The organism is Streptomyces sp. GQ60, assembly GCF_059758875.1.
In genome coordinates, this window is record NZ_JCAXEG010000013.1 from 115,344 (window position 1) to 171,419 (window position 56,076).

Annotated in this window: 52 protein-coding genes and 1 pseudogene (1 of these 53 cut by a window edge); 11 read left to right on the forward strand and 42 right to left on the reverse strand. The window is 71.3% G+C overall.

Annotated features, from left to right (window positions below; genetic code table 11):
- The 12 genes from AC6CKD_RS27845 to proS all read right to left on the reverse strand — a co-directional run.
- Positions 1-393, reverse strand: the 5' portion of a protein-coding gene (locus AC6CKD_RS27845) for an NUDIX hydrolase (protein ID WP_498330930.1). The gene continues 207 nt to the left of window position 1, outside the view; 393 of the gene's 600 nt are visible here — the first part of the coding sequence; its start codon is at positions 391-393; its stop codon lies beyond the left edge, outside the window.
- A complete protein-coding gene (gene lepB / locus AC6CKD_RS27850; protein WP_498330932.1) occupies positions 383-1,159 on the reverse strand; it encodes a signal peptidase I in 777 nt (258 codons plus the stop codon). The genes AC6CKD_RS27845 and lepB (AC6CKD_RS27850) overlap by 11 nt, the downstream gene beginning before the upstream one ends.
- A 44-nt stretch (positions 1,160-1,203) precedes the next feature.
- Complete coding sequence (lepB, locus tag AC6CKD_RS27855; RefSeq protein WP_498330934.1) at positions 1,204-2,118, reverse strand: signal peptidase I; 915 nt, start codon at positions 2,116-2,118, stop codon at positions 1,204-1,206.
- Between the two features lie 112 nt (positions 2,119-2,230).
- On the reverse strand, positions 2,231-3,097 hold the full coding sequence (gene lepB / locus AC6CKD_RS27860; protein ID WP_498330936.1) for a signal peptidase I: 867 nt from the start codon (positions 3,095-3,097) through the stop codon (positions 2,231-2,233).
- On the reverse strand, positions 3,090-3,872 hold the full coding sequence (gene lepB, locus AC6CKD_RS27865; protein WP_498330938.1) for a signal peptidase I: 783 nt from the start codon (positions 3,870-3,872) through the stop codon (positions 3,090-3,092). The genes lepB (AC6CKD_RS27860) and lepB (AC6CKD_RS27865) overlap by 8 nt, the downstream gene beginning before the upstream one ends.
- A gap of 44 nt (positions 3,873-3,916) precedes the next feature.
- Complete coding sequence (gene rplS, locus AC6CKD_RS27870; protein ID WP_214947866.1) at positions 3,917-4,267, reverse strand: 50S ribosomal protein L19; 351 nt, start codon at positions 4,265-4,267, stop codon at positions 3,917-3,919.
- A 134-nt stretch (positions 4,268-4,401) separates the two neighbouring features.
- The gene (gene trmD, locus AC6CKD_RS27875; protein WP_498330940.1) at positions 4,402-5,223 is read right to left on the reverse strand and encodes a tRNA (guanosine(37)-N1)-methyltransferase TrmD; all 822 of its coding nucleotides are present in this window, start codon (positions 5,221-5,223) and stop codon (positions 4,402-4,404) included.
- Positions 5,223-5,846 (reverse strand): ribosome maturation factor RimM, encoded by a 624-nt coding sequence (gene rimM, locus AC6CKD_RS27880; RefSeq protein WP_498330942.1) that lies wholly within the window; start codon positions 5,844-5,846, stop codon positions 5,223-5,225. Before rimM ends, trmD begins: the two co-directional genes overlap by 1 nt.
- Positions 5,847-5,925: 79 nt before the next feature.
- Positions 5,926-6,165, reverse strand: coding sequence for an RNA-binding protein (locus AC6CKD_RS27885; protein ID WP_030011889.1), 240 nt, complete (start codon positions 6,163-6,165; stop codon positions 5,926-5,928).
- A gap of 2 nt (positions 6,166-6,167) precedes the next feature.
- Complete coding sequence (gene rpsP / locus AC6CKD_RS27890; protein ID WP_267753492.1) at positions 6,168-6,611, reverse strand: 30S ribosomal protein S16; 444 nt, start codon at positions 6,609-6,611, stop codon at positions 6,168-6,170.
- 191 nt (positions 6,612-6,802) lie between these two features.
- Positions 6,803-7,399 (reverse strand): hypothetical protein, encoded by a 597-nt coding sequence (locus tag AC6CKD_RS27895; protein ID WP_250743890.1) that lies wholly within the window; start codon positions 7,397-7,399, stop codon positions 6,803-6,805.
- Between the two features lie 223 nt (positions 7,400-7,622).
- Positions 7,623-9,035 carry a proline--tRNA ligase gene (proS, locus tag AC6CKD_RS27900; protein ID WP_498330944.1) on the reverse strand — a complete coding sequence of 471 codons (1,413 nt, stop codon included), beginning with the start codon at positions 9,033-9,035 and terminating at the stop codon, positions 7,623-7,625.
- A 142-nt stretch (positions 9,036-9,177) separates the two neighbouring features.
- On the opposite strand from proS, the gene AC6CKD_RS27905 reads away from it, so the two are divergent.
- Positions 9,178-9,855 (forward strand): methyltransferase type 11, encoded by a 678-nt coding sequence (locus tag AC6CKD_RS27905; RefSeq protein WP_498330946.1) that lies wholly within the window; start codon positions 9,178-9,180, stop codon positions 9,853-9,855.
- Between the two features lie 49 nt (positions 9,856-9,904).
- Here the strand turns inward: AC6CKD_RS27905 and ftsH are convergent, their stop codons facing one another.
- From ftsH to nsdA, 6 genes are all read right to left on the reverse strand, one after another.
- Positions 9,905-11,734 (reverse strand): ATP-dependent zinc metalloprotease FtsH, encoded by a 1,830-nt coding sequence (gene ftsH / locus AC6CKD_RS27910; protein ID WP_498331022.1) that lies wholly within the window; start codon positions 11,732-11,734, stop codon positions 9,905-9,907.
- Positions 11,735-11,969: 235 nt separating this feature from the next.
- Complete coding sequence (gene ffh / locus AC6CKD_RS27915; RefSeq protein WP_498330948.1) at positions 11,970-13,553, reverse strand: signal recognition particle protein; 1,584 nt, start codon at positions 13,551-13,553, stop codon at positions 11,970-11,972.
- 282 nt (positions 13,554-13,835) lie between these two features.
- Positions 13,836-16,262 carry a [protein-PII] uridylyltransferase gene (locus tag AC6CKD_RS27920; RefSeq protein WP_498330949.1) on the reverse strand — a complete coding sequence of 809 codons (2,427 nt, stop codon included), beginning with the start codon at positions 16,260-16,262 and terminating at the stop codon, positions 13,836-13,838.
- 17 nt (positions 16,263-16,279) lie between these two features.
- Positions 16,280-16,618 (reverse strand): P-II family nitrogen regulator, encoded by a 339-nt coding sequence (locus AC6CKD_RS27925; RefSeq protein WP_112451060.1) that lies wholly within the window; start codon positions 16,616-16,618, stop codon positions 16,280-16,282.
- The gene (locus AC6CKD_RS27930; protein ID WP_498330951.1) at positions 16,615-17,961 is read right to left on the reverse strand and encodes an ammonium transporter; all 1,347 of its coding nucleotides are present in this window, start codon (positions 17,959-17,961) and stop codon (positions 16,615-16,617) included. Before AC6CKD_RS27930 ends, AC6CKD_RS27925 begins: the two co-directional genes overlap by 4 nt.
- Positions 17,962-18,348: 387 nt before the next feature.
- Complete coding sequence (gene nsdA / locus AC6CKD_RS27935; protein WP_498331024.1) at positions 18,349-19,782, reverse strand: transcriptional repressor NsdA; 1,434 nt, start codon at positions 19,780-19,782, stop codon at positions 18,349-18,351.
- Positions 19,783-20,268: 486 nt separating this feature from the next.
- Between nsdA and AC6CKD_RS27940 the strand changes: the two genes are divergently transcribed.
- The gene (locus AC6CKD_RS27940; protein WP_498330952.1) at positions 20,269-20,940 is read left to right on the forward strand and encodes a bifunctional DNA primase/polymerase; all 672 of its coding nucleotides are present in this window, start codon (positions 20,269-20,271) and stop codon (positions 20,938-20,940) included.
- 79 nt (positions 20,941-21,019) lie between these two features.
- Here AC6CKD_RS27940 and ftsY read toward each other — a convergent pair whose 3' ends face one another.
- The gene (gene ftsY, locus AC6CKD_RS27945) at positions 21,020-22,240 is read right to left on the reverse strand and encodes a signal recognition particle-docking protein FtsY (protein WP_498330954.1); all 1,221 of its coding nucleotides are present in this window, start codon (positions 22,238-22,240) and stop codon (positions 21,020-21,022) included.
- A gap of 145 nt (positions 22,241-22,385) precedes the next feature.
- Here ftsY and AC6CKD_RS27950 point away from each other — a divergent pair, with 145 nt between their 5' ends.
- Both AC6CKD_RS27950 and AC6CKD_RS27955 read left to right on the forward strand, forming a co-directional pair.
- Positions 22,386-23,837, forward strand: coding sequence for a cytosine permease (locus AC6CKD_RS27950; RefSeq protein ID WP_498330955.1), 1,452 nt, complete (start codon positions 22,386-22,388; stop codon positions 23,835-23,837).
- Positions 23,838-23,900: 63 nt separating this feature from the next.
- The gene (locus AC6CKD_RS27955; protein WP_498330957.1) at positions 23,901-24,884 is read left to right on the forward strand and encodes an LLM class flavin-dependent oxidoreductase; all 984 of its coding nucleotides are present in this window, start codon (positions 23,901-23,903) and stop codon (positions 24,882-24,884) included.
- 49 nt (positions 24,885-24,933) lie between these two features.
- On the opposite strand, the gene AC6CKD_RS27960 is transcribed toward AC6CKD_RS27955, so the two are convergent.
- From AC6CKD_RS27960 to AC6CKD_RS27975, 4 genes are all read right to left on the reverse strand, one after another.
- A complete protein-coding gene (locus tag AC6CKD_RS27960) occupies positions 24,934-26,364 on the reverse strand; it encodes a sugar porter family MFS transporter (protein ID WP_498330959.1) in 1,431 nt (476 codons plus the stop codon).
- Positions 26,365-26,615: 251 nt separating this feature from the next.
- Positions 26,616-30,506: an AAA family ATPase gene (locus AC6CKD_RS27965; RefSeq protein WP_498330960.1), complete on the reverse strand. Its 3,891-nt coding sequence runs from the start codon at positions 30,504-30,506 to the stop codon at positions 26,616-26,618.
- A 227-nt stretch (positions 30,507-30,733) separates the two neighbouring features.
- Positions 30,734-30,949 (reverse strand): hypothetical protein, encoded by a 216-nt coding sequence (locus AC6CKD_RS27970; protein WP_030227372.1) that lies wholly within the window; start codon positions 30,947-30,949, stop codon positions 30,734-30,736.
- Positions 30,950-31,315: 366 nt separating this feature from the next.
- Positions 31,316-31,597: an acylphosphatase gene (locus AC6CKD_RS27975; protein ID WP_243337703.1), complete on the reverse strand. Its 282-nt coding sequence runs from the start codon at positions 31,595-31,597 to the stop codon at positions 31,316-31,318.
- A gap of 143 nt (positions 31,598-31,740) precedes the next feature.
- Between AC6CKD_RS27975 and AC6CKD_RS27980 the strand changes: the two genes are divergently transcribed.
- Positions 31,741-32,592, forward strand: a complete 852-nt coding sequence (locus AC6CKD_RS27980) for a CAP domain-containing protein (protein ID WP_498330963.1) — start codon at positions 31,741-31,743, stop codon at positions 32,590-32,592.
- Positions 32,593-32,739: 147 nt separating this feature from the next.
- Here the strand turns inward: AC6CKD_RS27980 and AC6CKD_RS27985 are convergent, their stop codons facing one another.
- Positions 32,740-33,345, reverse strand: coding sequence for a flavodoxin family protein (locus AC6CKD_RS27985; RefSeq protein ID WP_498330964.1), 606 nt, complete (start codon positions 33,343-33,345; stop codon positions 32,740-32,742).
- Positions 33,346-33,476: 131 nt separating this feature from the next.
- Between AC6CKD_RS27985 and AC6CKD_RS27990 the strand changes: the two genes are divergently transcribed.
- Positions 33,477-33,908, forward strand: coding sequence for a winged helix-turn-helix transcriptional regulator (locus AC6CKD_RS27990; RefSeq protein WP_498330966.1), 432 nt, complete (start codon positions 33,477-33,479; stop codon positions 33,906-33,908).
- Here the strand turns inward: AC6CKD_RS27990 and mutM are convergent.
- The 9 genes from mutM to AC6CKD_RS28035 form a co-directional block, all read right to left on the reverse strand.
- The gene (gene mutM, locus AC6CKD_RS27995; protein ID WP_498330968.1) at positions 33,881-34,750 is read right to left on the reverse strand and encodes a bifunctional DNA-formamidopyrimidine glycosylase/DNA-(apurinic or apyrimidinic site) lyase; all 870 of its coding nucleotides are present in this window, start codon (positions 34,748-34,750) and stop codon (positions 33,881-33,883) included. The genes AC6CKD_RS27990 and mutM overlap by 28 nt on opposite strands.
- 210 nt (positions 34,751-34,960) lie before the next feature.
- Positions 34,961-35,806 (reverse strand): ribonuclease III, encoded by an 846-nt coding sequence (gene rnc, locus AC6CKD_RS28000; protein WP_498330970.1) that lies wholly within the window; start codon positions 35,804-35,806, stop codon positions 34,961-34,963.
- A gap of 19 nt (positions 35,807-35,825) precedes the next feature.
- Complete coding sequence (gene rpmF, locus AC6CKD_RS28005; RefSeq protein WP_003965982.1) at positions 35,826-35,999, reverse strand: 50S ribosomal protein L32; 174 nt, start codon at positions 35,997-35,999, stop codon at positions 35,826-35,828.
- Positions 36,000-36,001: 2 nt separating this feature from the next.
- Positions 36,002-36,667: a YceD family protein gene (locus tag AC6CKD_RS28010; protein WP_266904102.1), complete on the reverse strand. Its 666-nt coding sequence runs from the start codon at positions 36,665-36,667 to the stop codon at positions 36,002-36,004.
- Positions 36,668-36,800: 133 nt separating this feature from the next.
- On the reverse strand, positions 36,801-37,892 hold the full coding sequence (locus AC6CKD_RS28015; RefSeq protein ID WP_498330973.1) for an ATP synthase subunit B family protein: 1,092 nt from the start codon (positions 37,890-37,892) through the stop codon (positions 36,801-36,803).
- A 129-nt stretch (positions 37,893-38,021) separates the two neighbouring features.
- On the reverse strand, positions 38,022-38,501 hold the full coding sequence (gene coaD, locus AC6CKD_RS28020; protein ID WP_498331025.1) for a pantetheine-phosphate adenylyltransferase: 480 nt from the start codon (positions 38,499-38,501) through the stop codon (positions 38,022-38,024).
- Positions 38,502-38,530: 29 nt separating this feature from the next.
- Positions 38,531-39,109, reverse strand: a complete 579-nt coding sequence (gene rsmD, locus AC6CKD_RS28025) for a 16S rRNA (guanine(966)-N(2))-methyltransferase RsmD (protein WP_498330975.1) — start codon at positions 39,107-39,109, stop codon at positions 38,531-38,533.
- 62 nt (positions 39,110-39,171) lie between these two features.
- Positions 39,172-42,411, reverse strand: coding sequence for a helicase-related protein (locus AC6CKD_RS28030; RefSeq protein WP_498330976.1), 3,240 nt, complete (start codon positions 42,409-42,411; stop codon positions 39,172-39,174).
- A 26-nt stretch (positions 42,412-42,437) separates the two neighbouring features.
- On the reverse strand, positions 42,438-44,075 hold the full coding sequence (locus tag AC6CKD_RS28035) for a DAK2 domain-containing protein (protein ID WP_498330977.1): 1,638 nt from the start codon (positions 44,073-44,075) through the stop codon (positions 42,438-42,440).
- 242 nt (positions 44,076-44,317) lie between these two features.
- Here AC6CKD_RS28035 and rpmB point away from each other — a divergent pair, with 242 nt between their 5' ends.
- On the forward strand, positions 44,318-44,503 hold the full coding sequence (rpmB, locus tag AC6CKD_RS28040; protein WP_073911113.1) for a 50S ribosomal protein L28: 186 nt from the start codon (positions 44,318-44,320) through the stop codon (positions 44,501-44,503).
- 167 nt (positions 44,504-44,670) lie between these two features.
- On the opposite strand, the gene thiD is transcribed toward rpmB, so the two are convergent.
- Both thiD and AC6CKD_RS28050 read right to left on the reverse strand, forming a co-directional pair.
- Positions 44,671-45,486, reverse strand: a complete 816-nt coding sequence (thiD, locus tag AC6CKD_RS28045) for a bifunctional hydroxymethylpyrimidine kinase/phosphomethylpyrimidine kinase (RefSeq protein ID WP_498331027.1) — start codon at positions 45,484-45,486, stop codon at positions 44,671-44,673.
- Between the two features lie 44 nt (positions 45,487-45,530).
- Positions 45,531-46,514: a thiamine-phosphate kinase gene (locus AC6CKD_RS28050; RefSeq protein ID WP_498330978.1), complete on the reverse strand. Its 984-nt coding sequence runs from the start codon at positions 46,512-46,514 to the stop codon at positions 45,531-45,533.
- Between the two features lie 245 nt (positions 46,515-46,759).
- Here AC6CKD_RS28050 and AC6CKD_RS28055 point away from each other — a divergent pair, with 245 nt between their 5' ends.
- A complete protein-coding gene (locus tag AC6CKD_RS28055) occupies positions 46,760-46,993 on the forward strand; it encodes an Lrp/AsnC ligand binding domain-containing protein (protein ID WP_214947835.1) in 234 nt (77 codons plus the stop codon).
- Between the two features lie 23 nt (positions 46,994-47,016).
- Entirely contained in the window at positions 47,017-47,511 is a 495-nt protein-coding gene (locus AC6CKD_RS28060; RefSeq protein WP_498331029.1) for a DUF3515 domain-containing protein, read from the forward strand.
- A 114-nt stretch (positions 47,512-47,625) separates the two neighbouring features.
- Here AC6CKD_RS28060 and AC6CKD_RS28065 read toward each other — a convergent pair whose 3' ends face one another.
- The 3 genes from AC6CKD_RS28065 to AC6CKD_RS28075 are packed head-to-tail and all read right to left on the reverse strand — an operon-like array spanning position 47,626 to position 50,582.
- Positions 47,626-48,783, reverse strand: a complete 1,158-nt coding sequence (locus AC6CKD_RS28065; RefSeq protein ID WP_498330980.1) for a D-alanine--D-alanine ligase family protein — start codon at positions 48,781-48,783, stop codon at positions 47,626-47,628.
- 39 nt (positions 48,784-48,822) lie between these two features.
- Entirely contained in the window at positions 48,823-49,833 is a 1,011-nt protein-coding gene (locus AC6CKD_RS28070; RefSeq protein ID WP_498330981.1) for an NAD(P)H-dependent glycerol-3-phosphate dehydrogenase, read from the reverse strand.
- Positions 49,830-50,582: a lysophospholipid acyltransferase family protein gene (locus tag AC6CKD_RS28075; RefSeq protein ID WP_498330983.1), complete on the reverse strand. Its 753-nt coding sequence runs from the start codon at positions 50,580-50,582 to the stop codon at positions 49,830-49,832. Before AC6CKD_RS28075 ends, AC6CKD_RS28070 begins: the two co-directional genes overlap by 4 nt.
- 239 nt (positions 50,583-50,821) lie before the next feature.
- Here AC6CKD_RS28075 and cofC point away from each other — a divergent pair.
- Positions 50,822-51,421 (forward strand): annotated as a pseudogene (gene cofC / locus AC6CKD_RS28080) (2-phospho-L-lactate guanylyltransferase); the annotation flags it as partial.
- Between the two features lie 366 nt (positions 51,422-51,787).
- Here the strand turns inward: cofC and AC6CKD_RS28085 are convergent.
- The 4 genes from AC6CKD_RS28085 to leuC all read right to left on the reverse strand — a co-directional run bounded on the left by AC6CKD_RS28085 (position 51,788) and on the right by leuC (position 55,026).
- Positions 51,788-52,483, reverse strand: a complete 696-nt coding sequence (locus tag AC6CKD_RS28085) for an HU family DNA-binding protein (RefSeq protein WP_498330985.1) — start codon at positions 52,481-52,483, stop codon at positions 51,788-51,790.
- Between the two features lie 145 nt (positions 52,484-52,628).
- Positions 52,629-52,856, reverse strand: a complete 228-nt coding sequence (locus tag AC6CKD_RS28090) for an SCO5555 family protein (RefSeq protein ID WP_243337737.1) — start codon at positions 52,854-52,856, stop codon at positions 52,629-52,631.
- A gap of 137 nt (positions 52,857-52,993) precedes the next feature.
- Positions 52,994-53,587, reverse strand: coding sequence for a 3-isopropylmalate dehydratase small subunit (gene leuD / locus AC6CKD_RS28095; RefSeq protein WP_498330987.1), 594 nt, complete (start codon positions 53,585-53,587; stop codon positions 52,994-52,996).
- A 5-nt stretch (positions 53,588-53,592) separates the two neighbouring features.
- Positions 53,593-55,026, reverse strand: a complete 1,434-nt coding sequence (gene leuC, locus AC6CKD_RS28100; protein ID WP_498330988.1) for a 3-isopropylmalate dehydratase large subunit — start codon at positions 55,024-55,026, stop codon at positions 53,593-53,595.
- A 184-nt stretch (positions 55,027-55,210) separates the two neighbouring features.
- Between leuC and ndgR the strand changes: the two genes are divergently transcribed.
- Complete coding sequence (gene ndgR / locus AC6CKD_RS28105; protein ID WP_112450208.1) at positions 55,211-55,927, forward strand: IclR family transcriptional regulator NdgR; 717 nt, start codon at positions 55,211-55,213, stop codon at positions 55,925-55,927.
- Positions 55,928-56,076 lie beyond the last annotated feature (149 nt).

Here is a 56,076-nt window from a genome sequence, read left to right on the forward strand (position 1 = left end):
GAGGAAGTACCACTCGTCCTGCTCCCAGCGGCGCCCGTCGAAGGGGAACGAGCAGTAGCGGTGCCACAGCACCGGCCCCAGCTCCACGTCGGTGATCCCGGTCTCCTCCGCGAGCTCGCGGAGCGCGGCCTGTTCGCGGGTCTCGGCCCCCTCCAGACCGCCGCCCGGGGTGAACCACCAGGTGTCCGCCGGGTTGCCCGGCTCGAAACCGTGCAGCAGCAGGATCCTGTCCTCGGGGTCCAGCAGGATCACCCGCGCCACCTTGCGCGGCCCACCCGATCCGCCCGGCCCTCCCGATCCGGGATCGGCCCCCGATTCGGGAACGGCGGCCGATCCGGGAACGCCCCCCGGCCCGGAGGCTGCCCCCGGCCCCGCCGTCGCGTCAGCGGACATCGGCCCGCTCCCGCCTCCGCCCGCGCCCGAGCACCCGTACGACCGGCCCGTACGCCGCTCCGAGCACCACCAGCGCGGCTCCGACCACCACCGCGGACACCTGGAGCAGCAGCGGCCCCGCCGTCGAGGTCCCACCGGGCAGGGCCGCGTACGCCTCGGGCCGCTCCAGCATCGCCATGTCGGGCCACGCGAGGGCGTCGACACGGGCGTTCACCGCCGTGCGGGCCACCGTCCCCTGTCCGGCCTCCTCCAGGTGTGCCCGGGAGTCCAGCGAGGCTCCGCGCCGGTCGCCGAGGAGGAAGAGGTTGCCCTCGGGCACCGTCACCTCGAACGGCGTCCGGGAGGCGGACCCGCCCGGAGCGCCCGCCACGTCGAGCTTCTCCGCCTCGATGTACGGCTCGTCCAGCTCCTTGCCGTTCACGGTGATCCGGCCGCCGTCGCCGCAGCACTTGACCGTGTCCCCGCCGATGCCGACGACCCGCTTGACCATCGGCGAATCGCTCCACTGCTCGTCCTTGAAGACCACCACGTCCCCGCGGCGCACGTCCCCGCCGTCGATGCGCTGCGCCAGCACCCGGTCTCCGGGCTTCACGGTCGGCACCATCGAGTCGGTCGGCACCGTGTACGGCTGGTACACGACGGCTCCCCACACGAATCCACCCAGGAAGAGCACAAAGCCGATGGCCACGGCGATTCCCGACAGCACGCTGCCGAGAGCACCGCGGCCATCGCCGTCACCTGCTCGTATTGCTCGTGTTCCGCCCATTGCAAGCGCCCCCACACTCGGAGATCGTCGACCTGGGCGGCACCCTACCTGCCGGTACGGCCCGCGGTCAGCCTCCGCCTGCGCCACAGCACGACCGGCACCGCGCCGGCGAACCCGAGCGCGGCCGGGCCGAGCCCGACCGGCGCCAGCCCGGCGGCGTCCAGGCCGAGGGCGGTGGCCTTGGTCTGCGTGCCGAGACCCGGCTGGTCGTAGGTGTCCGGAACCGGCAGGGTGGACCAGCGGGTGATGGGCCAGGCGACCACCACGGCGCGTCCGACGACATCGCTGACGGGTACGAAGCCCTGGGTGGGGTCCTGCTGGTGGTAGCGGGAGTCCTGCGAGTTCTGCCGGTGGTCGCCCATGACCCAGATCTTGCCCTTGGGCACGGTGAGCGGACCGAAGGGGAAGTCGTCGCACGGGGTGTTGCCGGGGAAGATGTACGGCTCGTCGAGCTCCTTGCCGTTGACGATGACCGGTCCCCCCTTCTTGCACTCGATCGTGTCGCCGCCGATGGCGATCGTCCGCTTGATCAGGTCCTTCTCCTCGGCGGACGGCATGAGGCCGATCCAGCTGAGGGCCTTCTGCGCGATGTTGGGGTCCGGGGTGGGCTCCCCGCTCAGCCAGTTCGACGGGTCGTGGAAGACCACGACCTCACCGCGCTCGGGCTCGGATCCGAACCACGGCGTCAGCTTGTCCACGAGGACCCGGTCACCGCGCTGCAAGGTGTTCTGCATCGAGTCCGAGGGGATCGAGAACGCCTGCACCAGGAAGGTCTTGATCAGCAGGGCGAGCAGCAGGGCGATGCCGACCAGGAGCGGCAGCTCCTTCCAGAACGAACGGTGCGGGCGTGCCCCGGCGCCGTCCTGCGCGTCGCCGTCGTTCTCTACGGCATCGGGCCCGGAGGAGTCGTTCGGCTCCTCGCCGCCCTCGTCGCGTCCGGACCGTGCACCAACCGCCACGTCCCCCACATCCACTCCTCGTTCGGAAATCGACGCCCGGCCTGATGAGGCACGGGCCCTCCCCTCCCCTAACGAGCGGGAGTTCCCGAAGGCGCGGGAGACCAAGGACACACTATGCGAACGAGGAGCCGCCCCGGCGCCCACGGGGCGCGCGGCGACCGGCGCGCGCCTGGTCGGGAACCATGCGGAAGGTGGCGGGCTGTTCCAGCCGGTGCCAGTGCACGAAGGGCCAGGCGATCACCACGGCCCTGCCGACCACGTCCTTCTCGTCGATCGTGCCGTGGAGGGCCTCGTCGAGGTGGTAGCGGGAGTCGGCGGAGTTCGCCCGGTGGTCGCCCATGACGAAGATCCGGCCGGCCGGCACCCGCACTTCGAAACGGATCTCCGAGGGCGCGTTGCCCGGGTTCACGTACGGCTCGTCGAGCGGCGATCCGTTGACGCTGACCCGGCCCCGGGAGTCGCAGCACGTCACGCTGTCGCCGCCGACGCCGATGACCCGCTTGATCAGGTCCTGTTCGTTCGCCGAGGGCAACAGGCCGATGAAGGTGAGGGTCTGCTTGATCTGCTTGATCCCCACGGGGTCCTCGGCGGGCTGGACGCTTTCGCCGCCCAGCCACCCTCCCGGGTCCTTGAACACGACGACGTCCCCGCGCTCGACCTCGGAGCCGAACCACGGGGTGAGCTTGTCCACCAGGACCCGGTCGCCGATCCGGATCGTCTGCTCCATGGATCCCGACGGGATGAAGAAGGCCTGGACGAGGAAGGTCTTGAGGATCAGGGCGATGCACAGCGCGACCACCACGAGCAGGGGCAGCTCGCCCACGCGGCGGGTACGCCGTCTGCGCCGGACGCGGCGGGCGAGGCGACGCCGTTCGGCCCGGCCTCCGGGCTCCGGGGGCTCGGCCCCCGCGTCCCGCTCCGGCTCGGCGGCGGCCGCGTCCTCGTACCGGCCGCCCGGCGGGCGCCCGCGGCTACCCACGGCCACCGCCCGCGGAACCCGCGTCACCCCAGCGCGACACCGGCCAGCCGATCCAGTCGGCCCGCCCGATCACCTTCTCCACCGGTACCATCCCCCCGCCCGGCTCCCCCAGGTGGTCCCGGGAGTCCCGGGACTGGGAACGATGGTCACCCATGACCCACAGCCTCCCAAGGGGCACGACGACACGGAACGGCACTCTCGATCCCGAGTCGCCGGGGAAGAGGTACGGCTCGTCCAGCAGCACCCCGTTGACCTTGATCCGGCCGTTCTCGTCGCACACCACGTCGTCGCCGCCGACGCCCACGACCCGCTTCACGAAGTCGGTGTCCGAGGGCTCGGCCAGGCCGAGCGCCGAGGCCGCCCCGTGCAGGGCTTCGCCGATCGGATTCCCGTCCGGGGCCTCCCGCACGAAGGAGCCCGTGCCGTCGAAGACCACGACGTCCCCGCGCTCCGGAGCGCCGCCGAAACGGTACGCCAGCTTGTTGACCAGCACCCGGTCCCCGACGGCGAGCGTGGGCTCCATCGAGCGGCTCGGGATCAGGAAGGGCTGGAGCACGAAGTTGCTGAACAGCAGCAGGAAGACGGCGCAGGCCACGCCGATCAGCCCGACGCGCCGCCAGGTCAGCCAGCCGGCCCTGTCGGGGGCGGGGCCCGGGGCGGGATCCGCTCCGGAATCCGGGGCGGAATCCGCTCCGGAAAGCACGAAACGCGACCTCTCCTCCCCCTCGTCGGGGGAAGAGCGGCCGCGCTGCGTGTGAGGTGCTTCGGTGTCCATCGGGGGCGAGCCTATCCGGCCTTCCCCTGAACCCCGGGAGCAGATCAGCGGTCGCGCTTCTCCTTGATCTTCGCGGCCTTGCCGCGGAGCTCACGGAGGAAGTACAGCTTGGCGCGACGCACGTCACCGCGGGTGACGAGCTCGATCTTCTCGAAGATCGGGGAGTGGACCGGGAAGGTGCGCTCCACGCCGACGCTGAAGGAGACCTTGCGGACCGTGAAGGTCTCGGAGACGCCGGCGCCCTGGCGGCGGATGACGACACCCTTGAACTGCTGGATACGGGAGCGGTTGCCCTCGATCACGCGGACGTGAACGTTGACGGTGTCACCCGGGCGGAAGGCCGGGACGTCCGAGCGCAGGGTGGCGGCGTTGACGCCATCGAGCAGGTGAGACATGGGATTCGTCTGCTTTCTTCGCATGACGCCACAGGTCGCCGATGCGGGGATTCCGGAGAGAATTCGGGAGCCGCGGGACTCGGCGGGCGACGGTCCCCCTGTGGCAGGGGCGTCCGCGAGCACACAGCAGCCGCCTATTCTTCCACGGCCTGGGCCCTGCGCCAAAACCGGCCGTCGGGAGACGGCTTCCAGCCGAGGATGCTCAGCAGCTCGCGGTCCTTCTTGTCGAAGGCGGAGGCCTCGCAGCGCTCGATCAGATCCGGGCGGTTGGCGGCCGTGCGGCGGAAGGCCTCGTCACGGCGCCAGCGGGCGATCTTGCCGTGGTGGCCGCTGACCAGCACGTCCGGGATCCCGTGGCCGCGCCACTCCGGGGGCTTGGTGTAGACGGGCCCCTCCAGCAGGTTGGCCATCTCGCCGGGCGCGAAGGAGTCGTCGCGGTGCGATTCGGCGTTGCCCAGCACCCCGGGCAGCAGCCGGGCCACGGCCTCGGTGACGACCAGGACGGCCGCCTCTCCGCCGGCCAGGACGTAGTCCCCGATGGACACCTCGTAGACCGGGAGGCGCGTGGCGTACTCGTCCATGACCCGGCGGTCGATGCCCTCGTACCGGGCCGGCGTGAAGATCAGCCAGGGGCGTTCGGAGAGCTCTACGGCCAGTTCCTGGGTGAACGGGCGGCCGCTGGGGGTGGGGACGACGATGACGGGCCCGTGCGCGCCCGCCTCGTAGCCGTCGGCCAGCGCCGCGTCCAGGGCCTCGCCCCAGGGCTCGGTCTTCATGACCATGCCGGGACCGCCGCCGTACGGGGTGTCGTCCACCGTGTTGTGCCGGTCGTACGTCCAGTCCCGCAGGTCGTGGACGTGTACGTCGAGCTGGCCGCGCGCCCGCGCCTTGCCGACCAGGGAGACGTTGAGCGGTTCCAGGTACTCGGGGAAGATCGTGACGACGTCGAGACGCATCAGGCGTCTTTCCCGTCCGCGTCGGCGTCCCCGTCCGCCCCGGAGCCCTCGCCTTCGTCCTCGTCCTCGGCCTCGGCCGCGTCCTCGTCCCGGGTGGAGACCACGATCGCCTCGCGCTCGTCGATGAGACCGGGCGGCGGGGTGATGACGCAGCGCTGCTCGTCGAGGTCGATCTCGGCGACGATCTCCTCGACGAAGGGGATCATCACCTCGGTGCCGTCCGGCCGCTCGACGATGAACAGGTCCTGCGAGGGCAGGTGGGAGATCTCGGTGATCCGGCCGATCTCGGTGCCGTCCTCGAGGACCACGTCGAGGTCCATCAGCTGGTGGTCGTAGTACTCGTCGTCCTCGGCCGGCAGCTCCGCCGGGTCCACGTCGGCGATGAGCAGGATGTTGCGCAGCGCCTCGGCGCCGGTGCGGTCCTTGACCCCGGCGAAGCGCAGCATCAGCCTTCCGCTGTGCACCCGTCCCGTCTCGACCGTCAGCGGTCCCGCCGACGCCGGGTCGGTCCGGAGTACGGCGCCGGGTCCGAGCCGCAGCTCGGGCTCGTCGGTCCGCACCTCGACGGTGACCTCACCCTTGATCCCGTGGGCGCGGCCGATCCGCGCGACTACCAGCTCCACTGCATTTCTCCTGTTCAGACGACGACGGGCCGGGGCGGGCACGTATGCCCTCCCCGGCCCGTGCCGGTGATTCAACTGCTCAGCGAACCTGGTCCACGTCGACGAGGTCGACGCGGATCCCCCGGCCGCCGATGGCGCCCACGACGGTACGCAGAGCACGTGCGGTGCGGCCGTTGCGGCCGATCACCTTGCCGAGGTCGTCGGGGTGGACCCGGACCTCCAGCACCTGCCCACGGCGCAGGTTGCGCGAGGCGACCTGCACTTCGTCGGGGTTGTCCACGATGCCCTTCACGAGGTGCTCAAGAGCCTCCTCGAGCATGCTCAGGCCTCGGTCGACTCGGCGGTCTCGGCCTCGGCCTCGTCCGCCTTCTTGTCGGCCTTCTTCGCCTTCTGGGTGATGGCTTCGCCCTTGCCCTCGCCGATGCCCTCGAGGGCCTTGGCGAACTCCTCGAAGGTGCGGCGCTTGTTCTCCTTCGTCGCCGGCTGCAGCAGCGGCGCGGGGGCCGGAAGGCCCTTGTGCGCCTGCCAGTCACCGGTGAGCTTCAGGATGGCGAGCACAGCCTCGGTGGGCTGGGCGCCGACCGACAGCCAGTACTGCGCACGCTCGGCGTTGACCTCGATGCGCGACGGGTTGTACGTCGGGTGGTAGATACCGATCTCTTCGATCGCGCGACCGTCCCGACGGGTACGGGCGTCGGCGACGACGATGCGGTAGTGCGGCTGGCGAATCTTGCCGAGGCGCTTGAGCTTGATCTTGACTGCCACTGGAGTGGTGTCTCCTGAACTTGACGTGGTTGGGCACATGAGATGCCACGTGGGGTTGCGGTACTCGGGTGCCCGATGGACGCGTCAGCCGGAGGAGAGAGGGGTCCTATGCGACTGTCGAGTACAGCTGTCCATTGTGCCACACGCCCGCGGCGCGCTCGGCCGGGAGGTCGCGGAGCGTGCCCGCCGGGTCAGGAGGCCACCGCGATGGCCACGTCCGGGATGCGGAAGGGCTTCATACAGCCTCCGCACACGATCGGGGCCTGAGCCAGCACGGACGGGACGACGCGCACATTGCGCCCGCAGTCGCAGACCGCCTTGACGCGGACGCCGCCGCCGGAGGACCCGTGCCGGGCGGCCGGACCGCGGAAACTGCGCTTGGTGTCGGCGGCCGTGGCGACCGTGTGGGCCTTCAGCGCGCGCTGGAGGCGCTCCATGGTAGGGCGGTAGCGCTTCTTCGCCTCGGGATTGAGCGAGACCAGGGAGAAGCCGCTGCTCGCGTGCGGCTCGTCGGTGTGGTCCAGCCCCATCTCCTCGGCGATCGCGAGGAACCTGCGGTTGTGGTAGCGGCCGGCGCGCGAAGTGTCACGCACTCCGCGGGCTGCGGCGATGCCGTGGACTGCCTCGTGGAGCAGTCGCTCGAAGGAGAGCTCGGCGCCGCAGGCGGACGAGGACTCTCCGATCAGGGACTCGGGCGCGGCAAGGTCAGGCAGCTCGGAGTGGTACCGCTGAATATCGGCCCACGCCTGCGCCAGCTCTGCGGCGAGGACAGGTGGTGTCGTGCTCACGTCGTGACAACGAGCCGGGGTGCCCCGGTGTTCCGATTCCGGGCCATTCCAAATTTTTTGCACGTACCAGTCAGTTCAGCCTCATGCGTCCGGACGAGGACGGGCGCGCATATCTCAGGAGGAGTCGGTACGTAACGCGGCCTACCGGCCGATGGCGACGGGCACCGCCCCGGCGTGCGGCGAGTGCCGCACGCCGGGGCGTGAGAGCCGTCAGCCGGACCGGCTAGTACGAGCGCGCGACGATCGCGAGGTTGCCGGGGGCGTCGTCCGCCTGCGGCACCGACCCGTCCTCGGCGATGAGGCAGCGTACGGAGACGGCCTGCTCGGCGAGCTTGGCCTCGCCCTCGGGGCCGAGGTCGGCCCACGGGATCCGCGCCCAGCCACCGGCGATGGCGGCCTCGGCGGCCTCCTCGATGGTCGAGACGTCGGAGGTACGGGCGAGCCGGCGTTCGCGGGACTCGCGCAGCAGCTGCGCCTGGTCCTCCTCCAGCACCTTGGGCAGCAGGGCGGCGAGGTCGGAGATCTGCACGGCCTCCTTGCCGCCCGGGATCCGGCGGGCCAGCATCGCGGTGCCGGCCTCCAGGTCGCGGGGGCCGATCTCGACGCGGACCGGTACGCCCTTGAGCTCCCAGTCCACGGCGCGGCGGCCGAAGGGGGTGTCGACGCGGTCGTCGACGAACACCCGCAGGCCCGCTGCCTTGAGCTGGGCGCCCAGCTCGCGGACCTTCGCCACGGCCTCGTCGCCCTTGATCGCCATGACGACGACCTGGACGTGCGCGAGGCGCGGCGGGACCCGCAGGCCGTTGTCGTCGCCGTGCGACATGATCAGGCCGCCGACCATGCGGGTGGAGACGCCCCACGAGGTCTGCCAGACGAGCTCCTGCTTGCCTTCCTTCGACAGGTACTGCGTGTTGAAGGCCTTGGCGAAGTTGGTGCCGAGCTCGTGGCTCGTGCCGAGCTGCAGGGCCTTGCCGTCGCCCATCATGCCCTCGAGGGTGAGGGTGTTGATGGCGCCGGCGAAGCGCTCCTTGGCGGTCTTGCGGCCGAGCACGACGTCGATGCCGAGCACGTTGGTCATGAAGTCGCCGTACACGTCCGTGTGGATGCGGGCGGCGTAGTCGCGGGCGTCCTCGTACGTGGTGTGGGCCGTGTGGCCCTCCTGCCAGAGGAACTCGCTCGTACGGAGGAAGATGCGCGGGCGCATCTCCCAGCGGACCACGTTGGCCCACTGGTTGATCAGCAGGGGCAGGTCGCGGTAGCTCTGGACCCACTTGGAGAAGTAGTCGTTGATGATCGTCTCGGAGGTGGGGCGGACGACGATCGGCTCGTCCAGCTCCTTGCCGCCGCCGTGCGTGACGACCGCGAGCTCGGGGGCGAAGCCCTCGACGTGCTCCGCTTCCTTCGTCAGGTACGACTGCGGGATGAACAGCGGGAAGTACGCGTTCTGGGCGCCCGCGTCCTTGATGCGCGCGTCCATCTCCTGCTGCATCCGCTCCCACAGGCCGTAGCCGTACGGCCGGATGACCATCGTGCCGCGGACCGGACCGTTGTCGGCCAGCTCGGCCTTGTTGATCAGATCCTGGTACCAGCGGGGAAAATCCTCCGCCTGGGGGGTGAGAACGGGTGCCTTTGCCATGGCGCGAATGGTACGGCGCCCGGAGTGCCGAACGTGAATCGGGTGCGAATCGGGTGGCGCGCTCCTCTGGACGCGGGGGCGAATCGGGAGTTCCCTGGCAACGGGGGCATGGGGGCGACACGGAATCAGGAGCGCTCTTTCGATGACACCGACGCCGACGGCGACGCTTGTCGCGCGGGACTGGGCGGAGATCCAGGAACGGATGCTGGTACCGCTGTACGAAGCGGTCTACGACCGGCTGGAGGTCGGGCCGGGCGACCGGCTGCTGGGCCTGGGCTGCGGGGCCGGACTGGCCCTTCTGCTGGCCTCGGGCCGGGGAGCCCTGGCCACGGGCGTGGAGACGGATCCGGCACGCCGGACGCTGGCCCGGGAGCGCCTCCTGGAGGTCCTCCCGGCCCCGCCCGCACCCGCGGTGCCCTACGACGTCCTGCTGGCCTTCTCGCCCGCCCCGGGCGCCCTGGCCGCGGCCCTGCCGGCGCTGCGCCGGCCCGGCGGCGCGGTGGTGCTGGCCGACTGGGGTCCGGCGGAGCGGTGCACGGTGCCCTCGGTCCTGGGCGGCGGGCCGGCGGCGCGGGACCTGGACGCGATGGCGGCCGCCGCCGGGCTGGTGCCGGACGGGTCGGGGCGGGTGTTCTGCCCCTTCGGGTACGCCGACGTGGACAGCGCGGTGCGCGGGCTGCTGTCGACCGGGCTGTACGAGCACTCCGACCCGGTCCAGGTGGAGAAGGAGCTGGCGGAGGCGCTTCACCCGTACGAACGGGGTGACGGGGCCGTCTGGCTGCCGAACATCTTCCGGTACGTCATCGCCCGTACGGCGTAACCGGGGTGACCGTCGCCGTGCGGGGCCGCCGACCGGCCCCGCACGGCGCTCACTTGTGGAGCCGGGTGATGCCCGCGGCGGCGTAGGCGGCCGGTTCGTCCAGCGTTTCGCCGGCCATCAGGGCTTCCGCGAGGGCGTCCAGCTTGTCGCGGTTCTCGCGCAGCAGGAGGCAGGCCTTCTCGTAGCACTCGTCCACGATCCGGCGCATCTCGTGGTCCACCGCGTCGAGGGTGGCGGGGGCCGCGGAGAGGCCGTAGGGGCTCTGTCCGTCCGAGGGGATGGCGGTGAGGCGGCCGATGCGTTCGCTCATGCCCCAGCGGCCGACCATGCCGCGGGCGATGTTGGTGACCTGTTCGAGGTCGTTCTCCGCGCCGGTGGTGATGACCTCGTAGACCACCTGCTCGGCGGCCATGCCGCCCAGCGCGCCGATGATGCGGCCGCGCAGGTACTCCTCGGTGTACGCGTACCGGTCCGCGTCCGGGGTGGAGAGGGTGACGCCGAGGGCCCGCCCGCGCGGCACGATGGTGATCTTGCGGACCGGGTCGGCGCCGGGCTGGAGCATGCCCAGCAGGGCGTGTCCGCTCTCGTGGTACGCGGTACGGCGGCGCTCCTCGTCCGCCATGACCAGCGGCCGTTCCGCGCCGAGCTGCACCTTCTCCAGCGCGTCGGAGAGGTCCGACTGGGTGACCTCCTTCTGCTGGCGCTTCACGGCGAGCAGGGCCGCCTCGTTGGCGAGGTTGGCCAGCTCGGCTCCGGTCATGCCCGGGGTCGTCCGGGCCATCTGCGCGAGGTCGACGCCGGCGGCGAGCGGGATGTCCCTGGTGTGGATGCGCAGGATGGCTTCCCGGCCGGCCTTGTCGGGCGGGGAGACCATGACGGTGCGGTCGAAGCGGCCCGGCCGGGTCAGCGCCGGGTCCAGCACGTCGGCCCGGTTGGTCGCGGCGAGGACGACCACGCCTTCGGAGCCGGAGAAGCCGTCCATCTCGGTGAGGATCTGGTTCAGGGTCTGTTCGCGCTCGTCGTGGCCGCCCATGGCCGCGCCGCCGCCGCGGACCCGCCCGATGGTGTCGATCTCGTCGATGAAGATGATGGCGGGGGCCACCTTGCGGGCCTCGGAGAAGAGTTCGCGCACCCGGGAGGCGCCGACGCCGACGATCATCTCGATGAACTCGGAGGCGGAGGCGGAGAAGAAGGGCACCCCGGCCTCGCCGGCCACCGCGCGGGCCAGCAGGGTCTTGCCGGTGCCGGGCGGGCCGGCGAGCAGGACGCCGCCGGGCATGCGGGCGCCCATCTTGCGGTACTCGTCCGGGTTCTTGAGGAAGTCCACGACGTCGTTGAGCTCGCCCTCGACCTCGTCGATGCCGGCGACGTCCTCGAAGGTGGTGCGCTCGGCGCCCTCCAGCTCGACCGGTTTGGGCGGCGTCTTGCGCCCGAGCCCGCCCATGCCGCCGCCCATCGCCGATCCCATCCGGCGGGCGATGACCACCCACAGGAGGACCAGCAGCAGCATCGGGGCCAGGGAGATCAGCAGGTTGGCCAGGAAGCTGCGCTGTTCGACGACCGGGGAGGCGGTGACGACGACGTTCTGCTTGGTGAGGTCGGCCCACAGGTCGTCGTCGGCGAAGGCGGGCCGCTGGGAGACGAACTTCTTGTAGTCGCCCTTGTCCCCGTCCGGTTTGGGCTGTCCGGTCTTCAGCTCGCCCTGGATGGCGTCGCCCTTGGAGTAGATCTTCGAGACGTTGCCGTTCGCCACCTGCTTGCTGAACTCGGTGTACGAGATGGTCGGCTCGTCGCCCTCGTTGAAGAAGGAGAGCACCAGGTTGGTGATCAGGTAGACGATCAGGGCGGTGAGGATCAGGCCGCGCCAGCCTCCGGGCATCCGCTTCTTCGGCGGCGGGGCGGGGGGTGCGCCTTCGGAGCGCCAGGGCGTATCGGCCCGGTCGCGGGGCGGTACGGGGGTGGGGCTGGGCACGTGGCCTCCTTCTGCCGTCCTCCCGGCCGACGATAGGCGACAAAACGGACCATCGCCCCTGGCGGGAGCCCATACGGCGAAGCCCCGGCCGGATTGATCCGGCCGGGGCTCCCGTGGCTCCGTACTGCTACTTCACGAACCGCTACTTCATGAACTTCTTGAACTCGTCCGGCAGGTCGAACTCATTGCCGGACTGACCGGACTGGGCACCGCCCGCGGGAAGGCCGAAGGGGTTGCCGCCGACCGCGGGCTCGATCGCCTCCGGACCGGCCTCGCGGCGCGCGGCTGCCGCGGCCTCTTCTTCCTTGCGCTTCATCGGGTTGCCGCTCTTGCGCTTGCCCTTGGCCTGCTTGACCTGCTTCTTCTGCCGGCCGGGGCCGCCGCCCATCCCGGGGATGCCGGGCATGCCCGGCATGCCGCCGCCCTGGGCCATGCGGGACATCATCTTGCGGGCCTCGAAGAACCGCTCGACGAGCGACTTGACGGCGCTGACCTCGGTGCCGGAGCCCTTGGCGATGCGGGCGCGGCGCGAACCGTTGATGAGGTGCGGGTCCTGGCGCTCGGCCGGGGTCATCGACTTGATGATCGCGGCGGTGCGGTCCACGTCGCGCTCGTCGATGTTGTTGATCTGGTCCTTGATCTGCCCCATGCCCGGGAGCATGCCGAGCAGCTTGGAGATGGACCCCATCTTGCGGACCTGCTCCATCTGGGACAGGAAGTCGTCGAGCGTGAACTCCTTGGGCCCCTTCTGCAGCTTGGCCGCCATCTTCTCGGCCTCGGCCTGCGAGAAGGTCTTCTCGGCCTGCTCGATCAGGGTGAGCATGTCACCCATGTCGAGGATCCGGCCCGCCATGCGGTCCGGGTGGAAGGCGTCGAACTCGTCGAGCTTCTCGCCGTTCGAGGCGAACATGATCTGCTTGCCGGTGACGTGGGCGATGGAGAGCGCCGCACCGCCCCGGGCGTCGCCGTCGAGCTTGGAGAGCACGACGCCGTCGAAGCCGACGCCGTCGCGGAAGGCCTCGGCGGTGTTGACCGCGTCCTGGCCGATCATGGCGTCGACGACGAAGAGGATCTCGTCCGGGCTGACGGCGTCGCGGATGTCCGCGGCCTGCTGCATCAGCTCCTGGTCGATGCCGAGGCGGCCGGCGGTGTCGACGACGACCACGTCGTACTGCTTGGTGCGCGCGTACTCGATGGAGTCCTTGGCGACCTGGACCGGGTCGCCGACGCCGTTGCCCGGCGCGGGGGCGTAGACGGCCACGCCGGCCCGCTCGGCCACGACGGAGAGCTGGTTGACGGCGTTGGGGCGCTGGAGGTCGCAGGCGACCAGGAGCGGGGCGTGGCCCTGCCCCTTCAGCCACAGGCCGAGCTTTCCGGCGAGGGTGGTCTTACCGGCACCCTGGAGGCCGGCGAGCATGATCACGGTGGGCGCGGTCTTGGCGAAGCGCAGCCGCCGGGTCTCGCCACCGAGGATGGAGACCAGCTCGTCGTTGACGATCTTGAGGACCTGCTGGCCCGGGTTCAGGGCCTTGGAGACCTCTTCGCCGCGGGCGCGCTCCTTGACGTTCGCGATGAAGGAGCGGACGACGGGAAGGGCGACGTCGGCCTCGAGGAGGGCGATACGGATTTCCCGCGCCGCAGCGTCGATGTCCTGCTCGGAGAGGCGGCCTTTGCCCCGGAGGGACTTGAAGGTCGCGCTGAGGCGGTCGGAAAGCGTATCGAACACGGTGGTCGCGATTCCTCGGGTCGGGGGCGTGTGGTCGTCCCCCAGGGTATCGGGCCGCGCTACCCCTTCGGCCCTGCGGGCGGCTTTCCCCCACCCCACCCTTTCGCCGATTCCCGGGGCTCCGCCCCGGCCCCCGCGCTCAAACGTCGGCGGGGCTGGAAAATCCAGCCCCGCCGGCGCGCTCACAGCCCGTCCGGCGTTGGAGGACCGTTCCCCGGGGCGGAGCCCCGGGGAACGGTGGAAGGGTGGGTAGGGGACGGCCCCGCGCAGCGGCCGCCACCGCTACGCCAGGGCCACCTGGACCGCCCCCGCCAGGGCTGCCGCCGCCGGGCCGGCGAGGGGTTTGCCGTCGGCGTCGACCACGTACACCGTGTCCACGGCATTCGCGCCGAGCGTGGACACGTGCGCGCTGCGCACCCGCACCCCGGAGGACTCCAGCGCCCGCCCGATCCGGTGCAGCAGCCCGACCGCGTCGGGAGCGCGCACCTCCAGGACCGTGGCCAGGGAGGAGACCTCGGGTACCACCGTGACGCGGGGCGGCGGCGGGACCACCCCGCGCCGCCGCGGGTACGCCGCCTCGCGGTCCGCGAGCTTCGCCGGGACGTCCAGCGAGCCGTCCAGGGCCCGCACCAGATCGGTGCGCAGCCGCGCCGCCTGCGGCAGGGCCCCGTACTCCGCCGCCACCCGCCACCGCAGGACCAGAACCTCGCCCAGCCGGTCCGGGAGCTCCATCGAGCGCAGGTCGGCCGCCCGCACGGTGAGCCGGTGCAGTGCCAGTACGCCGGCCACCGCGGGCAGTACTCCCGGCTGGTCGGGGACGGCCACCACCAGTTCCACCCCGACCGCGTCCTCCTCCTGCCGGGCGTGCAGGGCCAGTACCGGCTCCCCGGTGCGCAGCGCCTCCACCGCCAGGCGCTCCTGTTCCGTGGTCGGGATCTCCAGCTCCGTCACCGCCGGGGCGGCCCCGCTCAGCACGGCGGCGACCCGCGCGACCAGGTCGGCCACGAGCGAGCCGCGCCACGCGCTCCACGCCGCCGGGCCGGTGGCCAGCGCGTCGGCCTCGGTCAGGGCGTGCAGGATCTCCAGCGTGCCGGGCGACCCGACCGCCTCGGCCACCGCCTTGACCGTGGCCGGGTCGTCCAGGTCCCGCCGCGTGGCGGTGTCGATCAGCAGCAGGTGGTGGCGGACGAGGACGCCCAGCACGGCGACGTCCTCGGCGTCGAAGCCCACCCGCAGCGCCATGTCGCGGGCGATCGTCTCGCCGGCCACCGAGTGGTCGCCCGGCCAGCCCTTGCCGATGTCGTGCAGCAGCGCGGCCATCAGGAGGAGGTCGGGGCGGCCCACCCGGCGGGTCAGCTCCGAGGCCCGGACGGCCGTCTCCACGAGGTGCCGGTCCACGGTCCAGGTGTGCACCGGGTTGCGCTGCGGACGGCACCGCACCCGCTCCCAGTCGGGCAGCAGCTTCGTGATGATGCCCTCGGCCTCCAGCGCCTCCCACACGGCCACCGTCGGCTCCCCCGCGCCCAGCAGGGTCAGCAGCTGCTCCCGGGCTTCGGCCGGCCACGGCACCGGCAGCGGCTTCGCCTGCGCCGCCAGCCGGCGTACGGCGTGCAGCGAGACGGGCAGCCCGGCCTGGGCGGCGGCCGCGCCGAACCGCAGGGGCAGCACCGGGTCCCGGTCCGGCCGCGCGGCCAGGGCCAGTACGGCCTCGCCGTCGGACTCGACGACGCCTTCGGCGAGCGGCGCCCGCTCCGGTACGGAGCTCCGGGTGCCGAGCAGCCCGCGGAGCCGGGGGCGGGCGGACCGCGCCCGGAGCACGCGCCCGACCTCGCGCCAGGTCACGTCACCGGCGTACGAGACCACCCGCGCGGCCTCGTACACCTCCCTGAGCAGGGCGTCGGCGTCGAGCAGACCGAGCTGCGCCGCGACCGGGGTCTGCTCCTGGAGGGAGAGGCGCTCGGTGGCGCGGCCGGTCACCAGGTGCAGCGCGTCCCGGGCGTCGAGCAGCCGGCGCCGGGCTTCGGCGAGGCCCTCGCGCGGGGCGTCGGCCAGCCAGGACGCGGCGACGGCCCGCAGCGCGGTGACGTCGCGCAGTCCCCCGCGGGCTTCCTTGAGGTCGGGTTCCAGCAGGAAGCGGAGCTCCCCGGCCCGCTCGGCCCGCTCCCGGCACAGGGAGTGCAGCTGGGGCAGCCGTTTGGCGGCGTGGTTGCGCCAGTCCGCCAGGACGGAGGTGCGCAGTCCCGCGAGGAGCCCGGCGTCGCCCGCGACGGGCCGGGCGTCGAGCAGTCCGAGGTGCACCTTGAGGTCTTCGGCGGCGGTCTTGCGGGCTTCGCCGGGGGTGCGCACCGAGTGGTCGAGGGCGAGGCCGAGGTCCCAGACGGGGTACCAGAGCCGGTCGGCCAGGGCGGCCAGCGCCCGCGGTTCGGCTTTGCCGTCGTGGAGCAGGACCAGGTCGAGGTCGCTGCGGGGGGAGAGTTCGGCGCGGCCGTAGCCGCCGACGGCGACGAGCGCGGCGCCCCGCACGCCCGTCTCGCGTACGGCGGTGGCGAACAGCGCCTTCAGCCAGTCGTCGGTCAGGGCCGCCAGGGCGGAACGCCGGGAAGGCCCGGACCGCGACTCCTCCTGGAGGAGTCGCAGCCGGGCCGCGGCGTACCCGCTGGGTCCCTGGTCGGCGGTGTTGCCGTCAGTGGTCTCTTCGACACTCGTCACCCAGGGGTTCCAATCACCTAGAGCGCGTCAGCGCCGCGCTCGCCGGTGCGGACCCGGATGACCGAGTCCACGGGGATGCTCCACACCTTGCCGTCGCCGATCTTGCCCGTCTGGGCGGCGTCGACGACGATCCGCATCACGTCTTCCGCGTCGCCGTCCTCGACGAGCACCTCTATGCGGATCTTCGGTACGAGGTCCACGGTGTACTCGGCGCCCCGGTAGACCTCGGTGTGTCCGCGCTGGCGGCCGTAGCCGCTGGCCTCGGAGACGGTGAGTCCCTGGACTCCGAAGCGGTGCAGGGCTTCCTTGATCTCGTCCAGCCGGTGCGGCTTCACGATCGCGGTGATGAGCTTCATGCGTCTACCTTCTTGCTCGCGGCGGCGACAGGGGCGGGGACGGCGGTGCTCCGGGAGGAGGAGCCGCCGCCGGCTCCGCTGAAGTCGTAGGCGGTCTCGGCGTGTTCGACCTGGTCGATGCCGGAGACCTCGTCGTCCTCGGTGACCCGCATCCCCATCGTCTTGTCGAGGAGGAAGGCGAGTACCGCGGATGCCACGAGAGAGTAGGCGAGGACGGAGAAGACTCCGATCGCCTGCTTGCCCAGCTGCTCCAGGCCGCCGCCGTAGAAGAGGCCGGCCACGTCGGACTGGACCCCACCGGTGGCGAAGAGGCCGACGAGGAGGGAGCCGAGGACACCGCCGACGAGGTGGACGCCGATGACGTCGAGGGAGTCGTCGTAGCCGAACTTGTACTTCAGGCCGACGGCCATGGCGCACACGACACCGGCGATGACGCCGATGGCGATCGCGCCGAGCGGGGAGACGGCGCCGCCGGAGGGGGTGATGGCGACGAGGCCCGCGACGGCGCCGGAGGCGGCGCCGAGGGTGGTGAAGGAGCCGTGGCGCAGCTTCTCGTAGCCGAGCCAGGCGAGCATGGCGGCGGCGGTGGCGACCTGCGTGTTGACGAACATGACGGCGCCGACGCCGTCGTCGTTGCCGAGCCAGGAGCCCGCGTTGAAGCCGAACCAGCCGAACCACAGCAGGCCCGCGCCGAGCATCACGAGCGGGAGGCTGTGCGGGCGCATCGGGTCCTTCTTGAAGCCCACGCGCTTGCCGATGACCAGGATCACGCCGAGGGCCGCGGCGCCCGCGTTGATGTGGACGGCGGTGCCGCCGGCGAAGTCGATGACCCCGAGCTCGAAGAGCCAGCCGCCGGCGCCCCACACCCAGTGGGCGACGGGGAAGTAGACGATGGTCACCCAGAGGGTGATGAAGAGGGCCCACGCGCTGAACTTGACGCGGTCGGCCAGCGCGCCGCTTATCAGCGCCGGGGTGATGATCGCGAACATCAGCTGGAAGACGGCGAAGACGTAGACGGGGATGGTGTAGCCGTCCCACAGCTCGGTGATGCCGATGCCGCTGAGTCCCACGTAGTCGGAGGACCAGCCGATGAGCGAGCCGGAGTCGGCGCCGAAGGCGAGGCTGAATCCGTAGAGGACCCAGAGGATCGTGACGATCCCGAGGCTGATGAAGCTCATCATCAGCATGTTGAGGCTGCTCTTGACGCGGACCATGCCTCCGTAGAAGAAGGCGAGTCCCGGGGTCATCAGCATGACCAGGGCGGAGCAGATGAGCATGAACCCGGTGTTCGCGGAAGACAGCGTGGGGGCGTCTGCCGCGAGGGTCGTGATGGCTGATGCCATCGGCGTCTCCTCGTCGTCGGTACGTTCGCGTGCGGGCGATCGTGAAAACCTGAGCGGCGCTGGTTCGAATCAGGCCTGAGGGTGTTCCGGCCGGGGGGCTGGCCGGTTATTGGCCCTGAGATTCGCGCAGGCCGGTTTCCGGCGGCGCCGCCAGGTGTTTCACGTCGATGACGAAGAGGTCCGGCCTGTTACAGCCCGATGAACAGCCGCAATCATCAATTGAGCAACCACGACGGCGAACCGCCACCTCCGCGAGAGCGGCCGCGGTTTAGCGGCAAAGGGGTGCCCGGCCGCGGCGATGACCCGGGGAACCTGGCTGGGGGAGCCTGATCGGGCTTCACGGGGTGACTGCCGCGGCCGGGGGCCTTGGGGCGGCCGGGACGGCCGTCAGACGGCCTCCGCGGCCTCGGGGAGGCGGGAGGCGAGGTGGTCGGTCAGCCGCGCCACGTCCGCGACGTCGCCGTACTCGCGCGCGGCGGTGTCGACGGTCTTGCGCAGTCGGGTGTTGACCCGTTCGGACCGCACCTTTCCCGCCACGTCCAGGGCACGGCCGACGAGGACCGTGGCCTGCTCGGGCTCGCGCTGGAGCAGGTGGACGGTGGCCATGCCGATCAGGTTGAGGGCGTAGGAGCGCTGGTGCTCCTCGTCCTTCGCGAAGAGCTCGACGGCGCGCTCCATGACCGGTTCGGCGAGGGAGGCGTACATGGGGCTGCGGCCCGCGACGTAGGCCAGGTCCCGGTAGGAGTGGGAGTTCTCGCCGTTGAGCTCGGCCTCGGAGAAGAAGCGGATCCAGTCGGGCTCGGGCTCGGCGTCGAAGCCGACGTCGGAGAAGGTGTCCTCGGCCATCCGCACGGCCCGCTTGCAGCGGCTGGGCTGGCCCATGTTGGCGTAGGCGCGGGCCTCCATCGCATACAGCATGGCCTGGGTCCGGGGCCCCGCGCAGTCGCGGCTTCCGTACTGGGCCAGGTGGATCAGCTCCAGGGCGTCCTCGGGGCGGCCCAAATGGATCATCTGGCGGCTCATGCTGGAGAGGATGTACGAGCCCAGGGGCTTGTCCCCGCCCTCCTTCGCGGCGTGCAGCGCGAGGACGAAGTACTTCTGCGCGGTGGGGTGCAGGCCGATGTCGTAGCTCATCCAGCCGGCGAGTTCGGCGAGTTCGGCGGCGACCTTGAAGAGCCGCTTCATGACCGGTGCCGGGTGGTTCTCCTGGAGCAGGTCGGTGACCTCGTGGAGCTGGCCCACGACGGCCTTGCGGCGCAGTCCGCCGCCGCACTGGGCGTCCCACTGGCGGAACATCACGGTGGTGGCTTCGAGGAGGTCCACCTCGGGCTCGGAGAGCCGGGGCGGCCGGTGGCCGCTCAGGGCGCCCGTCGGCCCCGCCTCCCGGGGTCCCGGGTCGGCGGCCGGGACCGGTACGAGCCAGCGCTGCATGGGCTCGATGAGGGCGGGGCCGGCGGACAGGGCGAGCGAGGTCCCGAGGAAGCCGCGGCGGGCCAGCATCAGGTCGCTGCGGGAGAACTCGCCGAGCAGCTCGATGGTCTGCGGCCCGGCCCAGGGCAGGTCGACGCCGGAGACGGAGGGGGTCTGGTGGGCGGTGCGCAGGCCCAGGTGCTCGATGGCGACGACGGAGCCGAAGCGCTCGGAGAAGAGCTCGGACAGGATCCGCGGGACGGGCTCGCGGGGCTGTTCTCCGTCGAGCCAGCGGCGGACCCGCGAGGTGTCGGTGCTGATGTGATGGGCGCCCATCTGGCGGGCGCGGCGGTTGACCTGGCGGGCGAGCTCGCCCTTGGACCAGCCGCTGCGGACGAACCAGGACGTCAGCTGCTCGTTGCGGACCGTGGCGTCCTGCGGGGAATCCTGGTCGGAATCCCGCGCGGAGTCCTGGTCCGGTGTCGCGGCGGACGGCACGCCGGACTCCGCACCCGTTCCGCTTGCGCCGTTGCCGCTCACTGGAACGCCCCCATCCGTCAGCCTCTTCAACACGAAACCCAGTCGGGAAACGGTCTTCACAGGTCCTTCACACCATGCCTCCGGCATACCCGCGGACACGTCTTCCTTCGCGCTTCGTGCACCGAAAGTAATCCTACGATCACCCCTTCGGCGAGGTCGATCCCGGAAACGCCACCATTCGCCACCCCTTCGTATGAACTCGCCACCCGCCAGGCGCGATTCACTTGACACGAAGGCAGAACCGATCGGTTGGACAGGAGTGCGCACGGGGCGCGCGCGGCGAGGAGTGCGCCGGGCATCCGGTCCGGCCGACCTCGTAACCACCGGCACGTCCGACCCGTTGGAGGGGGCATGGGCATGGGCTTCACGATCGGCGGCAGCCGCGGCACCAGGGAGTTCCGTTCCGGCGCTCGGCGCCGCGGCCGGACCTCGGAGTGCACGGCGGTGGCGGAGTACACGGGACTCTGGGGCTGGGACGTGGTCCCCGGCGCCCGGGCCGCGGGGCCCGCCCGCGACTGCTCCTGCGGTCATACGAGGTGCGGTGCGCCGGGGGCGCATCCGCTGGCCCTCGCTCCGACGGTCCCGGCCGGAGCCACGCTCGACGAGGTCACCGAGACCTGGAGCGGGTATCCGGGAGCCGCGGTGCTGCTCCCCGTCGGGCGCTCCTTCGACGTCATCGAGGTGTCCGAGGAAGCCGGACGGCGGGCGCTGGTCCGGCTGGAGCGGATGGGCCTGCCGCTCGGCCCGGTGACCGCGACCCCGGACGGCCGGGCCCAGTTCTTCGTCGCCCCCGGGGCGGCGGCCGGGCTGCCGCAGCTGCTGTACCGGATGGGCTGGGACGACGCCGGTCTCGATCTGCGCGCCCTGGGCCAGGGCTCCTACGTCACAGCCCCGCCCTCGGATTTCGCGGGCCTCGGCCCGTTGAGCTGGCTGCGGCCGCCGGCACTGGACTCGGCCGGGGATCCCCCGCAGGCCCGCCTCCTGCTGGGCACCCTCGCCTACCTCTGCCACCGGCTGCGCCGCCCGTAACCCCGGACTCCGCCCATGGCAGTGCCCCCGGGTCCAGGGGACCTCGGGGGCACTGGCCGGCGTAGGAGCGTCGGGGCGTTCAGTCGCCGATCAGGGCGTCGACGAAGGCCTCCGGCTCGAAGGGGGCCAGGTCGTCCGCGCCCTCACCGAGGCCGATGAGCTTGACCGGGACTCCGAGCTCGCGCTGGACGGCGATGACGATGCCGCCCTTGGCGGTGCCGTCGAGCTTCGTCAGCACGATGCCGGTGATGTCCACGACCTCCGCGAAGACCCGGGCCTGGGTCAGGCCGTTCTGCCCGGTGGTGGCGTCCAGGACCAGCAGGATCTCGTCGAGCGGGCCGTGCTTCTCCACGACGCGCTTGACCTTGCCGAGCTCGTCCATCAGGCCGGTCTTGGTGTGCAGCCGGCCGGCCGTGTCGATGAGGACCACGTCGGCACCCTCGGCGATGCCCTCCTTGACCGCGTCGTAGGCGATCGAGGCCGGGTCGCCGCCCTCCGGGCCGCGCACGGTGCGCGCCCCGACCCGCTCGCCCCAGGTCTGGAGCTGATCGGCGGCGGCCGCGCGGAAGGTGTCCGCCGCGCCGAGCACGACGCTGCGGCCGTCGGCGACGAGCACGCGGGCGAGCTTGCCGGTGGTGGTGGTCTTGCCGGTGCCGTTGACGCCGACGACCATGATCACGGCGGGGGTGTCCACGCCGCTCTCGGTCTTCACCGTGCGGTCGAAGTCGGTGTCGAGGAGCGTGACCAGCTCCTCCTTCAGCAGCGCGCGCAGATCGGCGGGGGTGCGGGTGCCGAGCACCTTGACCCGCTCGCGGAGCCGGTCCACCAGTTCCTGGGTGGGGGCGACACCGACGTCGGCGACGAGGAGGGTCTCCTCGATCTCCTCCCAGGTGTCCTCGTCGAGGTGCTCGCGGGAGAGCAGCGTGAGCAGCCCCTTGCCGAGCGTGTTCTGCGACCGGGCGAGGCGGGCGCGCAGCCGGACCAGACGGCCGGCGGTGGGCTCGGGCACCTCGATCTCGGGCGCGGCCGGAACCTCGGCGACGGGGGCTTCGGGCTCCGCGACCGGGGCCTCGGCCTCGGCCTCGGGCAGCACGACCTCTTCGATCGTGCGGCGCGGCTCTTCCGCCGTCGGTGCGGCGTCCTCCCCCACCTGCGGTTCGGCGGGCGGGGCAGTGATGGTCGGCGTGCTGGGCGGGGCCGTGGGGGGCAGCTGCTTCTTCTTGCGGCTGCTGACCACGAGCCCGCTGATCGCACCGACCGCGACCAGGGCGATGACTACGGCAAGGATGAGGATTTCCATAACGGACCCAGTATCGGCCACGCGCGCCCCGAGCCGGGGACCCTGGAGGTTCATACCAGGACGTAAGCCTCTGTTTGTATTTTTTGCGGCGAACCTATGATGATGAGCAATCCCCCACGCCCCGCCGCCCCCACGGAGTACACCTATGTCTGCCGAGACCGCCGTCGAGTCGCGCGGCCTGGAGCCCGTCCCGGACGCCGAGCGCCGCGGCCGGGTGCGCGAGCTCGTCCCGACCTGGGTCGCCGCCAACATCAGCGTGCTGCTGCTGACCATGGGCGCCGGTCTCGTCATCTTCAACAAGCTGAACATCTGGCAGGTGCTCGTCGTCGCGATCGCCGCACCCGTCGTCTCCTACGGGCTCGTCGGACTCATATCCATCGCCGGCAAGCGCGGCGGCTCCCCCGGCATGGCACTCTCGCGGGCCGTCTTCGGCCAGCGCGGCAACCTCTTCCCCGGCGCCCTGATCTGGGTCGCCCGCTGGGGCTGGGAGACCATCAACGCGGTCAGCGGCGCGTACGCCGTCCTGACCGTCCTGGACCTGGTCTTCGGGATCAAGAAGAGCACCGCTCTGATCGTCGTCACCCTCGTCTTCTTCGTCGGCTGCACCTTCCTGGTCTCCGGCCTCGGCATCAACGCGCTGCGCGTCTGCTCCACGTGGTCCACGTACCTCTTCGGCGCCTTCAGCGTGCTCGTGCTGGGCTACCTGATCGCCGAGACCGACTGGTCCGCCGTCTTCGCCAAGCCCGCCGGCTCCACCGCGATGATGATCGCGGGCATCGGCACCATCGCGGCCGGCGGCATCAGCTGGGTCCCGTCCGGCCCGGACTTCACCCGCTACCTGCCCCGTACCGCCTCCGCCAGGGGCATGGTCGGCGCGACCATCGGCGGCGCGGCCGTCGTCGTGATCCCGATGGTCCTCATGGGCGCGGTCATGGCGGTCGCCACCCCCGACCTGGCCACCGCGCAGGACCCGGTGTCCTTCATCGGCGAACTGCTGCCCACCTGGATCGCGGTCCCGTACCTGCTGATCGCGCTCGTCGGCATGCTGCTCATCAACTCGATGTCCATGTACTCGGCGGGCTTCACCGCCCAGACCCTCGGCATCAAGGTCCCGCGCGCGGCGGCGGTCAGCGTCAACGCCGTCATCAGCCTGGTCTTCGGCTTCCTGCTGATGGTGGTGGCGACCAGCTTCTTCGGTTCGTTCATCTCCTTCCTGACCCTGCTGGCCGTGGCCTTCTCCGCGTGGATCGGCGTCTTCGGCGTGGACATGCTGCGCCGCACCTCCTACGACGGGGCCGCGCTGCTGGACACCACGCGGAGCAGCGCCTACTGGTACCGGGGCGGGTTCGCCTGGCAGGCCATGACCGCCTGGGGCCTGGCCCTGGTGGCGGGCCTGCTGTTCACGAAGGTCGACTGGTTCAGCGGTCCGCTGGCCACCACCTGGATCGGGCGGAACGGCCTGGGCTGGGCGGCCGGCATCGTCACCTCGGCCGTGCTGTACGCGGTCCTCCCGCGCACCCCGGCGGCTCCGCGGAGCCCGGAGGCCGCCGAGGCCCCGGCGCGGGAGCGGGTCCCCGCCGAATCCCTGTCCAACTGACGCGACGTCAGCTAACGTCCCCCTTCGCCCGCCCACCCACCTCCGGCGAAGGGGGACTTCTCCATGCCCATCACCGTGGCCCGGTTCAACCTCATCGATCCGAACGGCACCCCGGAAACCCTCTCCGCCCGCTACAAGGCCGCGCTGGAGATGGCGAAGTACGCCGACGACCGCGGGATCGACACCATCCAGACCGAGGAGCACCACGGCACCGACAACAACTGGCTGCCCTCCCCCTTCGCCTTCGCGGGCGCGGTCTTCGGCGCCACCCGCCGGATCGCCGTCACCGTCTCGGCGATCATCGGCCCGCTGTACGACCCGCTGAAGGTGGCCGAGGACATCGCCGTACTGGACCTGCTCAGCGGCGGCCGCCTCGTCACGGTGGCCGGCATCGGCTACCGGCCCGAGGAGTACGAGCAGCACGGCGTGGAGTGGGGACGGCGCGGCAAGCTCCAGGACGAGCTGCTGGAGACCCTGCTGAAGGCGTGGACCGGCGAGCCGTTCGAGTTCCGCGGCCGTACCGTACGGGTCACCCCGCGGCCCTTCACCCAGCCGCACCCGCTGCTCCTGGTCGGCGGCAGCTCGGAGGCGGCGGCCCGCCGGGCGGCCCGCCTGGGCCTGCCGTTCTTCCCGAGCGCGCACCTGCCCGAGCTGGAGGCGTACTACCACGCGAAGCTCGCGGAGTACGGCACGGAGGGCTTCTGCATGATGCCGGCGGCCGAGACCCCGCTGCTGCACATCGCGGAGGACCCGGACCGGGCGTGGGACCAGTACGGCGAGCGCTTCCTGCACGAGGCCGGGATGTACGCCTCCTGGCAGTCCAAGGACATCCGCAGCGCCGTACGGTCGGGCGCGCACACGGTGGCGGAGCTGCGTGCCGAGGGCGTGTACCGCATCCTGACCCCGGACGAGGCGGTCGCGTACGCCCGCGGCGCCGAGGCGGGGAACCTGGTGCTGCACCCGCTGTGCGGCGGGATGCCCGTGGACGAGGGCTGGCGGAGCCTGCAGCTCCTGTGCGAACAGGTGCTGCCCCGCCTCAAGGACTGAGACGGGGCAGCGCCTCCTCCGAGAGGAGAGGGGCCGTTGGCGGGGGTGGTCAGCCCATCTCCTCCAACGCCTTGCCCTTGGTCTCCGGCACCCATTTGAGGATGAACGGGATCGAGAGCACGGCGAAGACCGTGTAGATGACGTAGGCGCCGGACAGGTTCCAGTCCGACAGGGTCGGGAACGACACCGTGATGACCCAGTTGGCGATCCACTGGGCGGCGGCGGCCACGCCGAGCGCGGCGGCGCGGATCCGGCCGGGGAACATCTCCCCGAGCAGCACCCAGACGACCACGCCCCAGGACAGCGCGAAGAAGAGGACGAAGCAGTTGGCGGCGACCAGGGCCACGATGCCCTGGGCGTGCGGCAGCGCGATGTCGTCGCCGGCACCGGACTTGTACGAGAAGGCCCAGGCGGCCATGCCCAGCGAGATCGCCATGCCGGTGGAGCCGATGAGGGCGAGCGGCTTGCGGCCGATCCGGTCCACGAAGATCATCGCGATCACCGTGCCGATGATGTTCACGACCGAGGTCTCGAAGGAGTACAGGAACGAGGCGCTCGGGTCGATGCCGACCGACTGCCACAGCGAGGAGCTGTAGTAGAAGATCACGTTGATGCCGACGAGCTGCTGGAAGACCGACAGGCCGATGCCGACCCAGACGATGGGCAGGAAGCCCCGCCTCCCGAGCAGGTCCTTGAAGGTGGACTTGTGCTCGGAGCGCATGGCGTGCTCGATGTCCGCGACGCGTCCGTCGAGGTCGACGTGCTCGCCCTCGACCTCGGCGAGCACCTTCCGGGCCTCGGCGTTGCGGCCGACGGAGATCAGGAAGCGCGGGGATTCCGGGATCACGAAGGACATCAGCCCGTAGAGCACGGCGGGGACCACCATCACGCCGAGCATCCACTGCCAGGCTTCCAGGCCGCCGATCTTGCCGCGCTGGTCGCCGTCCGCGAGGTTGAGGATCCCCCAGTTGACGAGCTGGGAGACGGCGATGCCGATGACGATCGCGGCCTGCTGGAAGGAGGCGAGCCGGCCGCGGTACGCGGGCGGGGACACCTCGGCGATGTAGGCCGGGCCGATGACCGAGGCCATGCCGATGCCGAAGCCGCCGATGACCCGCCACATCGCCAGGTCCCACAGGGCGAAGGGCAGGGCCGAGCCGATGGCGCTGGCCGTGAAGAGGACGGCCGCGATCTGCATGCAGCGGATACGGCCGATCCGGTCGGCGATGCGGCCGGCCGTGGCGGCGCCGAGGGCGCAGCCGATCAGCGCGGCGGCGATCACCTGGGCGAGGGTGGCGGGCCCCACGTCGAAGCGGTCCCGGATCGCGACGACCGCGCCGTTGATGACGGAGCTGTCGTAGCCGAAGAGGAATCCACCCATGGCGGCGGCCGCGGTGATGAAGATGACGTGCCCGAGGTGGTCGGGCTGCGATGCAGGGCCGCTGCCCGACGCCGAGGCCCGCGCTGTGCTGCTGGTCAAGGTCTGCTCCTGCGTGCCCGGATGCGGTGACGGGCGGGTGGGGGTAATTCCTTCCAGTGGCGCACAGGTCAAGATCGGGCACCACCCGAAGGGATACAGCGGGAGCGAGCTTATGTGTTCATTTCTTGAAGTCAAGAGGGAGGGTGGAATGAAGGTGAGCGCGCCGCTTGCGGCCATTGGCGTGAACCGAGGGAGATTCGAGGTTCACTTCTTGAAAGGATGACGGCTGACGCGTGTCACCCGGGGAGGCGTCACCGGAGGCGCTGGCTGATGACCTTCGAGACCCCGTCGCCCTGCATCGAGACCCCGTAGAGCGCGTCGGCGACCTCCATCGTCCGCTTCTGGTGCGTGATCACGATCAGCTGCGAACTCTCCTGCAGCTCCTCCATGATCCGGATCAGCCGCTGGAGGTTGGTGTCGTCGAGCGCCGCCTCGACCTCGTCCATCACGTAGAACGGGCTGGGCCGCGCTTTGAAGATGGAGACCAGCAGGGCCACGGCGGTCAGCGAGCGCTCGCCGCCCGAGAGCAGCGACAGCCGCTTGACCTTCTTGCCCGGCGGCCGGGCCTCGACGTCGACGCCCGTGGTGAGCATGTTGTCGGGATCCGTCAGGATCAGCCGGCCCTCGCCGCCGGGGAACAGCCGCGAGAACACCCCCTCGAACTGACGGGCCGTATCCCGGTACGCCTCCGTGAAGACCTGCTCGACCCGCTCGTCGACCTCCTTCACGACCTGAAGGAGGTCGGCTCTGGTCTTACGCAGGTCCTCCAGCTGTTCGCTGAGGAACTTGTGCCGCTCCTCCAACGCGGCGAACTCCTCCAGTGCCAGCGGATTGACCTTGCCGAGCTGCTGGTAGGCACGCTCGGCCGCCCTCAGCCGCTTCTCCTGCCGGGCCCGCACGAAGGGCTCCGGCCCGGCGTCCGCCTCCGCGGCGTCCCGCTCCTCCCCGTCCACGGACGGGCTGGGCGGCACCGGCTGGTCCGGACCGTACTCGGCGACGAGACCGTCCGCCGCCATCCCGAACTCCTCCAGCGCACGGTTCTCCACCTGCTCGATCCGCATGCGCTTCTCGGCGCCGAGCACCTCGCCGCGGTGCACGGAGTCCGTGAGCTTGTCGAGTTCGCCCTTCAGGCCGCGGCCCAGGCCCCGGGCCTCGTCGAGCTCGCGCTCCCGCACCCCCTTGGCGTACTCGGCGGACGTGCGCTCCCGCACGGCGCGGGTCAGCGACACCTCGATGTGCGCGAGCAGTTGGCGGGCTCCGGAGGCGACGGCCGCGGCCACCCGCGCTTCGTACCGCAGCCGTTCCCGGCGGCGCTCGGCCCGGGCACGGGCCTCCCGCTCGGCCCGGGCCCCGCGGTCGAGGGAATCGGCCCGGCCCGCGAGCCCCTTCACCCGCTCCTCATGGGTCCTGAGCTGCAGCCGGGCCTCCATCTCGGTCTGCCGCGCGTTCGCCCCGTCGGCCGCGAGCCGGTCCCTGCGCGAGGTGTCGGGCTCCTGCGCCGCCTCCTCGACCTGGTCGTTCTCCTCGGCGACGGCGAGCCGTTCCGCACACTCCTCCACGTCGGCCAGCGCCTGCTCCAGCGCATCCTGCGCCGTGGCCGCGGCCGCGGCCGCGCGCTCGGCTTCGCCCAGCGCCCCCTTCGCCTGCCCGGCGAGCCGCCCGAGCTGCTGGGCGACGCCGGCCCGGGCCCGCTCGGCGGCCCGCCGGAGCTCCCCGAGCTCCTCGACCCGGGCCCCGGCCGCCACCCGGCGCGCGTCGGCGGCCTCCTTCTCACCGGCCAGCACCAGGCAGCGGCCGTCCAGCCGGGCCAGCTCCGCGGCGGCCTCGTCGACGGCGGCCCGCACCTCGATCAGGCTGGGCACCCCGGCGGACCCGCCGTGCGCGAGGTGCGCGCCGAGCACGTCGCCCTCGGCGGTCACGGCCACCAGCTCGGGCCGCGCGGCGACGAGCGCCTCGGCCTCGTCGAGCCCCCCGACGACAACGAAGTCCCGCAGCACCCAGGCCACGGCCCGAACGACCTCGGCGTCCCCCTGCACGAGCCCCGCGGCGGCGACCGCCGGCTCCGTGCACCCCGGAGCCGACACCTGAGCCCCGCCGACCGCCACACCCGGCGCGGCCACCGCCGGGGCCGGCCCCTTCAGCCCCGCCGCGGAGGCCGCCGGGCCCGAACCCGCCGCCCGATCCTGATCCGCGGCGGCCACCGCGGCCCGGGCCGCCTGAGCCGGGGCCGCATCGCGGGCCTGAATCTGGCCCGAGGCAGAGGCCGCGCCCGAATCCGGGGCCTGCGCCTGGCCCGGGACCCCGGCCACCGCCACCGAACCTCCGGAGGCCGCCGCCTGGCCCGGGACCCCGCCCCCCACCGCCGAACCGCCGGAGGCCACCGCGCCCGAAGCGATCAGGAAGGCGGCCCTTCCCGCGTCGCCCTCCCGGAGGTACCGGATCGCGCCGGCCGCCGCCGCCGTCGACGTGACGGCCACCGCGTCCGCGGCCGCGCCCAGCGCCGCCGCCACCGCGACCTCGTACCCCGGGGTCACGGACAGCCGCTGCGCCGCCGGCCCCAGCAGCCCCTCCAGCCGCGCGGCGAGCAGTTCCGCCGTACCGTCCTTGCGGCGCAGTCCCATCGCCAGGGCGTCCCGTCGCGCCGACACCGCAGCCCGCGAACGCTCCGCCGCGGCCAACGCGTCCCGGGTCTCGGCGAGTCCGGCCTCCGCCGCCGCCAGCTCCGCCCGCGCGGCCTCGTACTCCCCGAGCCCCGAAGCGGACCCCGAAGCCGAGCCGGTAGCAGAGCCCTGCCCCGCGCCCGCCCCGGAAGGCTCTTCCTCGCCGACTTCCTCCGCCAGCGCCTCGTACTCCTCGCGCGCCTCCTCCGCCCGCGCCCGCGCCCCGTCCCGCGCCACGACCAGCCTGTCGATCTCCGCCTGGGCCGCGCCCGCACGGGAGCGGGCCGCGCCGAGCCGGCCCCTCAGCCGTGCCAGCGCCTCGCGCCGGTCGGCGATGGCCCGCGCCACGTCCCGCAGCCGCCGTTCCTCGTCGGCCAGCGAGCGCTCCAGCTCGGCCCGGTGGGAGACCGTGTCCTCCAGCGCCCGCGCGGCCGCCTCCAGCGCGGCCGCCAGCTCCGCCTCCTGCTCGCGGATCCGCGCGGCTTCCCTCTCCATCTCCTCCGGGTCCCGGCCCGGCCGCTCCTCCTCGGCCGGCGCGGAGGCCGAGGTGACCCGGGCGTCCGCCAGCGACACGGTCCCGCGCACCCGTTCGGCGAGCTGCGACAGCTCGTACCAGGTCTGCTGCGCCCGCTGGAGCCGTGGCGCGAGTTCGCGTACGGCCTCCTCGAGTTCGGATTCCCGCCGTACCGCCGCCGCGAGCTGCGCCTCGGCCGCGTCCTTGCGTTCCTTCAGCGCCGCCTCGTCCGCGATCTCCGCGTCGAGCGCGCCCTTCAGCGTCACGAGGTCGTCGGCGAGCAGCCGCAGCCGTGCGTCCCGCAGGTCCGCCTGGATCACGGCCGCGCGCCGGGCCACGGCCGCCTGCCGCCCGAGGGGCTTGAGCTGGCGCCGCAGCTCGTCGCCGAGGTCCTGCACGCGCGCGAGATTGGCCTGCATCGCGTCCAGCTTCCGCAGCGCCTTTTCCTTGCGCTTGCGGTGCTTGAGCACTCCGGCCGCCTCCTCGATGAAGGCGCGGCGGCCCATCGGATCGGCGTGCAGTACGGAGTCCAGCTGGCCCTGTCCGACGATGACGTGCATCTCGCGGCCGATGCCGGAGTCGGAGAGCAGTTCCTGGATGTCGAGGAGGCGGCAGGTGTCGCCGTTGATCTGGTACTCGCTGCTGCCGCCGCGGAACATGATCCGCGTGATGGTGACTTCGGCGTACTCGATCGGCAGCGCGCCGTCGGAGTTGTCGATGGTGAGCGAGACCTCGGCGCGGCCGAGCGGCGGGCGGCCGGTCGTGCCGGCGAAGATGACGTCTTCCATCTTCCCGCCGCGCAGGGACTTGGCCCCTTGTTCGCCCATGACCCAGGAGAGCGCGTCCACCACGTTGGACTTGCCGGAGCCGTTGGGGCCCACGACACAGGTGATGCCCGGCTCGAAGCGCAGGGTGGTCGCGGACGCGAAGGATTTGAAGCCACGCAGGGTCAGGGACTTGAGGTGCACGCCGCCGGACTCTACCTCTCGCGTTCGGTTTCGCCCCTGAAGGTGCAGGGCACATCAGACGTTAAAGGAATGGGCCCCCCACCTGGCGCAACGCCGCCCGGCAGCCGCGTCCGCGGGTGGAAACGGCGGCATACGGAGCCGGAGCGGGAACGGAAAGAAAGAAGGGACGCCGAAGCGTCCCTTGCAGATCATGCGGTTCTGTTGATCGAGCGACGAGGGAGCGCGGATCAGGTGAGCGCAGGCTCCGCCTGGGGTACGTCGAGGTCGATGCTGTCAAGCAGCGAGTCTCCGTGCTGTGCGGCGGCCGCGTTCAGAGCGTCGTTTTCGGACTGGATTCGTCCGAGCTCGGACTCGAGGTCCTGGACGCGCTGCTGAAGCCGTCGCATCTCGGCGAGGAGTCGCGGGTCGGAACCGCCGACGTAACCGAGAAGCGCCTTTGCCATGATGGATGGTCCTCCACACTGAGTGACCGACCGAAGCGGTGTGGGTCGTGAGGGAATCGCACCCGCGGATGTCCGGCAGCGACTGTCAGTCACTGCATCGATCTTTGGCTGACACTGTGTACTGCCAGCACTGCCAAACAGCTCAGGTGCGCGGGGCTTCCAGCGTCTCACCAAAAAGTTTGACGGTCAACACGATCACGCCCCGTATCGGCGGGCATCCCGGCCCCCACAAGGGGCGTGGAGATCATCCTCGTCTCCGAGCCTTCCACGGATCCGCCGCGTCGGCAACGCCTCGGCGATGAATGCGCAGTTCCGACCGCATGCGGACCATCGGGCGATGTGTTCAGTGCATGATCAGTCGATCCCTCACCGGATCGCGAACCCGTCGTAGCCGCCGCGCGGTGTGCCCCAGATCTCTGTCACCCCGTCCACCTTCCCGGGCGTGTCGGCGCCGTGCAGCCACTCCAGGAGCCGGTGGCAATTCTCACGTTGACCTTCGGCCACCACCTGTACTCGCCCGTCGTCCAGGTTGAGCGCGAAGCCGGTCAGTCCGCCGATCTCCATGGCGTTGGCCCTGGTGAACCAGCGGAAGCCCACTCCCTGTACACGGCCGCGTACCCAGGCGGTCATCCGCACGTCTTCGTTCATGCCTGAACGCTAACCGGGCAAACAAATCCGGGGCACCTCACCCCCTGTCGCCATGGCGTACAGTCGCGCAGCAATGAGCTCACCCATTTGGGTGAGTAAAGGTTGATCTTGAAGCATCCCGAACCCCAGGAAGGTGAGCCGCGATGGGACGCCACCGAATCCACGCCGCGCCCCGCCGCGGCGGCAGGCGCCGCACCGCCCTGCGAGGCGGACTGCTCGGCGCATCCGTGGCCGTGGTCCTCGGCACGGCGGCCGTCACCACGGGCGTCGTCCCGGTCGGCTCCTCCTTCCCCTACGTAGGGGTCACGGCCGCGAGCTCCGACGCGAAGACGGCTGAGTCCAAGGCCAAGGCATCGCCGAGCCCCGAGAGCGCGCCGCAGCAGCAGGGCGGCCTCGCCAACCTCTCCGGCCGGGCTTCCACCGGAGCGGGCACCCCTTCTTCCACTCCCTCCCCCTCCGCCTCGCCGTCCCCGTCGGCCACGCCTTCCCCGTCTCCCTCCACGGAGCCGTCGAAGACCCCGGAGGCGAGCCCCACCCCGGTGCCGGTGAAGCCGAAGCCCTCCGCGCCGAAGCCCTCCGCCCCCGCGGCCCCGGCGACCCCGCCCACCTCGGCCGGCCACTCCGCCGAGGAGACCGCCGTGCTCACCCTGGTCAACCAGGAGCGCTCGCGGACCGGCTGCGTTCCGGTCCGGGCGAACCCGCCGCTGGCGGCGCTGGCCGGGGCCTTCAGCAAGGACATGGCCGTCCGGGGCTTCTTCGACCACACCGACCCCGACGGGAACACCCCGTGGGACCGTGCCACCAAGGCCGGCATATCGGGGATGGGCGGCGAGAACATCGCCCGCGGCCAGGGCGACGCGGCGGCCGTGATGAAGGCCTGGATGAACAGCCCCGGCCACAAGGCCAACATCCTCAACTGCGAGTTCCGCACCCTGGGCGTCGGCGTGTACAACGCCGCCGGCGGCCCCTGGTGGACCCAGAACTTCGGCTTCTGACAGCGGCGACGGGCGGGGGCACGGTCGGGCGCGGCGATATCCGCCGCGCCCGACCGTGCCCCCGCCCGTTTTCCGTACCGGCCCCCCGTAGCGCCCCTCGTACCGCGCCCCGCGCTGGGCGGCATCGCCCGGCGGCCGGGCGGTACGTCAGGCCGAGGCCAGGGCGGCGCGCCCGGCGAGCAGGACACGGGTCTGCTGGGCTACGCGGCCGCCGAGGTGCTCGGCGGTGGCGATGTCGGCCTTGTGGACGAACTCGGCACCCTGGTCGCTGTTGGACTGGGCCGCGGCGCCGTCGAAGAAGCCGAGGCGGTTGAGGTCGTTCTCGGAACCGGTGCTGGAGTTCCAGCCGGGCTTCAGGCCCAGGTTGACCCAGCTCATGCCGTGCTGCGCGGCCAGCGTCTGGAAGTAGTCGAGGGTGTTGCCCTTGTCGCCGGACTTCGAGCCGGAGTTGGTGAAGCCCGCGGCGACCTTATCCTGCCAGCCGCCCCCGAACCAGATCTTCGAGGTGGCCTCGGCGAAGACGTGGAAGGCGCCGGAGGCGGTGCCCATGTAGGTCGGAGCGCCGAAGACGATCGCGTCGGACGCGGTCAGGAGCTCCCACTGCGCGTCGTCGATCTCGTCGACCTTGATCAGGTGCACCGTCGCGCCGGCGTCGACGGCGCCGGCCTTGACGGCCTCGGCGATCACGGCGGTGTGGCCGTAGCCGGAGTGGTAGGCGATCGAGACGACGGGGGTGTACGTGGCTGCGGACAAGGCGGTTCTCCCTCGGAAGACACCGTGGTGGGTCACGGCGTTGCACGGCGTGGTAACGACCCCAAGGAAAGCACTAACTTTTTGAAAGCGCAACCTGGATCGTCGGCGCTACCGAGTAGTAGGCTGAACCCATGCAGACTCCAAGGTGTGGCGAGGCCGAGGACGACCGTGCGCCCGAACAGGTCTCCGAGGCCCCGGGTGATTTCGATGTGTTCGCCCGCGCGTGCCCGTCCCGCGAGACGCTCGAACACGTCACGGGCCGCTGGGGCAGCCTCACGGTCGGCGCCCTGTCCAGGGGGCCGTGCCGTTTCAACGAGCTGCGCCGCCGCGTGGACGGGATCAGCGAGAAGATGCTCTCCCAGACCCTGCACGCGCTGGAGCGCGACGGCATCGTCAACCGGGAGGCGCAGCCGACCAACCCGCCCCGCGTCGACTACGAGCTGACCCCGTTCGGCGCGGCGGTCGCGGAGCGCGTGGACGCGCTCATCGGGCTGCTGGAGGGCAACATGCCCGTGGTGCTCTCTTCCAGGTCCGCCTACGACACCGCGCGCGAAGGCCGCTGACAGCGCGGGCAGAAGTAGCTCGACCGGTTCATCCAGGGGCGGCGCCGCATCGGAGTGCCGCAGCGTCGGCAGGGCTCGTCCTCCCGCCCGTAGGCGTCGAGGGACCGGTCGAAGTAGCCGGACTCTCCGTTGACGTTGACGTAGAGGCTGTCGAAACTGGTGCCGCCGACGGCGAGGGCCTCGTTCATGACGTCTCGGACATGGCCGAGGAGTTCCGTGCTCCGGGGGCGCGTGAGGGTGGCCGTGAGGCGCTCGTAGTGCAGCTTGGCGCGCCAGAGCGACTCGTCCGCGTAGATGTTGCCGACCCCGCTGATCAGCGACTGGTCGAGCAGCGCCCGCTTCACCGTGGTGCGCTTGGCTCGCAGCGCCAGGTGGTAGACCGCCTCGTCGAACATCGGGTCCAGGGGGTCCCGCGCGATGTGCGCGATGACGTCGGGCAGCCCGTCCTCGCTGCCGGGGACGCAGGGGTGCAGCGACAGTCCGCCGAAGGTCCGCTGGTCGACGAAGCGCAGTTCGGTACCGGCCCCGTCCCCGAACCGGACCCGGATGCGCAGGTGCTTCTCGTCGGGGGCACCCTCGGGCTGCACCAGGAGCTGCCCGCTCATCCCGAGGTGTCCGAGCACGGAGTGCTCCTGCTCCTCCAGCGGCAGCCACAGGTACTTGCCGCGCCGCTGCGGCACCCCGAAGGTCTGCCCCGCGAGCCGCGCCGCGAAATCGGCGCCGCCGCCCGCGTGCCGCCGTACCGCGCGCGGATGCAGCACCTCGACGGCCGTGACGGTCCGCCCGGCCACCCAGCACTCCAGCCCGCGCCGCACCACTTCGACCTCGGGCAGCTCGGGCACGGTGTTCCTCCGGAGGTTCGGATCGGGCTCTCTCCCGCGAGCGTACCGACCCGCCCTGCGGGGCTCGGCCCCTACCCGCCCTTCCGACCCACGCCTCAACGCCGACGGGGCCGGCGGGGCGCCCGGGCCGGGCTGGTCGGCGCCCGGAAACGGGTCCGCCCCGCCACCTGCCGGAGCAGGTGGCGGGGCGGGGGTTCCCGGAAGAACGGGTCAGGCGTTCGACATCGGATCGGTGGGGGCCGGGGCCCCGTCGTCCTCGGCCGGAGCCGGGGCCTCGGTCGCGGCCGGAGCCTGGACCTCTGCCGGAGCAACGCCGTCCACGGAAGCCGCCGCGGTACTGATACCGCGCCACGCGGACTCGGCCGCCTGCTGTTCCGCTTCCTTCTTACTGCGTCCGACACCGGAGCCGTAGGAGATGCCACCGACGCGCGCGGCGGCGGTGAAGGTCTTCTCGTGGTCCGGGCCGGTCTCGGTGACCAGATATTCGGGCACGCCAAGACCTTCGGCCGCCGTGAGCTCCTGGAGACTGGTCTTCCAGTCCAGGCCGGCACCGAGGTTCGAGGACTTCTCGATGAGCGGGTCGAAGAGCCGGTGAACCAGCTCCGAGGCCGCGTCGAGGCCCTGGTCGAGGTAGACCGCGCCGATCACCGCTTCAAGGGTGTCGGCGAGGATGGAGGCCTTGTCCCGGCCACCCGTGCCCTCTTCGCCCCGGCCGAGCCGGATGAAGGAGCCGAGTTGGAGGCCGCGGCTGACCTCCGCCAGTGCACGCGAGTTGACTACCGCGGCCCGCAGTTTGGCCAGTTGGCCTTCCGGCAGGTCGGGGTGGGTCGTGTACAGCGTGTCCGTGACCACCAGGCCCAGCACGGAGTCCCCGAGGAACTCCAGCCGTTCGTTGGTGGGCAGACCGCCGTTCTCGTACGCGTACGAGCGGTGGGTCAGCGCACGCACCAGAAGGGCGGACTCGAGTCGATACCCGAGCCGCCCTTCCAGAAGCACGTGGGACGAGGCCGCGTTGTTACTGACTGCCTGCTTCTCAGCGTTGGACAGCTCAGACATTGCGCCTCTCACCAGCCGCTCAGACCTCGAGGACCTGGCGCTTGTTGTAGGTGCCGCAGCTCGGGCACGCAATGTGCTGGAGCTTCGGCTCCTGGCAACGCTCACACGAAACCAGGGTGGGGACCGCAGCCTTCCACTGCGACCGGCGGTGGCGCGTGTTGCTGCGCGACATCTTCCGCTTCGGAACAGCCACGGCTACTTCTCCTGCTTCTCGGCGGCGCTCTGAACTCCGTCGGAGGCAGTGCCGCTCATATTGTCCTTCTCGACGCCCTGATCGGTGACGAGTCCCTGCAATGCCGCCCAACGGATGTCGACGGCGTCATGGTGGTGGTCCGGGTCGTCGTTCAGGCTGAGCCCGCAATCGGGGCACAGTCCGAGACAGTCCTCCCGGCACACCGGCTGCAGCGGCAGTGCGAGCACCACCACATCGCGCAGCACGGATTCGAGGTCGAACAAACCGTCCTCGAGAAAGAGCGTGTCCTCGTCGTCCTCGGCGTCGTCGGCCGGCTCCGCCTTGGAGCGGATCCGGTCGTCGGCGTCAGGGTACGAGAACATCTCCTGGAAGTCCGCCTTGAGCTCACACTCGACGGCCTCCAGACACCTTACGCATTCCCCGGTTGCCGAGCCACGGGCGGTGCCTGTGACAAGCACCCCTTCCATGACCGACTCCAGACGGAGCTTGAGATTCAGCCGACTGCCTTCCGGCACTCCGATGACTCCGGCGAGACCGAGGTCCGCCGGCGCCGCGATCTCACGGGACAGCCGCAGCATGGCACCAGGACGCCGACCCAGCTCGTGCGTGTCGAACACGAGGGGGTTGCGGTGGTCGAGGTGGGTGTTCAGGGCTGTTCCCGCTTTCACAAAATCACTGGAGACTGCTGAAGATCAAGATTTCCGCCACTCAAGGGCAGCATGGATCGCGGTGCATACGCGCGACCGAAGAGCCAGGATACCCGCCCCTTCGCCCTGAGCCCAATCCAGGTCCGCGGCGAGGTCAGCGACCCTGCTCGTACTGGCGCAGCTGGTCCAGATTGATCATGCTCGTGTCGAAGAAGCTGGTCTCGTCGAGCGCCGCCTGCTGGTCCTGTGCGGACTGCTGCTGCTGGACCTGCTGGTAGCCGCCGTAGGGGTCGGGCTGCTGGTCGTACGAGACCGCGTACGGGTCGGGCTGCTGCTGGACCTGCTGGTAGCCGCCGTAGGGGTCCTGGTACGCGTAGGCGTCCTGCTGGACGGGCTGCCCGGAATAATGTGCGGCGTAGTCCGCTCCGGTGGAGCCGGTGCTCGCACCGGGGTAGGAGCCGTACGCCGGCTGCGGCTCCGGCTGCGCCTGGGCCTGTGCGGGGATCAGCGGCGCCTGCGGCTCGGCCAGCCCCGCCAGGAAGTCCGCGTCGCTCGCGGAGCGCGACTGCTGGTGCCCCGCCGCGTCCTGGGCGGCCATGTGCGCGCCGAGGTCGTCGGTGGCCACGCGGCCGAGGAGCTTCTGCCGGCCCCGGCCGACGGCCTCCAGGGTCTTGGAGAGCACCGCTTCGAAGGTCGCCAGCTTGGTGTCCACGTAGTCGTCCGCCTGCCGGCGCTGCGTCTCGGGGTCGTGGCTGCGCTCGGGCGCCTCGGTGTCCGCGTAGCCCTGGTCGTCCAGCCCGGGCCCGCGGCCCAGCAGCTTCTCGCGGCCGCGGTCCACCGAGCCGATGGTCTTGGTGAGCACGACCTCGAAGTTCGCGAGCTTGCTGTCGACGTAGTCGTCGGCCTCGGCCTTGACCTCGTCCGCCTCCCGGCGGGCCTCCGCCAGGATCCGGTCCGCCTCGTCCTGGGAGCGCCGCGCGACCTCGGTGTCGGAGATCAGCGAACCGCGCTGGGCGTGCGCCGACTCGATGATCCGGTCGGCCTCCCGACGGGCCTCTTCGACGAGCTGCTCCCGGCCGCCGATGAGCTCCTGGGCCTGTGCGAGCGAGCCCGGCAGGGCCTTGCGCACCTCTTCGAGCTGGGCGAGCAGCTCGGCGCGGTTGATCACGCACGAGGCCGACATGGGCATGGACCGGGCGCTGCCGACGGCCGCGACGATCTCGTCGAGCTTCTTCTGCACGTCCATGGGTGCTCGCACTCTCTCGGCCCCGGGCGGTTCCCGAGACGGACGGGACGACTGTAAGGCCACCGGCCCGGGGGCCGACACCGACTGGCACCGGCCCGGACCGGGGGCAGGGAGCGTCGGCGACCGGGGTCAGCGCTGGGCCAGACGCTCCAGCAGCGCGGCGTGCACGTGTGCGGGCAGCAGGTGGGCCACGTCGCCGCCCCAGGCCGCGACTTCCTTGACCAGGGAGGAGGACAGGAAGCTGTAGGTGGGGTTGGTCGGGACGAAGAGCGTCTCGACGCCCGACAGCCCCATGTTCATCTGGGCCATCTGCAGCTCGTAGTCGAAGTCGCTGACGGCGCGCAGACCCTTGACGATGGCCGGGATCTCCCGCTGCTTGCAGTAGTCGACGAGGAGCCCGTGGAAGGACTCGACCACGATGTTCCCGTAGCCGGCGGTCGCCTCGCGGATCAGCTCGATCCGCTCATCGACCGTGAAGAGTCCCTGTTTGGACTGGTTGATCATCACGGCGACGTGAACCACGTCGTAGAGCCGCGAGGCCCTGCCGATGATGTCGAGGTGTCCGTTGGTGACGGGGTCGAACGACCCCGGACAGACGACGCGGCGCAACTGCATTCCCTCGTTCCCGGGTGCGGGCTTCATGACTCTTCGCTGGTGGAAGCGGCGCGACCGTACCAAAGGGTGCCTTCGCCGTACTTCCTGGAGCGCAGCGGCTCGAAGCCGTCCGGCCACGGGAAGGCCCCGCTGCGGGTCCTGCGCTCCACGGTGACGAGCGCGTCGTCGGTGAGCCAGCCATTGGACCGGAGTGTGAGGAGGATCTCGCACAGCTCGGCGTGCTCGACCTCGTACGGCGGGTCCAGGAAGACCACGTCGTACGGGTCCCCGTGCGCGGCGCCGGCCGCGATCTGCTCGGCCTTGCCGGACCGGAATTCGGCGCCGGGCAGGCCGACCGACTTGATGTTGTCCTTGATCGCCTTGGCGGCCTTGGCGTCGGGCTCGACCAGCAGCGCGTGGTCGGCGCCGCGGGAGAGCGCCTCCAGGCCGACGGCGCCGGAACCGGCGTAGAGGTCGAGGACGCGGGCCCCCTCGACTCCGTGCAGCGACTCCCAGGTGGAGAAGAGGCCTTCGCGCATCCGGTCCGAGGTCGGGCGGGTGCCGGTGCCGGGCGGTACGGCGAGGCGTCGCCCGCCGGCGCTTCCGGCGATCACGCGGGTCATCTGGGGTCCTTCGGTGAGCGGGGCGGAGGATGGTGCAGGCCTCCAACGATAGGTCGTACCCGTCAGCCCTTCTCCAGGTACTGCTCGCGCTCGGTGTCCAGCAGGGCGTCCAGGGCGGTCCGCAGGCCCGGCAGCTCCGTGAGCTCGGGGTCGGCGGCGACCACGCGGGTGGCCTCCTCCCGGGCCTGGGTGATGACCTCCTCGTCCTCGATGACCGCGAGCATCCGCAGCGAGGAGCGGACGCCGGACTGGGCCTGGCCGAGGACGTCTCCCTCGCGGCGCTGCTCCAGGTCGATGCGGGAGAGCTCGAACCCGTCCAGGGTGGCGGCGACGGCCGAGAGCCGGGCGCGGGCGGGGCTGGCTTCGTGCATCTCGCTGACCAGCAGGCACAGGCCGGGGGCGGAGCCGCGGCCGACGCGGCCGCGTAGCTGGTGGAGCTGGGAGACGCCGAAGCGGTCCGCGTCCATGATCACCATGACGGTGGAGTTCGGGACGTTCACGCCGACCTCGATGACGGTGGTGGCGACCAGCACCTTGACCTCGCCCGCGGTGAAGCGGCGCATGACGTCGTCCTTGTCGGCGGGGTCCATCCGCCCGTGCAGCACCTCGACGGACAGTCCGGCGAGGGGGCCCCGGGTGAGCTGCTCGGCGATCTCCAGCACCGCGAGCGGGGGACGCCTGTCGCCGTCCTCCTCGGCCGCCGCCTTCTTCTTCCCGCCCTTGGCGCCCTTGCCGTTCTCGTCCTCGCCGTCGCCGATGCGCGGGCAGACCACGTACGCCTGGTGGCCGTTCTCCACTTCCTCGCGGACCCGCTCCCAGGCCCGGGCCAGGAAGTGCGGCTTGTCCTTGGCGGGCACCACGTGGGTGGCGATCGGGGAGCGGCCGGCGGGGAGCTGGTCCAGCACGGAGGTCTCCAGATCGCCGAAGACGGTCATGGCGACCGTGCGCGGGATCGGGGTGGCGGTCATGACGAGCAGGTGCGGGGGCTGCTTCCCCTTGGAACGCAGGGCGTCGCGCTGTTCCACGCCGAAGCGGTGCTGTTCGTCGACGACGACGAGGCCGAGGTCGTGGAACTTCACCTTGTCCTCGATCAGCGCGTGCGTGCCGATCACGATCCCGGCCTCGCCGGTGATCAGGTCGAGCAGGGCCTGGCGCCGCGCGGGCATCCCCATCGAACCGGTCAGGAGCACCACTTTGGTGCCCCGGTCGGAACCGCCGAGCATCCCGCCTTCGGCGAGCTCGCCCATCATCTCCGTGATGGACCTGTGGTGCTGCTGCGCGAGCACCTCGGTGGGGGCGAGCATCGCGGCCTGCCCGCCGGAGTCGACGACGGCGAGCATGGCCCGCAGGGCGACCATCGTGTTGTGCGTGACGGTGAAGTTGTCGGTCACGTAAGCATGGCTCGGATGCTTGACGCTGATGCACTGAACAGGCTTGGCGCCGACGTGCTCCACGGCGCGAATACCGCGCCGGAACGTGTTGTACTTCGGCCTCGGCCGCATACGTGCCGCCTTGCGCGACAGCCTGAACGGCTCGAACTCCTCAGGGAGGGCGACTGAGACGTTGAAGGCCGCCTTCTTGGGCAGCACGCGGGCACGTCCACCGAGAGATCGCACGAGCCAGGCCACATCCTCTGCCAGTCGGCGCGAGGCAGAGCAGAACGAAATGCTCATTCCATTCGCGTCAAGCGTCCCGTCCGTGTCCATGAGCCCTTGAAGGACCGCCAGGCGTTCCTTGACCGCTGCGTTCTTGTAGACGTCCGGGACGAATTTGCCGTGGGAAGTCACACCCCACAGCCCCAGGTCTCGAACCGCTTGGATGACAGGGTTCCGTCGGGTGCCGTCCTTCGGCCCGCTCATACGGATCGTGTAGTCGCACCGGGATCCTGGAACGACGGCCAGCTCGCAGTCCGGCGCCACCGCCGCCTCGACCGCGTCCAGGATCTCCGCGTCCGCGGTGGACAGCCTCAGGTTGTGCCGGAACGACCCGTCACCGATGAGTACACCCATCAGGTAGGGATCAAGCGGTTGGGTGTCACCGCTCGCGAGGTCCACGGGTACGGCTACCGGCAGGTACCACTTGGAAGATCCATTGGCCTTGTAGAGGTCCGATCGGATCTCCCTCGTGGTCATGACTTTGGGTTCCTGGCCCCGGTGCCATCCACAGCTGGTGCCGACGATCCACAGGTGTTCGTCGTCGCACTCAACGGCGCTGCCATCCGAGAGCACCACTCGCCACACCTCGCGCTCCCCCTGCGGGAACACACCTCCGACGACGGTGATCTCGCCGGTCGGCACCACCACCTCGTCCCCGACCTGGATCCGGCCCATCGGCCGGAACCCCATGGGTGTCAGAACTTGTGCGTCGAGCGGCTGAGCCTTGCCCGAGCCGACCTCGCCCTGGAGGAGGCGGTGCATGGGGTGCTCGGTGGCGAGGTCGTCGAAGATCTCCTTCGAGACGGTCTGCTGGCCTTCGGTGAGGGTGAAGGGGAGCTTGGCGTCGAAGTTTTCGAGGAGGCCGCCGGGGCTCGGCCGGCGGGGTACGGCCGGGAGCTGGGAGTCGGCGTGCCGGCGGCGGGCCAGCGCCACCTGGAGGACGAAGGCCTCGTCCCACTTGAGGCGCCCGCGGGCGTCCTCGATGTCGGCCTTGGTGACCGGGCGGTGGATCTTCAGCAGGGCCTCGGTGAGCGGGACCAGCCCGCGGTCCTCGCGCAGGACGCCGGGCAGCGGGTCGACCACCTCCTGGGCCCTGGGCAGCACCGCGTCCACGCACTTGGCGATCTTCCAGGACTCCAGCTTCGCGCAGGCCGGGTAGATCGGGATGAGCTGGCTCGCGAACGCGGCGGCCGCGTCCCGGTCCGAGGCGTCCGCGCCGAGCGGCTCGTAGGCGGGGTGGGCGAGCTGGAGCTTGTGGTTGAACATCCCGACCTTGCCCGCGAACATCGCGCGGCTGCCGGGCAGCAGTTCCTTGTGCGGTTTGTGGACGCCCGATCCGAAGAAGACGAGCTGGAGCCGTCCGCTGCCGTCGGTGATGGTGACTTCGAGGCGCTTTCCACCGCCCCGGCTGCCCTGGTACGTCAGCAGGCGCGCGTCGGCTACCTGCGCGACCACCGTGACGTGTTCGTCGATCTGGTCGGCGAGTTCGGCCAGCGAGGTCAGCTCGCCGCGCTCCGCGTACCGCCGCGGGTAGTGGTGGAGCAGGTCCAGGGCCGTGTGCAGGCCGAGCTGCTCGGCCAGCACCTTGGCGGTGGCGGGGCCGAGGGTCTTCTTGAGGTCTTCGTCGAGCGCGGGCACGTGTTCCATTGCACACCATGGCGCCGACAACGCGGCTATTCCACCCCGATGAGCAGCGGCGCGGACCAGCGGCCGCCCTGGTAGGTGACGGTGTCGACGGCGAGGTGGCCCTGCTGGACGTACGCCTCCAGGCGCTCGGCCAGCGCGTCCGGCACGTCGGGGCCCAGGACCAGGGTGACCAGTTCGCCGCCGGATCCGAGCATCCGGGCGAGGACGGCCTCGGCGGTCTCGGCCAGGCCCGTGCCGATGACGGCCACGTCGCCGTCGATGAGCCCGAGCACGTCGCCGGCCTGGCAGATGCCGGCCGAGGTGAAGGACTGCCGTTCGGCCACGGCGAGTTCGCCGTAGCGGGTGGCTCCGGCGGCCGCCGTCATGGCGACCACGTCCTCGTCGAAGGTGCCGTCCGGGTCGTGCACGGCGAGCGCGGCCAGGCCCTGGACCTCGGAGCGGGTGGGGATGACGGCCACCCGTACGCCCTCGGCGCGCGCCTGCTGGGCCGCGGCCGCGGCCACCGCCCGCAGTTCGGCGCCGTTCGGGAGCAGGACGACCTCCCGGGCGTGTGCCTCGCGGATGGCGTCGGCAAGTTCGGCGACGGCCGGCGGTTCCCCGTCGCGGGCGAGCACGGTGGTGGCGCCGGCCTCCCCGCACAGCCCGGCCAGCCCCTCGCCCTGGACGACGGCGACGACCGCGCGCTGGGAGCGCTCGCCGCGGGCCCGGCGGCGTTCGTCGCCGAAGTGCGTGATGCGGATCCGGTACGGCCGCCCGGCGACCACCGCGGCCTCCACGGCCGCGCCGGGGTCGTCCACGTGGACGTGGACGTTCCACAGGCCGTCGCCGCCGACCACGACGAGGGAGTCCCCGAGGGCGTCGAGCCGGGTGCGCAGCCGGTCGACCTCCGTCTCGGCGGCCTCCAGCAGGTAGATCACCTCGTAGGCGGGTCCGTCGTGCTGCTCCTCGGCGCAGGGTTCCGGCGGCCTCGGTACGGGCACGGCCCGGCCGCGTACCGGTTCGGGGGCCGGCTGCCGCCCGGACAGCGCCTGCCACAGGGCCCCGAGTACGGCGACCAGTCCGCAGCCGCCGGCGTCGACCACCCCGGCACGGCCCAGCACGGCCAGTTGCCCCGGGGTTTCGGCGAGGGCCGCGCGGGCTCCGTCGTAGGCGGCCCCGGCCACGTCGGCGGCGGTCCCGGCGGCGGCCTCGGCGGCCCGGGCGGCCGCGGCGGCGACGGTGAGCATGGTGCCCTCCACCGGGTGGGCGACGGCCCGGTACGCCTCCTCGGCGGCCCGGGTCAGCGCCCGCGCGAGCAGCCGCGCGGGATCACGGTCGGCGGGCTCGTCGCCGAGCACGTCGGCCACTCCGCGCAGCAGTTGCGCGAGGATCGTGCCGGAGTTGCCCCGGGCGCCTATCAGGGCGCCGTGCGCGAAGGCCCGTACGGCCTCGGGGAGGGAGGCTCCGGCTGTGCCGTCCGTCACCCCGGCGAGGAGGTCCGCGAGCTCGCGGTCGGCCGATTCGGCGGTGAGGTAGAGGTTGGTGCCGGTGTCCGCGTCGGCGACGGGATAGACGTTGATCGCGTCGATGTCCTCGCGGGCCCGGCCCAGTGCGGCCAGGGCCAGCGAGCTCCAGGCGCGTACCGCTTCGGCGTTCAGGGGGTACGGCTGAGGCTGGTGCGCCACCGGGCGTTCCTCCTTGTGCGGGCCAGGGTTCACCGCAGGGTAACGAAGGACTGCCGGACCGGCGGGACCCCGGGGCGGGGGCGGCCGTGGACATGGTAGTTTTCTTGGACCGAGGCAGTCGTTGTATGCTGCTCCGGTTGCCCGATGAGAGTCGGGCCATTCCCCCGGCAAACCACTTCAGATCTCTGATACCGGTGCGCCGGGATTCACTGTAAGTGCACCTGAAGTCTTTGGAGTGACCTGTGGCTGCCAACTGCGACGTTTGCGCCAAGGGGCCGAGCTTCGGCAACAGCATTTCCCACTCGCACCGCCGCACCTCGCGTCGCTGGAACCCGAACATCCAGCGTGTCCGTGCCGTGGTCAATGGGACGCCGAAGCGCCTCAACGCCTGCACCTCGTGCATCAAGGCCGGCAAGGTCTCGCGCTGACGCCTTCCGTCGTAGCGCAGCCCTTTCCGGTTGCTGAGAAGGCCGGTCCACCTGGTGGACCGGCCTCTTGCTTTGCCTGATCGAACATGATCAAACCTGTAGGGCCTGCTCCACCCCGTGATCCCACGGGGTGGAGCAGGCCCTACAGGCGTTTCGGGGCGGGCGTTTCAGCGCCACCGCCACGCGTGGTCCACCGGTCCGATGCCCCCGCCCAGGGCGAACCCGGCGGCGATGGCGCCGGTGACGTACTCCTTGGCCTCGGTGACGGCCTCCGGGACGGTCCGGCCCTTGGCCAGGCCCGCCGCGATCGCGCTGGCGAGCGTGCAGCCGGTGCCGTGGGTGTGCCGGTTGTCGTAGCGGGGGGCCCGCAGCCAGCGTTCGTCGGCGCCGTCCGTCAGGAGGTCCACGGCCTCGTCCCCGTGGGCGGCGAGGTGGCCGCCCTTGATCAGCACCCAGGCGGGCCCGTACGCGAGGACCGCGTCGGCGGCCCGGCGCATGTCGTCCTCGGTCTCCACGACGACTCCGGTGAGCTGGGTCACCTCGTCCAGGTTCGGCGTGGCCACGGTGGCCCGGGGCAGCAGTTCTCCCCGTACGGCGTCCAGCGCGGTGGCGGCCAGGAGCGCGTCCCCGTGCTTGGAGACGCCGACCGGGTCCACGACGGCCGGGGCCGCGGTCGCGGCGAGCAGCTCGGCCACGGTCTCCACGAGGGCGGCGGAGGACAGCATTCCCGTCTTCACGGCCTGGACGCCGATGTCGTCCACCACGGCCCTGTACTGGCCCTTGACGGCCTCCGCGGGCAGTTCCCATACGCCTGTGACGCCGAGCGAGTTCTGCGCGGTCACAGCGGTCACCACGCTCATCCCGTGGACCCCGAGCGCCAGCATCGTCTTGAGGTCGGCCTGGATGCCCGCGCCGCCGCCGGAGTCGGATCCGGCGACGGTCAGGCACAGCGGCGGGTGGGACCGGCTGCGGGAGGACTCCATTGAGCCGGGGGCGCCGGGGGAGCCGGGGGCTCCGGCGGAACCGCTCATCTCAGGTGTTCCTCGGTGGCCGTGTCGCCGCCGAAGTGGTCCCAGCCGCCGGTGGAGGCCCAGGGGGCGCCGTCGACGGTCACCTGGGGCAGCGCGGAACGGTTCTGGACCTCGCCGATGACCTTCCAGCGGGCCGGGAGCTTCACGTCCGGCGGGAAGGTCGCGACGATCGCGTGGTCCTCTCCCCCGGTGAGGACCCACTGGAGCGGGTCCACGCCGACGGCCTGCCCGATGTCGTGCATCTGCGTCGGGATGTCGACGGCCGCCGAGCGCAGGTCGATGCGCACCTTGCTGGCCTCGGCGATGTGCCCGAGGTCCGCGATCAGGCCGTCGCTGACGTCGGTCATGGCGGTGGCGCCGAGTCCGGCGGCCGCGGGGCCCGCGTGGTACGGCGGCTCGGGGCGCCGGTGGGCCTCGACGAAGGCCCGCGGCGAGCGGAAGCCGCGCGAGAGCACCGCGAAGCCGGCCGCGGACCAGCCGAGCCAGCCGGTCACGGCCACGACGTCGCCGGGCTGGGCGCCGGAGCGCAGCACGGGTTCGTGGTTGCGCAGGTCGCCGAGGGCCGTGATGGCCACGGTGATGACGTCGCCCCGGACCACGTCGCCGCCGACCACGGCCGCGCCGGCGACCTGGCATTCGTCCCGGATGCCGTCCATCAGCTCGGTGGGCCAGGTGGCCGGCAGCTCGGCCGGCACGACGAGGCCGAGCAGCAGTGCGGTCGGCACCGCGCCCATGGCGGCGATGTCGGCGAGGTTCTGCGCGGCGGCCTTGCGGCCGACGTCGTAGGCCGTGGACCAGTCGCGCCGGAAGTGCCTGCCCTCCAGGAGGATGTCGGTGCTCGCCACGACCCGCCGGTCGGGGGCCGACACCACCGCGGCGTCGTCGCCCGGGCCGACCCGGACCGCCGGGGTGGTGGTGAGCCGTGAGGTGAGCTCTCGAATGAGCCCGAACTCCCCCAGCTCGCCCACAGTGCCCTTCATCGCTGTGCCCCTTCTTGCCCAGTCCGCTTGCGGTCGCGAGCCGTCACAGCTCTGGGTACCGTCAACAGATACGTCAACTTCTGCTCTTCGTACGCCCCGCTGTGCGTGGAGCCGGACCCCCGGGTCTCCCCGCGGCGCTCGGCGACGCGGTACCGTGGCGTCCCTTCTTCCCCGGGCCCACCCGTCATCCCCGGGCCCACCCGAAGGGTAGGGGAAATGATCCTCGTGGCCGCCCTGGAGGTTCCGTGGTACAGGCGTACATCCTCATCCAGACCGAGGTGGGCAAGGCGTCGTTCGTCGCCGAGTCCATCGCGCAGATCGCGGGGGTGATCCAGGCCGAGGACGTGACCGGCCCGTACGACGTGATCGTGCGCGCCCAGGCCGACACCGTGGACGAGCTCGGCCGCATGGTCGTGGCCAAGGTCCAGCAGGTGGAGGGGATCACCCGCACCTTGACCTGCCCGGTCGTCCATCTGTAGCCCCCGTCTACTCTTGGCCGGTGATGTCACGACACCGCCGGCCCTTCTCGCTGCTCGCCGCACTGACCGCGCTGGCCGCCTCGGCGGCCGTCGCGGGCTGTTCCCCGGGTGAGTCCGAGGCCCGGGTGGAACCGCCGTCCGCTCCGCCCGCCGATGTGGCGGGCCTCTGTGCGGCGCTGCACAAAGAGCTCCCCGGAACGGTGGCCTCACTGGACCGGACCCCGGTGCTTCCCAAGTCCGACCTGACCGCCGCGTGGGGCGGCTCGGCGATCGTACTGCGGTGCGGAGTCGGCAAGCCCGTGAAGATGCTGGATCCGGAGCAGGACGGCATCGAGGTGAACGGTGTCGGCTGGCTCGTGGAGCGGCTGGACGACGGCGGGGTCCGGTTCACCACCGGGCTGCGGCTGGCGTACACGGAGGTCCTGGTCGACAAGGAGCATGCCACGGATGCGGGGATGCTGGTGGGCCTGTCCGCCGCGATCGCCAAGACCGTTCCGGTGGGCATCTCCTCTTCCTGAGGGTCTCCGGACCCTCCCGGGCCCGCCCGCGCGGACGAGGACCGCCCGCCGCCCTCCTCGTGCGAGGGGCGGCGGGCGGTCCTCTTCCCGCGTACGGGGCTGCGCGTCCGGGGTCTAGCGCAGTCCGGTGGAGCGGCGCAGGGCGGCCTGGATCAGGCGGTCCACCAGCTCCGGGTACTCGATGCCCGACTCCTGCCACATGCGCGGGTACATGGAGATCGGCGTGAAGCCCGGCATGGTGTTGATCTCGTTGATGACGAAGGTGCCGTCCTCGGTGAGGAAGAAGTCGGCGCGCACCAGGCCCTCGCAGGACGCGGCGTCGAAGGCCTCGATCGCGAGCTTCTGGACCTCGGCGGTCTGCTCCGCGGTGAGCGGGGCCGGCACGAGTCCGGAGGCGGAGTCGATGTACTTGGCCTCGAAGTCGTAGAAGTCGTGGCTGGAGACCGGCGGGATCTCGGCGGGCACGCTCGCGCGCGGCCCGTCCTCGAACTCCAGGACCCCGCACTCGATCTCGCGGCCGCGGAGCAGCGCCTCCACGATGATCTTCGGGTCGTGGCGGCGGGCCTCGCGGATCGCGGCCTCCAGCCCGGCGGGCTCGTCGACCTTGGTGATGCCGATCGAGGATCCGGCGCGGGCCGGCTTGATGAACAGCGGCCAGCCGTGCTCGCCCGCGAAGCCCGCGATGCGGGCCAGGGCGCCCTCGCGGTCGTTCTCCCATTCGCGGGGACGGATGGTCACGTACGGGCCGACGCGCAGTCCGAAGGACGTGAAGACCCGCTTCATGTAGTCCTTGTCCTGGCCGACGGCCGAGGCGAGGACGCCCGAGCCGACGTACGGGATGCCGGAGAGCTCCAGGAGGCCCTGGAGGGTGCCGTCCTCGCCGTACGGGCCGTGCAGGACGGGGAAGACCACGTCGACCTCGCCCAGCGCCTTGGGGACGGCGCCCGGCTCGGTGTAGACGACCTCGCGGCTGGCCGGGTCGACGGAGAGCACGACGGCGCCGTCCGCGGATTCGGCGAGCTGCGCCACGTTGGGGAGCTCGCCGCCGGAGATGGCCATGCGCGCGGGCTCGTCGGCGGTCAGCGCCCACCGGCCGTCCGTGGTGATGCCGATGGGCAGCACCTCGTACTTGGAGCGGTCGATGGAGCGCAGGACGGCGCCCGCGGTGACGACCGAGATGGCGTGTTCCGAGCTGCGGCCGCCGAACACGACGGCCACGCGGGGCTTGCGGCCCTGCTGCTCAGGGGTCTGGGGGAGGTTCTCGCTGCTCATATCGCCACGAGAGTACCCGCTCACGCATCCGGAAAGCAGTCAGCGCCGTTCCGGTTTGGCGCTGCGTCCCATCAGCTCCTTGAGCGCGACCAGGGTGGGCTTGCCGTGGTGGACGATGTCGACGACCGTGTCGGTGATCGGCATGTCCACTCCGTGGCGGCGCGCCAGATCGGCCACGGACTGGCAGGACTTGACGCCCTCGGCGGTCTGCTTGGTGACCGCGATGGTCTCCTCCAGGGTCATCCCGCGGCCGAGGTTGGTGCCGAAGGTGTGGTTCCGGGAGAGCGGCGAGGAACAGGTGGCGACGAGGTCGCCGAGGCCCGCGAGACCGGAGAAGGTGAGCGGGTCGGCGCCCATCGCCAGGCCCAGGCGGGTGGCTTCGGCCAGGCCGCGGGTGATGAGCGAGCCCTTGGTGTTGTCGCCGAGGCCCATGCCGTCCGCGATCCCGACGGCGAGGCCGATGACGTTCTTGACGGCGCCGCCGAGCTCGCAGCCGATGACGTCGGTGCTCGTGTACGGGCGGAAGTACGGAGTGTGGCAGGCGGCCTGGAGGCGCTGGGCGACGGCTTCGTCGACACAGGCGACCACGGAGGCGGCGGGCTGCCGGGCGGCGATCTCACGGGCCAGGTTGGGGCCGGTGACGACCGCGACGCGGTCGGCGGGGACCTTGGCCACCTCTTCGATGACCTCGCTCATCCGCTTGGCGGTGCCGAGTTCGACGCCCTTCATCAGGGAGACGAGGACGGTCTCGGGGGCCAGCAGCGGGGCCCAGGCGGCGAGGTTGCCGCGCAGGGTCTGCGAGGGGACGGCGAGGACCGTGAAGTCCGCGCCGGCCGCGGCCTCGGCCGGGTCGCCGGTGGCGCGGATGTTCGCGGGGAGTTCGATGTCGGGGAAATAGTCCGGGTTGGTCCGGCCGCTGTTGATGGCGTCGACGAGCTCTTGGCGGCGGCCCCACAGGACCACCTCGCAGCCGGCGTCGGCGAGGACCATGGCGAAGGCCGTGCCCCAGGAGCCGGTTCCGAATACGGCTGCCTTCACGGGACGTGTCACGTGTTGCCCTCCCCTGCGGCCTTGCGCCGCTGTTCCGCCCTGGCGTTGCGATGGTCGTACGGCTGCGGGGGCGCACTCTCGCCCCGCAGTTCCTCCAGCAGCCCGGTGATGGCCGCCATGATGACCTCGGTGGCCTCCCTGAGCACCTCCGGGGTGGGTTCCCGGTCGTAGTACTCGGAGAGGTCCACGGGCGGCCCGGCGAGGACCTGGAGGGTTTTGCGCGGGAACAGGCTGACCTTGTTCTCCTTGGCGTAGGGCGGCATCGCGAGATTCGCGCCCCACTGGGCCACCGGAATGACGGGTGCCCTGGTCATCAGCGCCACACGGGCGGCGCCGGTCTTGCCGGCCATCGGCCACATGTCCGGGTCCCGGGTGAGGGTGCCTTCCGGGTAAAAGGCCACGCATTCGCCGTGCTCGATCGCGTCCACGGCGGCCCGGAATGCGTCCAGGGCGTTGGTGGACTCCCGGTACACGGGGATCTGACCGGAGCCGCGCAGGATCGCTCCGACAATGGGGACCTCGAAGAGGGCAGCCTTGCCGAGCAATCGGGGCACCCGGCCGGTGTTGTACTGGAAGTGCGCGTAGGACAGCGGGTCCAGATATGAGTTGTGATTGACGGCGGTGATAAATCCGCCCTCGGTCGGAATGTGTTCCATTCCCCGCCAGTCCCGCCTGAAGAGCACTACCAGCGGCGGTTTCGCGATGGCCGCCGCAAGGCGGTACCAGAAGCCGATTCTGCGGCGGGACACTCGGACACCTTCCTCTAGGACCGGTGCGCGGCTTGGGCGCCTCCGGGCCGGACAAGTGTGGCCCCGGGTCCGGTCTCTGTCGAGAACACCGTACGCCCCGGACGCCCGGGCCAGGCCCCGGGCCACCGGGCATGAGGTGACAATGGGGCTCCGCATGACCCGACCATGACCTGCACATGGTCTGAGCGGCGCGCGAGCGCGCCGGAGGGAAGGGGCCCGTCACGAACGCCGTCTGGAGTCTGGTGGTCCCCCTGAAGCCGCTCGCGGTGGCCAAGAGCCGCCTCGCGGTGGCCGTCGGGGCGTCCCGGCCGGGGCTCGCCCTGGCGTTCGCGCTGGACACCGTCGCGGGGGCGCTGGCCTGCGCGGCGGTCGCGGATGTGGTGGTCGTCACGGACGATCCCGCGGCCGGGGCGGAACTGGCGCGACTGGGGGCCCGGATCGTGCCGGACTCCCCGGCTGCCGGGCTCAACGCGGCGCTGTCCCACGGGGCGCGGGAGATACGGGCGGGCAGGCCGGGGGCGGCGGTGGCCGCGATGAACGCGGATCTTCCGGCGCTGCGGCCACCCGAATTGCTACGCGTGCTCGAAACCGCTTCGGGATTTCCCCGGGCATTTCTGGCGGATGCGGCGGGAATCGGGACGACCTTGCTTTCCGCTGCTCCGGACGTGGAATTGGCGCCCTCGTTCGGCGGCCCGTCACGGGCTCGGCATTCGGCCTCGGGCGCGGTGGAATTGGCCCTCGTCGGCGTCGAGAGCGTCCGTCGGGACGTGGACACGGGGGCGGACCTGCGCACGGCCCTGACCCTCGGCGTGGGGCGTCATACGGCCCGATACAGTGCCCGTATGCAGGCGACCGCGTACACGTACGACTCCCAGACCCGCAGCGGCAGCGTGCTGCTGGACGACGGCACCCCGGTGCCCTTCGAGGCCCCGGCGTTCGACGCGGGCGGCCTGCGGCTGCTGCGCCCCGGGCAGCGGGTCCGGATCGAGACGGACGGCGAGGGCGCGGGCCTGCGGATCACGCTGGTCACGCTGCAGACCTTCTGACCCCCGGACTTTCCGGTCCGCCGGCCGTGCGGCCCACCGGCCTTCCGGTCCACTGACGTCCACTGACCTTCCGGCGCACTGACCTTCCGGCGCTCCGGCGCACCGCGGGCCGGTTTCCCCGCCGTGGGGAAACCGGCCCGGCGTGTGTGACTCCTTGCCCTACTTGGTCTTGCGGGCGGTGGTCTTCTTCGCGGTGGCCTTGCGCGTCGCCGTCTTCTTGGCGGGCGCCTTCGTCGCGGCGGTGGTCTTCTTGGCCGCCGGCGCGGTCTTCTTCGCGGTGGCGGTGGTCTTCTTGGCCGCCGGGGCGGCCTTCTTCGCCGTCGCGGTGGTCTTCTTCGCCGCCGCCGGGGACGGGGACGCCTTCTTCGCCACGGCGGTCTTGCCGACCGACTTCTTGGCGGTGGCGGTCACCTTCTTGGCCGTGGTCTTCTTCGCCGCCGTGGTCTTGGCTGCGGCAGCCGCCTTCTTGGCGGGTGCGGCCTTCTTCGCGGCGGCCTTCTTGACCGTCGCCGAAGCGCCACCGGTGAGGCTGCCCTTGGGCGCCTTCTTCACCGAAACCTCGCCGCCCTTGGGCAGCTTCTTGGTGCCGCTGACCAGGTCCTTGAAGCCCTGGCCCGCACGGAAGCGGGGAACAGAGGTCTTCTTGACCCGGACGCGCTCACCCGTCTGGGGGTTGCGGGCGTAGCGGGCCGGGCGGTCGACCTTCTCGAACGAGCCGAAGCCCGTGACCGAGACCCGGTCGCCCCCGACGGTCGCGCGGACGATGGCGTCCAGTACCGCGTCGACGGCGTCCGCGGCCTGCTGACGGCCGCCCAGCTTGTCGGCAATCGCTTCTACGAGCTGCGCCTTGTTCAACGTCTTCCCCTTCGGAGACTTCGCCAGAACGAATGTGTTCAAGCTTATTTCGCACGTTAGGCGGATATATACCGCAAATCAAACACGAAACGGGCTTATCACCCTAGTGCCGCAACGTTGTAGGCCGTTACGGAGTTCCTTCGCATCAGTCGCCTTCAGGGAATCGACCCTCGTCGAGGTCCTTCATCAACCTGTCCAGGCGCCTTGCCGCGTCGGCGAGATCATGCTTCGCCACGGCCGTGACGACCAACAGCTTCCGGGACAGCGCCATCCTTACGCCCTCCGGGACTTGCAGTGTGCGCACCCTTGTGTGTGCTTCTTTCAATCGGTCGGCGACAAGTCCGTAGAGCTCAAGTTGACTGTCGCGTTCCATGCACAGATTGTGCCATCTGGGGCGAGTTGTCGCCTCACGGGGCCTCAACACACGACTGTGCCCCCTGCCGGATGGCAGGGGGCACAGTGTTGCCTATGTGATCACCCTAAGGCGAATAAGCGCTGATCAGGCTGGAATCACGCCTGAATCGTGCGCGGCTTGAAGGCCGGCCGGACGCTTTCGTACGTGGCGATGTCCGCTTCGTTCTGAAGGGTGAGCGAGATGTCGTCCAGCCCCTCCAGCAGCCGCCAGCGGGCGTTGTCGTCGAGTTCGAACTCCGCTACGACGCCTTCGGCTCGGACTTGGCGGTCGACCAGGTCGACCGTGATCTCGGCGGTCGGGTCGGCCTCGGTCAGCTTCCACAGCCGCTCGACGGTCTCCTGCGGCAGAACGACGGTCAGCAGACCGTTCTTCAGCGAGTTGCCGCGGAAGATGTCGGCGAAGCGGGAGGAGATGACCGTCTTGAAACCGAAGTTCTGCAGGGCCCAGACGGCGTGCTCGCGCGAGGAGCCGGTGCCGAAGTCGGGGCCGGCGACCAGGACGGTCGCGCCCTCGCGCTCGGGGCGGTTGGTGATGAACTCCGGGTCCTTGCGCCAGGCCTCGAAGAGCCCGTCCTCGAAACCGTCGCGGGTGATCTTCTTCAGCCAGTGGGCCGGGATGATCTGGTCGGTGTCGACGTTGCTGCGGCGCAGCGGGACGGCCCGGCCGGTGTGGGTGGTGAAGGCTTCCATCGTTCTCAGACTCCTGCGGGCGCGGTAGCGACGGACGACCCGGCGAGGTCGGCGGGCGAGGCCAAGTGGCCCAGCACCGCGGTGGCGGCGGCCACCTGCGGGGACACCAGGTGGGTGCGCCCGCCCTTGCCCTGCCGGCCCTCGAAGTTGCGGTTGGAGGTGGACGCGGAGCGCTCACCGGGGGCCAGTTGGTCGGGGTTCATGCCCAGACACATCGAGCAGCCCGCGTGCCGCCATTCGGCGCCGGCCTCCTTGAAGACCTTGTCCAGGCCCTCGGCCACGGCCTGCAGGGCGACGCGGACCGAGCCCGGGACGACCAGCATCCGTACGCCGTCGGCGACTTTGCGGCCCTCGATGATCCCGGCGACGGCGCGCAGGTCCTCGATGCGGCCGTTGGTGCAGGAACCTACGAAGACGGTGTCGACCTTGATGTCGCGCAGCGGCTGTCCGGCGGTCAACCCCATGTACTCCAGGGCCTTTTCGGCGGCGTGGCGCTCCGAAGCGTCCTCGTACGAAGCCGGATCGGGGACGTTCGCCGACAGCGGCGCGCCCTGACCCGGGTTGGTGCCCCAGGTGACGAAAGGCGACAGCGTGGTGCCGTCGATGACCACCTCGGCGTCGAAGACGGCATCGTCGTCGGTGCGCAGGGTCTTCCAGTAGGCGACCGCCGCGTCCCAGTCCTCGCCCACGGGCGCGTGGTCGCGGCCCTCGAGGTAGTCGAAGGTGGTCTGGTCGGGGGCGATCATGCCCGCGCGGGCGCCGGCCTCGATCGACATGTTGCAGATGGTCATGCGGGCTTCCATCGACAGCTTCTCGATGGCGTCGCCGCGGTACTCCAGGATGTAGCCCTGGCCGCCGCCGGTGCCGATCTTGGCGATGATCGCCAGGATCAGGTCCTTGGCGGTGACGCCGTCGGCCAGTGCGCCGGTGACGGTGATCGCCATCGTCTTGGGGCGGGCCAGCGGCAGCGTCTGGGTCGCCAGCACGTGCTCGACCTGGCTGGTGCCGATGCCGAACGCCAGCGCGCCGAAGGCGCCGTGCGTGGAGGTGTGCGAGTCACCGCAGACCACGGTGGTGCCCGGCTGGGTCAGGCCCAGCTGCGGTCCCACCACGTGGACGACACCCTGCTCGACGTCGCCCAGCGAGTGCAGGCGCACACCGAACTCGGCGCAGTTCGACCGCAGCGTCTCCAGCTGGGCCCGGGAGACCGGGTCCGCGATCGGCTTGTCGATGTCGATGGTGGGGGTGTTGTGGTCCTCGGTCGCGATGGTGAGGTCCAGCCGGCGGACCTTGCGGCCGGCCTGCCGCAGACCCTCGAAGGCCTGGGGGCTGGTCACCTCGTGCAGCAGGTGCAGATCGATGAAGAGGAGATCGGGCTCACCCTCGGCGCGCCGGACGACATGGTCGTCCCAGACCTTCTCTGCGAGTGTCCTACCCATCGCTTTCCCTCCGGCCGGCCGGTTGTGCCGGCGCTTGATAGAGATCTTGTGCGCCTGATCGCCCGTACCCCACGTCCCGGACGACGGCTCGGACCCAGTGGTTCGTGGACCCGCACATACAGACTCGCTGGTTCTTGGAAAAATTGAACTTGCGTTTCACAGTGTGAGACGCGAATATCGTTTCATGGACAACTCTAGCGGCGTCGGCGTTCTCGACAAGGCAGCTCTGGTATTGAGCGCACTGGAGTCCGGTCCGGCCACCCTCGCCGGGCTGGTCGCGGCGACAGGGCTCGCACGACCCACGGCACATCGCCTTGCCGTGGCACTGGAACACCACCGGATGGTGGCGAGGGACATGCAGGGCCGGTTCATCCTCGGACCGCGGCTGGCGGAGCTCGCCGCCGCGGCCGGCGAGGACCGCCTGCTGGCCACGGCCGGACCGGTGCTCACCCACCTCCGGGACGTGACGGGAGAGAGCGCGCAGCTCTACCGGCGTCAGGGCGACATGCGCATCTGCGTGGCGGCCGCCGAGCGGCTGTCGGGCCTGCGGGACACCGTCCCGGTGGGCTCCACGCTCCCGATGAAGGCGGGCTCGGCCGCGCAGATCCTGATGGCCTGGGAGGAGCCCGAGCGGCTCCACCGCGGCCTGCAGGGCGCGCGCTTCACGGCGACGGCGCTCTCGGGCGTACGGCGTCGCGGCTGGGCGCAGTCGATCGGCGAGCGGGAGCCCGGTGTGGCTTCCGTCTCGGCGCCGGTGCGCGGCCCCTCGAACCGCGTGGTGGCCTCCGTATCGGTCTCGGGGCCGATCGAGCGCCTGACCCGCCACCCCGGGCGCATGCACGCCCAGGCCGTCATCGACGCGGCCGCCCGGCTGACCGAGGCGCTGCGCCGCTCCAGCTGAGCGGCTCTCCCCGGTCGCAGACCTCCTCCACCACCACTCCCCCGGGCCCGGGGGCGCGTGAGACGCCGCACACGTCCACACACACGCGCCGCCGGGCCCGTACTTCGTTCCGCCCCCGTCCGGAAACAGCGAAGAGGCCCTCCGCGATG

Excerpts from the sequence above, each read along its gene's own strand:
- rplS (WP_214947866.1), bottom strand. The coding sequence starts at position 4,267 with ATGTCTCACCTGCTCGATGGCGTCAACGCCGCCACCCTGCGCTCGGAC.
- AC6CKD_RS27950 (WP_498330955.1), top strand. The coding sequence starts at position 22,386 with ATGTCTGCCGAGACCGCCGTCGAGTCGCGCGGCCTGGAGCCCGTCCCG.
- AC6CKD_RS27980 (WP_498330963.1), top strand. The coding sequence starts at position 31,741 with ATGGGACGCCACCGAATCCACGCCGCGCCCCGCCGCGGCGGCAGGCGC.
- ftsY (WP_498330954.1), bottom strand. The coding sequence starts at position 22,240 with ATGGAAATCCTCATCCTTGCCGTAGTCATCGCCCTGGTCGCGGTCGGT.
- AC6CKD_RS28090 (WP_243337737.1), bottom strand. The coding sequence starts at position 52,856 with ATGGAACGCGACAGTCAACTTGAGCTCTACGGACTTGTCGCCGACCGA.
- rnc (WP_498330970.1), bottom strand. The coding sequence starts at position 35,806 with ATGTCTGAGCTGTCCAACGCTGAGAAGCAGGCAGTCAGTAACAACGCG.
- AC6CKD_RS27885 (WP_030011889.1), bottom strand. The coding sequence starts at position 6,165 with ATGCTCGAGGAGGCTCTTGAGCACCTCGTGAAGGGCATCGTGGACAAC.
- AC6CKD_RS27930 (WP_498330951.1), bottom strand. The coding sequence starts at position 17,961 with ATGGCATCAGCCATCACGACCCTCGCGGCAGACGCCCCCACGCTGTCT.
- AC6CKD_RS27990 (WP_498330966.1), top strand. The coding sequence starts at position 33,477 with ATGCAGACTCCAAGGTGTGGCGAGGCCGAGGACGACCGTGCGCCCGAA.
- AC6CKD_RS27905 (WP_498330946.1), top strand. The coding sequence starts at position 9,178 with ATGACACCGACGCCGACGGCGACGCTTGTCGCGCGGGACTGGGCGGAG.
- ndgR (WP_112450208.1), top strand. The coding sequence starts at position 55,211 with ATGGACAACTCTAGCGGCGTCGGCGTTCTCGACAAGGCAGCTCTGGTA.
- AC6CKD_RS28050 (WP_498330978.1), bottom strand. The coding sequence starts at position 46,514 with ATGAAGGGCACTGTGGGCGAGCTGGGGGAGTTCGGGCTCATTCGAGAG.
- AC6CKD_RS27955 (WP_498330957.1), top strand. The coding sequence starts at position 23,901 with ATGCCCATCACCGTGGCCCGGTTCAACCTCATCGATCCGAACGGCACC.
- AC6CKD_RS28060 (WP_498331029.1), top strand. The coding sequence starts at position 47,017 with ATGTCACGACACCGCCGGCCCTTCTCGCTGCTCGCCGCACTGACCGCG.
- ftsH (WP_498331022.1), bottom strand. The coding sequence starts at position 11,734 with ATGCCCGGAGGCTGGCGCGGCCTGATCCTCACCGCCCTGATCGTCTAC.
- leuD (WP_498330987.1), bottom strand. The coding sequence starts at position 53,587 with ATGGAAGCCTTCACCACCCACACCGGCCGGGCCGTCCCGCTGCGCCGC.
- AC6CKD_RS27970 (WP_030227372.1), bottom strand. The coding sequence starts at position 30,949 with ATGGCAAAGGCGCTTCTCGGTTACGTCGGCGGTTCCGACCCGCGACTC.
- AC6CKD_RS28015 (WP_498330973.1), bottom strand. The coding sequence starts at position 37,892 with ATGGACGTGCAGAAGAAGCTCGACGAGATCGTCGCGGCCGTCGGCAGC.
- AC6CKD_RS27940 (WP_498330952.1), top strand. The coding sequence starts at position 20,269 with ATGGGCTTCACGATCGGCGGCAGCCGCGGCACCAGGGAGTTCCGTTCC.
- lepB (WP_498330932.1), bottom strand. The coding sequence starts at position 1,159 with ATGGGCGGAACACGAGCAATACGAGCAGGTGACGGCGATGGCCGCGGT.
- trmD (WP_498330940.1), bottom strand. The coding sequence starts at position 5,223 with ATGCGTCTCGACGTCGTCACGATCTTCCCCGAGTACCTGGAACCGCTC.
- rsmD (WP_498330975.1), bottom strand. The coding sequence starts at position 39,109 with ATGACCCGCGTGATCGCCGGAAGCGCCGGCGGGCGACGCCTCGCCGTA.
- AC6CKD_RS27925 (WP_112451060.1), bottom strand. The coding sequence starts at position 16,618 with ATGAAGCTCATCACCGCGATCGTGAAGCCGCACCGGCTGGACGAGATC.
- AC6CKD_RS28065 (WP_498330980.1), bottom strand. The coding sequence starts at position 48,783 with ATGAGCAGCGAGAACCTCCCCCAGACCCCTGAGCAGCAGGGCCGCAAG.
- lepB (WP_498330938.1), bottom strand. The coding sequence starts at position 3,872 with ATGGACACCGAAGCACCTCACACGCAGCGCGGCCGCTCTTCCCCCGAC.
- thiD (WP_498331027.1), bottom strand. The coding sequence starts at position 45,486 with ATGGAGTCCTCCCGCAGCCGGTCCCACCCGCCGCTGTGCCTGACCGTC.
- proS (WP_498330944.1), bottom strand. The coding sequence starts at position 9,035 with ATGGCAAAGGCACCCGTTCTCACCCCCCAGGCGGAGGATTTTCCCCGC.
- AC6CKD_RS28030 (WP_498330976.1), bottom strand. The coding sequence starts at position 42,411 with ATGGAACACGTGCCCGCGCTCGACGAAGACCTCAAGAAGACCCTCGGC.
- leuC (WP_498330988.1), bottom strand. The coding sequence starts at position 55,026 with ATGGGTAGGACACTCGCAGAGAAGGTCTGGGACGACCATGTCGTCCGG.
- AC6CKD_RS27975 (WP_243337703.1), bottom strand. The coding sequence starts at position 31,597 with ATGAACGAAGACGTGCGGATGACCGCCTGGGTACGCGGCCGTGTACAG.